The organism is Ulvibacter litoralis, assembly GCF_900102055.1.
Taxonomy (GTDB): Bacteria; Bacteroidota; Bacteroidia; order Flavobacteriales; family Flavobacteriaceae; genus Ulvibacter; species Ulvibacter litoralis.
On record NZ_FNBA01000002.1, the window covers coordinates 865,073 to 907,925 of the forward strand.

Genomic DNA, 42,853 nt, shown 5'->3' on the forward strand with positions numbered 1-42,853 from the left:
AGGTGATTGAAAACCGAAATGCACTTGGATTTCACATTCCAGGAATGTGGGACAAAATTTTAGACTTAAATAAATGTCATTTACAACGCGATCCGAGCAATGCCATTCGTGATTTTATAAAGGAAAAAGCGCAAGAACTTTCCATTCCTTTTTTTAATACAAGAAATCAAGAAGGAGTTTTACGTACCCTAATGATTCGTACTTCTAGCACTGGTGCTGTCATGGTATTGCTTCAGCTTTTTCAAGAAGATGTTGAAAAAAGAGAAGCGTTGTTAGATGCAGTTGCTTCTGAATTTCCAGAAATCACCTCTTTGTTATACGTGATTAATTCAAAAGGGAATGATACCATATACGATCAAGAAGTAATTTGTTACAAAGGGGAAGACCATATTTTTGAAGAAATGGAAGGGCTGCAATTTAAAATTAATGCCAAGTCTTTTTACCAAACAAATTCTGAACAAGCCCACAATTTATACAAAATAACACGCGATTTTGCAGGACTTACTGGAAATGAATTGGTCTATGACTTATATACAGGTACAGGAACCATTGCACAATTCGTAGCTAAAAAAGCAGCAAAGGTTGTCGGTGTGGAATCCGTTCCTGAAGCGATTGAAGCTGCTAAAGAAAACGCACAATTAAATAATATTGACAACGTTTCTTTTTACGTGGGAGATATGAAAAAAGTATTTAATGAATCGTTTATCGATACTCACGGCTTGCCAGATGTTGTCATTACAGATCCTCCCAGAGATGGAATGCACGCAGATGTTGTTGCACAGTTACTCCGTATAAATGCTCCAAAAATTGTGTATGTAAGCTGTAATAGTGCAACACAAGCAAGAGATTTAGCGTTGTTAGACGCCCAATATAAAGTTACCAAAGTACAAGCAGTAGATATGTTTCCACAAACACATCACGTAGAAAATGTTGTACTTTTAGAAAAGCGTTAATTTTTATCTGAATTAGAATTGAAACCAATTACATGTACAAAAAACTTATTGTAATTCTTGTAATCCTCACCACCTTATACGGATGTACCAAAGACGATATTTGTCCTGAGGGAACAGTGACCACACCATTACTGATTATCAATTTTAAGGACAACGCCAACCCTACGCTGCTGAAAGATGTAGATAGCTTAACGGTGGAAACCAATTACGATTCGAGTGTACTAGTGTATTCGCAAGTAACAACAGATTCAATTTCAATATCATTACGTCCTGGAGAAGAAACTACCGAATATCGCTTTATCAAATATGCAGGAGAAAGCAATGAAGTTATTGATATTTACTCATTTAGCTACGACCACACTAATATTTATATTAATAGAGCATGTGGATTTAAAGCCACTTATAGTAATCTTTCTGCGGAAAAAATTGACACAAATTCCAATAATTGGATAACAAATACTCAAATCATAAAAACAACAGTTGAAGATGAAACTGAAGCACACATTACTTTTTTTCATTAGTATCGTACTTATTTCGTTTTCGGTTGTTGCACAAGAAACAAAAACCGATACGCCAACAGATACCATTTCAAAAGCTACAAAGTATGGCCTTAGGCTAGGTTTAGACCTCGCAAAGCCAATCCGTTCTCTATTAGAAGATGGATATTCAGGCTTTGAACTAATGGGAGATTATAGAATTACTAAAAAATTCTACCTCGCAGCAGAACTTGGAAATGACAAGAAAGACCGATTTGAAACAAATTTAAGTTCTAGAGCTTCTGGAAGTTATATTAAAGTAGGGGGCGATTTTAACGCCTACAACAATTGGTTTGGACTTAACAATGCTCTTTACTTCGGATTGCGTTACGGACTCTCAACCTTCAAACAAGAATTGTTATCCTATCAAATCTATAGTACCGATCAAACCTTTCCTGCTACTACTGTTGAAGATCCTATTGAATACAGTGGCCTAACAGCTCATTGGGGCGAATTAATTTTTGGCGTAAAAACAGAAGTTGTTACCAACCTCTATCTTTCAATAAACCTTCAGCTAAAACTAAAAGTAGCCGAAGATACTCCTGAAGGCTTTAGTAACTTGTACATTCCTGGTTTTAATCAGACCAACGATTTTAGTGAGTTTGGCGTAGGATATGGCTATACAATCTCGTACTTACTCCCATTGTATAAAAAGTAAAAAAGACTTATTGCTTTTTTGCTTTCTTACTCCCTGCGTACATTTCGTACTTTACAAACTTACTTTCTAACTTTCCGTTAAATACCTTTATTTTTCGTGACGGACGTAATCCGACACATTTAAGCGCTTCCATATTAGAAGTAATCATCCACGCTTGAGATCCTGGATACTTATGTTTCAAAGTAGTACCTATCTTTCCGTAGAACTCTTCTACATTACTAATAGAAAGACGCTCATCATAAGGCGGATTAAACAACAAATGCATTGGACGTTCTCTTTCTTTTTCACTTTCAAAGAAATCCTGCTTTGTAATGGTAATAAACTCGTCTAAGTTGGCACTCTTTACGTTCTCTTTTGCTTTCCGAACGGCTTCATCGTCTGTATCAAATCCGTACATTTTAAAATGAAATTCACGTATTTTCTTCAACGCAGAAGCTTCAATAACTTCATACAAATCTACATCAAAATCGGGCCATGTTTCAAAACCAAATTCATCACGATTTAAGTTTGGTGGTATACGACAAGCAATCATAGCAGCTTCAGTCAAAATCGTTCCACTCCCACACATTGGATCTAAAAAGTCACTATTCCCATCCCAACCAGAAAGCATGATAAGTCCTGCTGCCAATACTTCACTTATAGGCGCTACCGTATTGGCAACTTTATACCCACGCTTGTGCAATGATTCGCCAGAGCTATCTAACGAAATCGTACAAATGTTACGATCAATATGAACATTTATACGCAAAGTAGGATGATCTAAATCTACATCAGGACGTCTGCCCTCTTTGTCTCTAAAACGGTCTACAATCGCATCTTTAGTTTTTAGGGCGATGTATTGCGAATGTGTAAAGTAGTCTGAAAACACAGTTGCGTTCACAGCTAAACTTCCGTCCACATCCATATAATCTTCCCAGTTAATATTATATACTTTTTCGTATAAATCTTCCTCTTTAAAAACATTAAAAGAAGTAATAGGCTTCAATATTTTTATTGCCGTACGACAACAAAGGTTTGCCTTGTACATAAAACCCGTATCTCCTTCAAAAGAAACCATACGAGTTCCTAGTTCAACATTAGAAGCACCAAGCTGTCTAAGCTCCTGTGCTAACAATTCTTCCATTCCAAATAAGGTTTTGGCAACCATTTTAAAATTTTTTACCATGTATTCACTCTTAAAGTCCTACAAAAATACAGTAAATTTGCACCCTAAATCCCTGTAAATGGAAAAAGAAACAGATAATTGGTACTCTTCGTGGTTTGACACCCCGTACTATCATATATTATACAAAGATAGAGATCACGACGAAGCCGAGTTATTTATGAATTCACTCACTTCTTTTCTAAATCTTTCTAAAAAGGCTGAAATACTTGATTTAGCTTGTGGTAAAGGGCGTCATGCTATTTACTTAAACAAGTTGGGATACGATGTTACAGGAGTAGATTTATCGCCATCAAGCATTAAATTTGCCAAACAATTTGAAAATAAAAAACTTCATTTTGAAGTACACGACATGTGTCAAACCTATCCTAAAAAGTTTGATGCGGTCTTTAATTTATTTACAAGTTTTGGTTACTTTGAACACGAAGAGGACAACCTTTCGACGATTAAAGCCATCAAAGAGGAACTAAAACCAAACGGCTATGGTGTTATCGATTTTTTAAACGCCGATTATGTCGCTCAAAATATTGTGCCTTCCGAAACAAAAGTAATGGAAGGAATTACATTTCATATCGACAGATACCTAGAAGACGGTTATATTGTCAAGGATATAAAATTTACGCATAACGACGAAGAACATTTTCATACCGAACGCGTTAAGGCCATTACCCTTGACGATTTTAAAGCCTATTTTGAAAAAGCAAATGTTACATTACAACACTGCTTTGGCGATTATCATTTAACAAAATTTGACCCTAAAACCTCAACACGCTTAATATTGATCTTTAATTAATGAATTACTTTTTACTCTTTACAGCCGTAGCCCTTGGGTATGTTATTGCATTGCTTCTTAAAACCAAAGAGATTAAACAAATGTCTATTTATTTGGCATTTAGTGGTGCGTTTTTATTATCAGTAACTGTTTTCGAACTCATACCAGAAGTTTTTGAGACTCCTTCCAAGAACATCGGGATATTTATCATGGCAGGTATTCTGCTTCAAATATTCCTAGAATTTTTCTCTAAAGGAGCCGAACACGGACACGTTCATATTCACGACCAGAAAAAAATATTTCCTTGGTTGCTATTTGTGAGTTTATCGGTACACGCATTATTAGAAGGATTCCCTATTTCGGATGACAATAACCTCCTTCTGGGCGTTGTAGTTCACAAAATTCCAATCGCTATTATCCTTTCGTTATTTTTCATAAAAGCAAATTATAGCAGAGCCACCACCCTACTCTTCCTATTTCTTTTTGCACTAATGACACCCTTAGGAAACTTATTATCAAACTCCATAGAGATTTTCAGCGCTTATGAAACAGAAATTTCAGCCTTGGTAATCGGTATCTTTTTACACGTTTCTACCACCATCCTTTTCGAAAGCAGCAAAGATCATAGATTCAATTTAACAAAACTCATTACCATCATTTTAGCTATAGTAATTGCGTACTTTTTATAAGGTAATATGATTTGGCGGGTTTGCGCTACAGTTTCAGAAAAGAAAAGGCTAGATACTTAAAAAGCCAACATTTAGTACGCTATTCATGCTTTTAAATGCGCAATCGGGCTATTCGCTACAAGTCCTCGCAGCAAAGCACACTTTACTGCTGTGGGCTTTTCACTACTATCCCTACCCGAAAAACAAAACTAGATCACTTTCAGAAATACAAATAAGAAGTGTAATATACTGCCGCACAATACAAATAAGTGCCAGATAACGTGGGTGTATTTAAAACGATCTAGAGCATAAAAAACAATTCCCACCGTATAGGCAATACCGCCTCCCATTAATAGGTTAATTCCAACAGCATCTGTCCGCGCTTGCAATGCTGAAAAGTCGAATACGATTAACCACCCCATGATAAGATAAAGTAACACAGAAAGAAATTCGAATCTTCCTGTAAAGAAAATTTTCATAAAAGTACCAAAGAGTGCAATGCCCCAAACCGTACAAAACAGAATCCATCCATGACTATCTTCTAAAGTGATTAATACGACTGGCGAATAGGTTCCTGCAATTAAAAAATAAATACTAATATGGTCTAATTTCCGAAAAAAATGCTTTCGAGTTACATCCGTTTCGTGATGATACAAGGAGGAAACTAAATAAAGTAACGATAGGGAGCATCCGTACAATACAATTGAGAACATTCCCCAAAAGGTGTTGATTTGGTTAAAACAAAGCATCAATACAAATCCTACGAGACTAAATACAAAACCTATACTATGTGTTAGGACATTATACCGTTCTTCTATTGGAGACTGAATTCGCATGGATGGTATTGTTTTAAGCGTACAAAAATAGCATAAAAAAAGAGGGCTTCATGAAGCCCTCTTTACAATAATTATTATGCAATCATTTTACTTTTTCACGATTCGTTTTGTTACAACGCCCGCCTCTGTTGTTATCTCCACAAAGTACAAAGCAGAAGTAAGTGTTGAAAGGTCTATTTGAGCATTTGTTGTATTTACATTTTTAACACTTAGTACTCTTCTTCCCTGTGCATCATATACAATTGTATTGGTTATTGCGGCTTTTGGTGAAGCTACATATACTATGTTTTGCGTCGGATTTGGATATACTGAAACGGCATCTAAAGTAATATCGTTTGTTCCTAATATTTGGTTTTGGAATACTACTTTAAAACGTTCGCTATAGGTTGCTTCTCCACTTTGGAAGGTATAATCGCCTTCAGATAAATTAGTCACACTTCCTGTTAACGTGTCGATTAAATACACTGTCGCAGTTTCAATGTGCAATCCGTCCACATCTTGAAGCGATATACGGTAGTTTTGCGATTCTTTTACTTGTGTAGAGAAACTCAATCCTACTGAAGCTTCCACTTCAAAAGTACCTAATGCGTTAATCGCAAGTTCTTCTCCTGTTGCTAATTCAGAATACAGTGACACTGGAGTAGCCAAACGTTTGATATCTGCGTTCGCTTCAAAAGTAGCTGTGGTGTTTTCAGAAAAACCAATTAAAGTAGTACTTCCTAGTCCGTAGCTATCGTTGTACACATTAATCCACAAACGATCTCTTTCCGAAGCCATTGGTCTTCTATAGGTATCATTGGGCCCAGTAACGCGCATCGCATTGTTAAACGTAGCTGTTATTCCTGCGGAAGCTGCTTTCACTCCAAACCCTTGTCCGGAAGCAATAATACTATTTGGTGTTGTTCCTCCGTTTGCTGCTGGAATTCCTCCCATCACTTCGCTATACATGGAGATATCTCCCATGCTAAAGTTGGCAGGGTTATAACCAGGATATGTTAACGATAAAGGTGTAATATGTTCCCAGAAATACAATACATCAATCGCAGTATTGGCAGCATCTGCATAAAAAGCATCTGCATCAATTGCGGAAGCATACGGATTGGATAGTATGTTCGGACTTGAATTCTGATCGGTGTGATATACTAATGGATAGGCAATAACTCCATTGTTTAAAGTTCCTTGTGTGTAATTGTGTGTAAAACTTCCGCTTCCCGTAGTATTGGGTTGTGGAAATACCATGTAACCTTCTGCAGGAGCTAATCCTCCTGTATGCGTTAACCAGTTATTTCCATTGTCATCTGCAAAGTTTTCAGCAGAAGGGAAAGCAGCAGCTACATCAGGATTTGGAACAAAGTTGGCCGTATTGTGATGTCTTACAATATACGCCGTATTGTACACGTCTTCTCTCGTTTCCGAAGTCATAGGACTTCCCATGATCATAAATGTTTTTTCAGCTAATGTTGGTGTTATTTTTTCAACAGTGATAGATCCGTTATTGCTGACGATTGCCGAATCATCAATTTGAACTAAACTTCCTTGGTGTTCTACCATTAAATTACCATTGACTGTAATATTATTAATCGCTGAAATAGTATTATCGGCATTTACTGTAAGTGTATTTCCGCTGTTAATTATAATTTCACAGGCTTCAATAGGGCCAAAAGATACTGTGTCATAATCATAATCAATGATAGCACTCGTTCTAATTGTTGGTACTCCATTAGACCAAGACCCACCAGCTATATTTGAGAAGGTTGTTGTCGTTGAACAAGTAATTCCAGGAGTAACTGATATATTGATATCGTCAATCGCCATATCACTTAGATATCCCGCTCCTGTTGTTGCGTCAAATCGTAACTTAACAGTCTTGCCATGAAATTGCGTTAAATCAATGGATTCATTATTTATCCAAGAATTCCCCTTATTACCATTTTCACTCCACAAGGTCGTCCAACTTGCCCCACCGTCATCACTTGCAGTAACCGATAAGACTCCCATATCACCACCATACATATGGTAATCAAAAGTCATCGTAGCAGTATGCAAATAAGGTATTTCAAAACAAGGAGAACCTATCACAGCTCTATTACTGAAATCATCTGAACCTAAATCTGAAGCTTCAACAAATGCGTATAACTCCCCCTGATTGGCAGCACTTGGTCCTGTATTGCCTGAAGGAGATCCAAATCTACTTCTTATCCATGAGTTGTCAATATCGCATGTTTCTTCTTTTTCCCATGATTTGGTCTCAAAGTCCATCGTGTAAGGAAATGTATTAATCGTGGTACGACAAAAGGGAGTGTTTACAGTGGTATCATAATTACATTGTAAAACATCTATTGGTTCTACAGAACTAATATTAGGGTAATAACTTAAATCGAGATACGGACTTCCAGTTGCATCGGAAGGACGTAACACTCGTACAAATGAAGCTAAACCACTATTTCCACTACCTACGCAACGGTTATCAGCACCAACACGTTTTGCCCCTTGTAAGGCAGCCATCAGTTTATCTGCTAAAGTTCCTGTAGCGGCTCTAAAGGATGTTTCCATATCATTTAATATGTCTTCTCTTCCTGCACCATCTGTAGATGTGTCTAAAATATTTCCTTGAATAGCATAATGCATTCCCGTACTTGGATCAACACCCTTAATATTTCCACCCCAATTTCCATTGGAAGCACCTGTATAACCTGCAGTTGTTATTGTACCTTCACTACTTATACCTACTATTCCGTATTGTCGTGTGCTTGAATCACTAGCACAACAATCGTTAGCTACAAGCCAAGATATTATTTCAGCGGGTGTATCACCTGCCAACATTCTTGTACGGGCGTTATTTTGGTTGCCAGGAACATAAGAAGCTTGTGAATGGATTGCTCCTAAAAGGGTTCCATCAGGACTTCTAATTATATCATTTAAAAAGTTAATATGACCGCCGTAGCAACTTGTTCCAGCACCACCAATTTCTCCAGTAATAGGGTCATAAGCTACAATTGAAAATGTATCACCCTCACTATCTCTTGAGTTATCTATTGGAGTTACAATATCTTCTTCGTGAGACAGTAACTTATTAGCTTTTATTAATGAATTTGGAATGGTGAAAAAAGTAACTAAACCAATAGCAACAGTTATAATAGTAATTTTACGGACTTTCGTATTTTTTTTGGGGGTCATATAAAAAATTTAGTAGGTTAATTAATATTGTGTCAATAAAGTAATCGTTAAATAAGCATCTTGGGCATTTTCAGTTAAGCCGTCATTACCATTGTAGGGTCCAGAACAAATTCCCCAAAAAGCATATCCTGTAGAAGGGCCTCCACATAGAGAAGAGACATTAAGACTGTATGGATTAATATTTTCTTGTTGCCATAATCGGGCACGTACTTTAAAATTATAAGTCGTACCTTCTGTAAGGTCTACATAATGGACTATGGTTGTTTGCCGTCCCAAGGCTTGAAATCCGGTATTATATGCATTTTTAGTATTTGAAGTAACATTACTCTCACCTACTTTTACATTATCGATTTCTAACATATAAGAACCATGAACCATACTTTCTCGAGAGGAATTTGATCGATCTGGAGCTGCAATATATCCTGTTACATGAATTTCATAGGTTCCAGTATAGGGAGCGACAATACTTTGGTCTAACCCAGGAATGGTATAGGTTGTTGTAGTATTGGCAGAACGCACCGTTGATGTTTGTTCAAATTGTACTGTATATCCATCATTGTAAATTCTTACCCATTTAGAAGAATCCCAAAAATAAAATCCCGGACTTACTCGGTTAAGTCCAGATCCAGCTGATGCTGTATTATATACCCATAAACCTTCTACTAAACTTGAGGAAATCGTAGTAACATCGTATCTTGAGGTAAGTGCAACATTTGGAATTAGAAGTCCTTTATTATCACTTTTTAATTGAAATATTGCTCCATTATCTATAGTAGTATCTCCTATCACCACTTGTGATGTTGCTCCTAATGAACATAGAACAGCCAACAAAAAGAAGTGTTTCTTTAATGTATTGAAATTCTTCATAGTAAAAATTATACGTTTATTACGATTCGAAGTAATCATTATAACTGTTTTATTAATGTAATTGTCATCGTTCCGCGTTGCGCGTCATTTATTCCAGAACCCGAATAACCACTTGTGTTTTTACCAAATGTTCCAGTACCAACATTATTAGCTAACCATTCTCGTCCTCGAACAGCAAATTGATACGTAACCCCCGCTGTAAGCTTTAAGTTCCATAAAATGGTAGCGCTTTGAGCAAGATTATTAACAGTGGTGCTACCTAATCGTTTTGAAGATGTTGTTAGATATGTTTCTTTAATCATATTTAAAGGGCCTCCACCAGTTGCTTGTGCCAAGCTAATAGAACCTTGGGCCGCTCCATCTCCTGCAGTACTAATTAAATTCCCTGCAGAATAAAAGGCTTCAACCCGAATTTGATATGTACCTGTAAATGGAACTGTAATACTACCAGTGTCAAGACCTGGCAGAGTAACGTACGTCCTGTTATTAGAACTGGCTGTTGCTTGAGCAGTCTGCGTATAATTTAAAGTATACCCTTGGTTATAAAAGCTACGCCATTTGGTCCCATTCCAATAATAGAAACCAGGAATCACTTCAAATCCCGCCGCGCCGGCAGTCGCTGTGTTATATACCATTAAACCTGTGGTTGCTGATGGTGTAATTGTGGTTGAATCGTTTGTTCCGGTTAAGGCAACTTTTGTCATTAAAAACCCCTTATTGGAACTTGATATATCTAATGCTGACGATGCTTCCGGTGATGAATTATTAACTCCAACCTGAGCACTCACAAAACATGAAAATATAAGAGCAAAGCTTCCAATTAGGAAATCTAATCTTGAATGTTTGAAATATTTCATTTATCTAAAAATTAAACTTATGTTATACACTAAAATGATGTTGCTATTGTTGCTTTATTAGTGTGATAGTAAGAGAACCTCTTTGAGCATCCGTTATACCAGAAGCCCCAGAATACCCACTTGTATTTTTACCAAATTGTCCAGCACTTACATTATCTCTTGACCATTCTCTTCCTTGAACTGCAAATCGATACGTGTTTAATACATTTAAATCTACAGTATAAATTATGGTTGTATTTTGAGGGAGACCGTTTATAGTGGTGCTACCAATACGCTTTGAAGTAGAGGTTACATACGTTTCCTTCACTCCTGTTGATAATCCATAGTTTGTCCCCATAGTGAGTCTTACAGAAGCTTGACCTACTCCTTCGTAAGAAGTACTATACAAATTACCTGCTGCATAAGAAGTTTCTACCTTTATCTGATACGTACCAGAATAAGGAACCGATATATATCCAGTATCCAATCCTGGGATTGATGTATAAATCCAATTAAAAATACTTGCTGTTACAGGGGATGTTTGGTCATACTTAACATTATAACCACGATTGTAAAAACGCAGCCATTGGGTGCCATTCCAATAATAAAAACCAGGTGTTACTTGTATAGGAAGAGCTCCTGCAGTTACTGTATTATAAACAAGTAATCCAACTGTTGCAGATGGTGTTATTGTACTTGTATCGTTAGTAGATGATAGTGCTACTCTAGGAATTAAAAGACCTTTATTTGAACTATGTACATCCAACAATGCACCATTTGCTGGTGATGTAGTGTTGATTCCTACTTGAGCAATTCCTGAAGTTATTATTAATAGATATACTAATAGATTTATATATATGGTAGATTTCATAAGTAGGGGCTTATTTTTTCTCTAAAGAAATTGCTTTTAAACCGCAAATATAACACTTAATCGGATACAAAAAGCATTTCGTCTGTATTTTAATGCATTTCATGGATAAATTCGATGAAATACATTAAAAAACATATTTAAAAATAAATACAACCAACCGTTTTAGACTATTAAAACAGCTGATTGTATTTATATCAAATTATTCCTTAATTATACGTTTTGTTACAACGCCCGCCTCTGTTGTTATCTCCACAAAGTACAAAGCATTACTCAATGTTGAAACCGGAACCTCAACAGTACTATCATTGGTATTTTTAGTAGTTAGCACCTTTCTTCCTTGAATATCATACACTGCAGTATTCACAATGGCCGAATTAGGTGAAACTACATACAAGACATTCTGTGCTGGATTTGGATATACTGAAACGGCATCTAAAGCAATATCGTTTGTTCCTAGTATTTGGTTTTGGAATACTACTTTAAAACGTTCGCTATAGGTTGCTTCTCCACTTTGGAAGGTATAATCGCCTTCAGATAAATTGGTCACACTTCCTGTTAACGTGTCGATTAAATACACTGTCGCAGTTTCAATGTGCAATCCGTCCACATCTTGAAGCGATATACGGTAGTTTTGCGATTCTTTTACTTGTGTAGAGAAACTCAATCCTACTGAAGCTTCCACTTCAAAAGCACTTAATGCGTTAATCGCAAGTTCTTCTCCTGTTGCTAATTCAGAATACAGTGACACTGGAGTAGCCAAACGTTTGATATCTGCGTTCGCTTCAAAAGTAGCTGTGGTGTTTTCAGAAAAACCAATTAAAGTAGTACTTCCTAGTCCGTAGCTATCGTTGTACACATTAATCCACAAACGATCTCTTTCCGAAGCCATTGGTCTTCTATAGGTATCATTGGGCCCAGTAACGCGCATCGCATTGTTAAACGTAGCTGTTATTCCTGCGGAAGCTGCTTTCACTCCAAACCCTTGTCCGGAAGCAATAATACTATTTGGTGTTGTTCCTCCGTTTGCTGCTGGAATTCCTCCCATCACTTCGCTATACATGGAGATATCTCCCATGCTAAAGTTGGCAGGGTTATAACCAGGATATGTTAACGATAAAGGTGTAATATGTTCCCAGAAATACAATACATCAATCGCAGTATTGGCAGCATCTGCATAAAAAGCATCTGCATCAATTGCGGAAGCATACGGATTGGATAGTATGTTCGGACTTGAATTCTGATCGGTGTGATATACTAATGGATAGGCAATAACTCCATTGTTTAAAGTTCCTTGTGTGTAATTGTGTGTAAAACTTCCGCTTCCCGTAGTATTGGGTTGTGGAAATACCATGTAACCTTCTGCAGGAGCTAATCCTCCTGTATGCGTTAACCAGTTATTTCCATTGTCATCTGCAAAGTTTTCAGCAGAAGGAAAAGCAGCAGCAACATCAGGATTTGGAACAAAGTTGGCCGTATTGTGATGTCTTACAATATACGCCGTATTGTACACGTCTTCTCTCGTTTCCGAAGTCATAGGACTTCCCATGATCATAAATGTTTTTTCAGCTAATGTTGGTGTTATTTTTTCAACAGTGATAGATCCGTTATTGCTGACGATTGCCGAATCATCTCCTTGTACCACACTACCTTCATGTTGAATCATTAGGCTTGAACCTGCATCAACCGTTATATTTCCATCTACTTTCATATACTCACCTGCACCAACAGTTATAATTGCATTGTTGGTAATTTCACAAACACAAGCATCTATATCTGCTACAGAAGTACTATAATTGTTAGAGAAAATTGCTTTTTTAGTACTGTTTGGAGTTCCATTATCCCAAGAACCTGTAAATACAGTGGTTGGACCAACAACAGTAACTGTTGCGTCACAAGTAGATATCCCACCATTACCATCATCTGCAGTAATTGTTACTGTAACATCTCCAATATCTTTACAGGTAAAATCTGTTTTGTTTACAGATAATGTCACTGGATTCCCGCAATTATCAACAATACTTCCTGTGTTACTAGGAACATATGCTACATAATCTGAAGATCCATCAGGCAAACTCCAATTTGCTAAATTCCTACCTGTTGTTGGTGTCGCAGCGGTTCCAGTAGCATTTTCAATTCCTTGAGTGCGACTTGTCCCTCCATTTGTAGCTTTAGAGGTATGAATTTCAATTCGTTGAGAACCTTCGAACAACTGCAACTGACTTGTAACTTCGTAAGCTGATGGTGGAGAAGCAGTATATAAGGGTACATCAATAAAATCTACAATCAATTTTCTGTTAGGAGCTATTCCTATGGTTTCATATTTAATAGTACCACTTTGGTTTGGACTTAAGTCATCCCAAACTAATGCAATCATGTTATTGGGTGCTCCTCCATCTGCTAAAGCTGTTGGCGTATAAGAGACTGCTCCCGAGGTTCCATCATTATCAAATGATATGAAACCATTTGAAGCGATATAAAAATTTGAATAGGTTGTTCCGTAAAAATCAAAATCAAACCCAATAGGTAAAAGACTACTACCGGCATCATCTCCTAAGCTAAGTGTAGTCCCTGTAATTGTTTCAGGAGAAAAAGTTCCACTTGTATCTAATGTATATGAAGTTGTATCGTACTCTAAGTTAGAAACAACGTCTGAGGCTGTAATAGAAATATCACCTCCTCCATCTAATGTGACGCTTATATCTTTACAAATTAAAACGGGAAGACCATCTGTAACTTCTATAGTATCGGTATCTGAAGCAGAACCTGCTCCACAAGCTCTTGTATACGTAATCGTATGCGTCCCTACTCCTGCTACAGTTGGATCGAAAGTAAACGTTGTTCCATTTCCGTCGTCAGTAACACCTAGTCCACTATACACGCCTCCTGTTGCAGTACCACCACTCAATGTTGTTGTTCCAGAAGTAACACATGTGGTACTAGCTGAAAGGGTTAATGAAGGTGCTCCTCCAGAGTAAACGGCCCCGACCCCTACTGCATGCCAAGCATCTGTTATTGTTACCAATTCTTGAGAACAATCTCCATACAAAACTGTAGCCGATTGAATTGAAAAATCCCTTGCATCAGCATAGGTTGAGTTCGCTCCTAAATAATTATCTAATACATCATACGCAATTGTAGATGCTTTTGTCATTCCTATTCCTGTTACATTGTAAGTATCAGCAACATCATTTGTTCCACTTCCACCAACTGTTACTAAATAGAACCAATGGTTAAGCACTCCAGAATTGGTATGTACACCGCAGTAATCATTGGCATCTGATGGAGTACCACAATTTGGATTTATCCAATACGTTCCTCCATAGGTATCTGGTTGCCCTTGTGATTTTGGATTACTCATTGAACGCAATGAAGCAGAACCATTTCTCATTATCTCTTCTCCAATAGCCCAAACATTGGCATCCGGATTAGCATCTGTTCCTGTTCCTTTGGCAAAATGTTCAATAGCAGCACCCCAAATATCTGAAAAACCTTCATTCATTCCTCCAGATTCTCTTTGATACGCTAAATTGGCAGTATATTCTGTAACCCCATGTCCTAATTCATGTGCTGCTACATCAAGACACGTTAATGCGTCAAACAACCCACTTCCAGGGTTTGAATTTCCCGATCCGTCTCCATAAGACATTGTATTATAATACCAAAAAGCATTGTCATAATCTGTATCTACATGAACATAACTTCTTATTTGCGATCCAGCTCCATCATAACTATCTCTTCCATGTTCAGCATTCCAATAATCATATACCATCATAGCTCCCCAGTGTGCATCTAATGCTGCATCATCTTTATTGGCATTATGAAACTCCCCAGCTGTCCAGTTATTATCGGTATCTAAAAATTCTGTATAATTCGCGATATATGGCGGCACCCCATTTCCTGGTCCTTGATTATAAGCGTTTCTAGTATAAATTTGATTTGCATCGTAATTCAAACTATAATTCGCACCTTCATTTCTTGTTTCAATAGTTCTAGTTCCACTATATCGCGTTGCTGCGGTTGCTGCCACTAGCGATTCTGTAGTATTTTGACGCGGTTCTTCTTCACAAGTTGCTATTGCAACCTTTTCATAACTACTTCCGTCATGACCAATTGTGTCATAATGTTTAACTCGGTTGTTAAAGAAAAGAGCTTCCCCTGAATTTGCATCCATATATAAATCACCCCCACCCATTGGCACTAATGTGAATATTTCAAATTTATAGGCTAATTTCAAAATCGTATCATCACCATAAAATGTGGGTAAAATAACCAACTCACCTACAGGCTTTTCATATCCAAGTTCTTCAGCAGATGCAGCGTCTTCCCATAAATATGTTGTTGCGCCTGTATGTTCAATTGCTAAATTGAAAGCTTCATTGGCACTTAAACTAGGATTGCTATTAAAAGAATTGTCTATTCGGTATAATTCAGAACTAATTGATGTTACAAGTCCATTCTGAGTATGTAGTGTGGAAATTCCTCCTTCCACTTTAATATCCTTAAAAAACTGTTGGTGCTTTTCGTGCACATAATCTCCTTTTCCTTTATTTACTTTAACTTTTGTAAACCTATTTTCAGAAGAAAGATGAAAGATTTCTTTAAAAATCTGTTTTGAATTTTTAGTACTGTACTGCTGTGATGCATCTAAAATAACGAGACTCGGAACCGTTTGTGTGATTCCTTCATGAATTGTTGGTTTAGCACCTTTTTTTTGAGAAAATAAATTTCCGGTAGATAGTAATAATATAAAAACAAATAATATTCTATAAGTTTTACGGGGGTTAAACTGTGTCATACGAAATATGTTATAATAATGTTAAAAATCAAATATAACATTTTATCGCAATAAAACACCCTTTCATCGATATTTTGTTGGATTTCAGCTAATAAAAAACCGTTTCATACAATATGAAACGGTTTTTTTATTAATCTAATTAATCTACTTATTCTTTAACAATACGTTTTGTTATCATTCCACTTTCCGTAGTAATTTCTACAAAATACAATGCATTAGATAAGGAAGAAATATCTAGTTGTTTGTTTGCTTCGGAAGAAAAATCAATTGTTTGTAACGCTCTTCCTCTTACATCGTATACTGTTGCACTTTGCACCAAAACTTTAGGTGAAACAATATATAAGATATTCTGCGTCGGATTTGGATATACTGAAACGGAATCTAAATCAACAGTATTAGTATTTAGTATTTGATCTTGGAACACTACTTTAAATCGCTCGCTATACGTTCCCTCTGCACTTTGGAAAGTATAATCTCCTTCAGATAAGTTGGTCACGGTTCCAATTAAGGTATCAATTAAGTACACAGTAGCGGTTTCAATATGCAATCCGTCTACATCTTGAAGTGAAATACGATACTCTTGTAACTCTTTCACTTGCGTAGAAAAACTAAGTCCTACCGATGCTTCAATTTCAAAAGTACTTAAGGCATTAATCGCAAGTTCTTCTCCTGTTGCTAATTCAGAATACAAAGATACAGGTGTTGCCAAACGTTTGATGTCTGCATTGGCTTCAAAAGCATTTGTAGTGTTTTCAGAAAAACCAATTAAAGTCGTACTTCCAAGTCCGTAGCTATCATTATACACATTAATCCACAAACGATCTCTTTCCGAAGCGTTTGGTCTTCTATACGTATCATTGGGTCCCGTAATACGCATGGCATTGTTAAACGTCGCGTTAATTCCTGCGGAGGCTGCTTTTACTGCAAATCCTTGTCCGGAAGAAATAATACTACTTGGCGTTGCTCCTCCATTTGCTGCCGGAATTCCGCCCATCACTTCACTATACATCGAGATGTCGCCCATGCTAAAGTTTGCTGTGTTATACCCAGGATAACTTACTGCAAGTGGCGTAATATGCTCCCAGAAATACAATACATCTATTGCCGTATTGGCCGGATCTGCATAAAATGCATCTGCATCAATCGCTGAAGCATACGGGTTCGAAATCATATTCGGACTTGAGTTTTGATCGGTATGGTAGGTTAACGGGAATGTAACGACTCCATTAGTTAGAGTTCCTTGTGTGTAATCATTTGTAAACACGCCACTTCCTGTTGAATTTGGTTGTGGAAAAACCATATATCCTTCAGCAGGGTTTAATCCTCCTGTATGTGTTAACCAGTTATCACCATTATCATCTGCAAAGTTTTCAGTAGCAGGAAAAGCAGCTCCAACATCAGGATTTGGAATAAAATTATTGGTGTTGTGGTGTCTTACAATATATGCATCCCCATAAACGCCTTCTCTAGTTTCTGCAGTCATTGGACTTCCCATAATCATAAAACTTTTTTCAGCCAATGGGGGGGTCACCATTCGTACTGTAATAGTTCCGTCATTTGTTGCTGAAGCAGCATCGTCTACTTGTACAAAACTACCTCTATTGGTGATAAATAAATGTGTTCCAGCATTTACCGTCAAATCTCCATCAATTTTTACATACGTATCGGAGGCAATTGAAAGATCCGCATTCATTTCGCAAGCACAAGCATCTATGTTTCCACTTACACTTGTGATGTAAGGAGAATTAATAATAGCTTTTCTTCCTGCTGTAGGTGCGACATCCCACGTTCCATCCCACGTTGACGTTGGTCCCACAATGGTAACATTGTAAGCGCATGTACCTATATCACCTGCACCATTATCTACTTCGATGGTCACATTTGTAACTCCAATATCATTACAAGTAAACTCCATTTGACTTACATTAGGTAGTAAAGTATTACCACACGTATTACTAATTGTTGCAGAAGCCCCTTCTAAATTAGTAGCTCCATCAGAGTTATTGTCAACTTGACTCCATAATGAGGAAGCAAACTGTCCAGAAAAACCTGGTGAAAAATTGGTGACCGTTCCTGTTGCAGCACCAAAAGTATTATCTACTGTATAGGTTGTAAAACCAAAAACATCGTTAGCGCTTAAACTTAATGCTACTGTTCCACTTTGAGTAGTACCACTAGTACCACTTAAAGCGGTATAGGTTCCATTTAGCGTATATCCAAACGAATCATATTGAGCTCCATCTGTAGTTTCATACAACCAATCAAACGAAATATTCTCATTTTGAGTAAGTGTAACTTGTAGAGATGTTGTCCCTGATCCTCCAGAACCATTATTTCCACCTACAATAGTAGCAGATTGGGCCGCAAAAGGGTCAAAAAATACAGAACCTGAACCGTCCAATGTTAATGTTACATCTTGGCAAGTTATTACTGAGATTCCATTAGTAACTTCAATATCATCAGTTGCAATTGAAGGACCACAGCTGCTTGCAGCATCGTAACTAATGGTATGAATTCCAATACCAGCAACATTAGGATCGAAAGTATATGTAAGTCCATTTCCATCGTCTGTAACACCTGTACCAGAATATATCCCTCCTGTAGGTGTACCTCCTCCAAATGTTTGTGGTCCTTGAGTAACACATACTTGTTCAGCGGTATCTATGTTTGTGGTTACTGAATCAAAAGCTTCCGTACCATCAGTTTTACTACCTGTAGACCCTTGGGAAGCAGAAACCCCTAATCCTCTCCTAGCAAATGCATCCCAAATTAAACATTGGTTTGCACCTCCGTATATGGCAAGATCTGCAGCTAAAATAGCATCACGACCGTCTATAAATCCAGGACTACAGGGTTGTAATTTCAATCCTTCAATAACCAAAGCTAATGCTTGAATATTACCCGCATCTTGCGCTACATTACCTGTAAAATTATACACATTTGCATCTATTCCATGCGCAGCGATTAAATCCCAGGTCATTTCCCAAAGCATCATTGCCCATACAGAACCAACCCCATGCGGTGCCACTTCTGTTTTTATAGAATCGTACGTATAAGTATTTGTATCAGTGTCATATCGCTGTGTTCTAATTCCAGCTCCAGAAGCAGTTTGTCCAATTAACCATGTTCCCATTCCTCTTGGGTCGGTTCCTAGATCACCCGGTTCAATGGTAAGTATCAATCCAAAAAAGTCACTCCAACCTTCTCCCATTTGTTCTACATTGTTTAAGCAACCTGTTGCAGCTGCACCTCCTGTGAGTCTGTTAGAGATTCCATGACCATATTCATGGGCAATTACACCATTGTCGAAATCGCCATCTCTATCACCCGTTGCACCACCATATTCACAGATATACATTTGCATTGTTGGGTTATTTCCATCTGATGGAGTACCAAAAAATGCATTACATTGTCCTGTTTTTTGTCCTTCACCAATTACCGAATCACTTCCAATTCCACCATTTCCATAATTATTTTCTTGAAAGTTTCCTGAAGCTTCATCAAAACCATATTCATACATCACATCATGCACGATATTAGCCATATAAAACATATTGGTAAGTGCTGCATTTTCCTGACTCAACGCTGTTTGAGATAGATCTAATGTAAAATTAAAATTTAATCCTGATCCTCCATCTGCTCTATTCCCAGTAGTAAAACCAAAGGCATCTATATTATTCCCCACAGTAGTCGTAAATTCTGCTCCGGCAACTCCATTGGTATCATGCCATCCAAAAGGAGATCCTGTTCCATCTTGATCTGGATTATTAACAATACTTCTAGTACCATGATTCGGACTTTCTAACGGAATCGGAAATACATTATAAGACCCTGCCATTAAAGGACTACTCTCTTCTTGTTTACTTTTAGTAACAACTTCATTTAAAGGTCCAATAAACTCATGACTAGAATGGTCATGACTCAAACTACATTGTGAAATTAAATTTTGTTTGCTTAAAATTGTACCGTTACTCGCATCTACTTGAAAGTTCCACCAATCCTCAGGACTTGTAACATCATCGATAGCAAACTCCCATGCTAATTTAATTTCACTGCGATTTATTTTTTGATATACCAATTTTACAGGAATATCTGTTCGAGAAATACCCGCATGATTGTAAATTGCTTTTTGGTTTGTACCACCGAGGTCATCTTTTTGTATAAGAGAAGAAATAGTGTATCCCATTTTTTGTGCTACGGAATTTATGGCTTGCTCTGCAGTAAGTGTTACGGAAGCATTTGTTACCCTATCAAGACTATTATCTAAAAAATTATTGTGAACTGCCATCACGTTACCTGAAGCATCTATATGAATGTCAGATTCAGTGCCATTTACTTCAATTCCATTTATTAATTGCCGTAAATAAACATGACGTATTCCACTTGTAGAACTAACATGTTCTGAAGTAATTATAAAATTGGAGGTGACTCCTGTTTTTACTAATTTCTCTAAAAATTCTGTGCTTGAAACACTTTCGTTTTTTGAACTTCTTTGAATTTGTGCACTTAATTGAAGACTAATGCAACACACTACAAATAGGCTAAAGAGCGCCTTTTGTTTAACTAACCCTTTAAAGGTAACGTACAATTCTTTCATGACATTGTGAGATTTAAAATAAGATAAAAAATGTAATTATTTCAGGGAAGAACCTTATGAAAGATAGTTAGGTATGTTACAATGCTAATATAATTAAAAAAAACATATTTATACGATGATTCATTATTTTATACAACACATATTATTGATAATAAGCGATTTAAAAACAAAAACGTCACTTCTACAAACAGAAATGACGCCTTTTAAAAAATTGTAAATACGAATTACTATTCTTTTACAATACGTTTTGTAACCGTTCCACTTTCCGTAGTAATCTCTACAAAGTACAATGCATTAGATAGTGAAGAAATATCTAGTTGTTTGTTTGCTTCGGAAGAAAAATCAATTGTTTGTAACTGTCTTCCTCTAATATCATACACTGTGGCACTATGTACCAATACCCTTGGCGAAACAATATATAAGATATTTTGCGTCGGATTTGGATATACTGAAACGGAATCTAAATCAACATCGTTGGCTCCTAACACTTGTGGCTGAAACACCACTTTGAAGCGTTTGTGATACACAGCCTCTCCGCTTTGGAAGGTGTAGTCGCCCTCAGACAAGTTGGTGATGCTTCCTGTAAGACTATCTATTAGATAAACGGTAGCCGCATCCAAATTCACACCGTCCAAGTTGTCGATCGAAATTCGATAGTTTTGTGGTTCCTTCACCTGCGTGGTAAAGCTCAAATAGAAAGCATCTTCTACTTCAAAAGAACCTCTTGCATTTACCACTAACTCTTCTCCTGTTTCTAATTCAGAATACAAAGAAACCGGGGTTGGCAGTCGATAAACGTCTTCAGAATCTATAAACCCATCTGAAGTAGTTTCAGTAAAACCAATCAAAGCAGTACTTCCTAAACCGTAGGTGTCATTATAAACTTTTAACCAAAGACGATCTCTTTCAACAGAAATTGATCTTCTATAGGTGTCATTAGGTCCTGTAACACGCATGGAATTATTAAACTGTGCGATTCCGCCGGCCGTAGGCTTCACTCCAAATCCTTGCCCAGAAGCAATAAACTGAGTTGGCGCTGTTCCTCCACTAGCTGCTGGTACACCTCCGCCTAAAGATTCACTATACAAAGAAATATCCGCCATACTATAATTAGTGTCATTATACCCCGGATAGGTGGTAGATAAAGGCGTATTGTGTTCCCAGAAATATACCACATTAATATTGGCATTCGTAGGGTGGTTGAAGAACAATTCGGCCTCAATCGCCGAAGGATACGGATTTGCTAGCATATTAGGACTCCCATTCTGAGTGCCATTATACCCTAGGTTAAAATTAATTACTCCATTATTTAATGTTCCCTGTGTATAAAAATGGGTATACGAACCACTCGATGCTCCGTCGGGTTGCGGGAAGACCATATAACCTTCACCTGGATTTAATGTACTGGTATGTGTTAACCAGTTGTTTCCATTATCATCTGCCCAGTTATTAATTCCTCCGGAAACTAACTCAACATCTGGATTAGGTACAAAATTATCCGTATCATGATGTCTTACTATATAACTGTTTTCATAAACACCTTCTCTAGTTTCCGAAGTCATAGGACTTCCCATAATCATAAAACTTTTTTCTGCTAATGTTGGTGTAATTTTCTGAACATTAATTGTTCCATTATTTATCACCAACGCTTCATCGTCAACTTGAACAAAACTTCCGGTATTGGCTATATACAACTGAGAACCTCCATTCACCGTTAGGTTTCCTTCCAATTTCACATAATTGTCGTTAGCAATAGAAAGGTTTGCATTCATTTCACAAGCACAAGCATCTATATTTCCAGTTACACTTGTAATATAGTTAGAATTTATAATTGCTTTTCTTTCCGCAGTAGGGCTTACATCCCAACTACCATCATAGGTAGAAGTTGGCCCGACTACAGTAACGGTTGCATCACAAGTAGCAATACCGCCATTTCCATTATCGGCCGTAACTGTTACAACAACATCTCCTATATCCTTACAAGTAAATTCTGATTGACTGAAACTAATTGTAATAGGGTTTCCACAAATATCCGGAAAATCCTGCATAGTAGGTCTGTATACTGCAAATGCCTCATTTGCTGCTGTCCAAGTAGTTAGATTTTTCCCCACCAAGCCTAATCCTTGGTCGCCTGCTGCGTTTTCAATACCCGCAGTTCTCGTACCGCCGTTGTTTTGGACATCAGTATAATGAATTTCAATTCTATTCGTTTGTTCGTGCAGTTGAATCTGGAAAGTTACTGTTGACGCAGAATTATAAATTGGCACATTTACAAAGTCGACCAAAAGTTTTCTATTGGGTGCAGCACCAATTGTTTGGTATTGAATTGTTCCACCAGCACTGGGATTAAGATCATCCCAGACTCCTGCAATCATTCCATTAGGTTCAGTTGTCGTTGGAAGTACTGTTCCAGAACGAGAAGCTTCACCTGTCATACCTGTTCCAAGGAACGAAATCCATCCGTTTGAAGCAATATAAAAATTTGAATAGGTTGTTCCATAAAATTCAAAATCAAAATCTATAGGCAATGCTGTAGTCCCATTGTCATCCGATAAAGTTACAGAGGTTCCTGTATTTGCTATCGGTGAAAAGGGTATCGTTTCTTCAATATAAGCTGTCTCAACCGGAAGGTTTGCTAAGACATCTGAATTAATGATTGACGCATTCCCAGAACCATCAAGAGTAACGGTTGCATTTTGACAAACTAACGTTGGAACACTCTCATCAACAACTCTAAAAGTGGTGACACTCACTAGACTACTTGAGCAACTCTCCATTAATTCGTAAGTTATTGATGCTGTACCAGCACCTGCAACTGCAGGATCGAAGGTATAAGTAACACCATTTCCATCGTCTGTAACACCATCGCCAGAATACGTACCTCCTTCAGGAAATCCGCCTCCTAAACCAGTTTGTATCCCCGAATCAATACATATTTCATCTGTTGTTGTTGAAAATCCAACACCACAATATACCTTCACGTTCCGAAAGAAAGAAGTTCCGTCATTATAATAGCTTAATGAATTTATACCTGTATAAAGTTCTTCATCACTATCGGCACTAAAAAATATTTTATTTATTGTTCCTACAAAGTCAGTTCCAATGGGAATGCTATAATGCACCCATTCTCCAGTATTAGGATAGGTATTATAGGTGGTGCTTGTGGTAGCGTTTGGTGTTTCAGCTCTACCATGTATCATATATTGAAAGGTTGCAGGCAGTTGATTATCGGTATCGAACCCTATGTAATGGGCTTCCCCTTCAATAGTACTTTTAAAGTCGAATTCTAATACGGTAGTCGGCAAAACCTTGTATGCAAAATCTACGGCTTTCCAACCATTGTTAGTCACGTACAATGTAGCACCATTGTCATATATATCTGCTAGTCCAAAATCTTCTGAGGCATCATAGGCTGAATTTTCAGAAGTATTAAAATTAATAATGGGATGGTCAGGGTCACACGCATCTGGTATTCCTGGAAATGCATCCAAATCTACGTCTGGTAAACCCGCACATTGATCAAGCGAATCACACACTCCATCGTTATCACTATCATTCCCTGCATCATTTGGACATATATCACAAGCATTTGGGATGTTATCACCATCGCTATCTGGCCCGGTGGTACATCCATAAATAGTTGCCAAAACATTATCAGTTTGCCATAGTTCATTTCGTTGGGCGATTGGTGAGTTTAAAGCAGCCTCCATACGTAACCGTTGACCATCAGTAAACATTGCATAAAATGGGGCCGTATAATCCATCATATTTGTAAGATTATCTTTTGTGCCACAGGTATAAATAGCTCCAGGACCAGGATAATCATCAAAATCTTGATAAGAATTCCCATCGGTATTTGGAGTATCCAATACATCATCATCGAAATCGCAAGATTGGTTTGACAATGACCAAATATGACTGAGGTTAAGCCAATGTCCAACTTCGTGTGATAAATTATGATACCAAGTTTGATAACAGGAATCGTGTTCGCCGAAAGCCCAAAATTGCATGACGTGACCGTCAATTTCCGGATCTGTGTCTACCATCCACGGGAAGGTTGCAAATCCAGAGTAGCTTCCATCACTAAAGGCATCTACTACATAGATGTTAAAATAGTTTTCTCTAGGCCAGTTATAAAGTCTTCGCATACCTTCTAATTGACCTGCAGCACCGTAAGTTGCGTCATTATTGAAGGTAACTCCTGATGTTGGGTTTCCATTAGGATCATAATTAGCCAATACGAATTTGATTTTCTTATTATTGAAAGCTCCTCTAACGTTCACAAATTCTTGATCGATTAATGGATCGTATGCAGATTTTCCACTAAAGAATCTATTCAGCATTTCTATCGTTCGCTCCACATTTAATTGGGTAATAGTACTCGCTCCTCCTCCATTTTCAACGATATGTACAACAACTGGAATGATATAATCTGTTCCAATTATTAAATCGCTCGTATTTTCTCTTCTCTGAAATTCATCTTGAAAATTACGCGCAAACTGATTTGCCTGATTTTTCAATTGATCGATTTGTTGTTTCTCTAATGTATTTGCATTCTCATAAATTCGTTGCATTTCAATATCCTGATAACACATATTTTGTGAAAGTGCATCGGGCATCGAAAAAATAAATAGCGTGAGAAATAGTAAAAGGGTACTTATAAGTTTCATAATATATTGGTTAGTAGTTGGTTTTAAAGATAATTTATTCTAATCATTCCGAAAATTCTAAGTTGAGTGCTTAAACGAATAAATAGTATTTTGACCGAGAATATTAAAAGAAAGTTAATTCGTAAAACCAACTGCTGTGGATTATAACTAAAAAAGTCCGTTTCATAAAATAATGAAACGGACCTTTCATCTATTAAGTTACACTATTTCCTCTTTTATAACACGTATCGTTTTCTGTTATAATCGCTACAAAGTATATTGCCAGTGTGACTTGGGAAATATCAATTTGACAATTGGTTTTATTTCTGAAATCTACTTCGGAAACTTTTCTACCTCTGAAATTATATATGTATTATCATTGCTATCCTTCGCTTTCAATTCCACACAGATTTTTCCGAAGAAATAGATTTAGTCAAAATAGCTTTTAGGGTTTAAAATTAATTACTCTTTAGTATCCGTTTAACAAACCGTCCTTGATCACTGTCTATAATCACTTCATAAGGAGCTGCTTCAAGTACCGATATATCGACAACGCTCTCAATGCCCATATCCTTCAGGTCAATTGTTTTAATTAACCTTCCATTAAGATCTACTATCATCATTTTACCTAATGGTATCGCGTTTGGATTATCTACAATTATATATTCATTTGCTGGATTTGGATGTAAAACAATACTCGAGATATCAAAATCAAAATCTCCCACACCTAAGATACTATCTACAGTTAATTCGAACGTACAGCTTCCTATATTTCCATATTCATCTTCGGCTGTAAGTGTAATTGTATGAATACCATCTGGCAATAATGTTCCTACCGCCGGGCTCTGTGTAGTAATCACAATCGGATCTGTACAATTGTCAATAGCCGTAGCTTCACCCAAAGCGAAATAATCTGGCAATTCATAGAACAAGTTTCCAGGACCTGGATCTACCGTTTGATCGGCAGGACAAGTCAGGACTGGTTCTAAGAAATCTACTACAGTTACAATCGCATTACAAGATTCTAAATTTCCATTGTTATCTACGGCAAATACGATTACCATTACTGGGGTTCCAATATCACTACAGTCGAAGTTTTCAATGTCAACTGCTGTTGTATTGACTCCACAAGCATCATCGACACTAGCTATTACATCTGCAGCGCTAATCATTGCTGTACCATCGGCTCCTAATTCTAATGTGATATCCATACATACCAAGGTTGGTACAATATTGTCCTCTACAGTGACCACAGCTGTACAACTTGCACTGTTTCCGCTTGCATCCGTTATTGTGAGTACAACATTATTAGGACCTATATTAGAGCAATCGAAAGTATCGATATCCAGAACAGAACTAACAATTCCACAAGAATCGGTACTTCCACCATCCACATCCATTGGTGTAATAGTCACAGTACCTGTTGCATCCAATTGCACGGTAATGTCCATACATGCTACATTAGGCATTGTTACATCTTCAACCGTTACTACAGCTATACAGGTCGAAACGTTTCCGTTTACATCGGTCAATGTGAGCGTTACGTTATTTGGTCCAAGATCACTACAATCAAAGGTTGTCTGAGAGGCCGTTGTAGTGGCAATTCCGCAGTTATCATTAGAACCACCATCAATATCGGAAGCAACAATTATTGCATTTCCACTGGCGTCTAGTTGAATAGTAATATCCTGACATACTGCAACCGAAGGCACATTATCGATAACAGTGATTGTGAAACTACACATAGTGCTATTTCCGTTTATATCGGTAGCAGTATATTCGACAGTACTAATTCCAATTGGGAATAAACTTCCACTAATTAAGCCGCCAGATTGCACAACACTTAGTACACCACAGTTATCGATTGCGATAGCATCGTTAAAGTTCACGAACGCGCCACATTGATCGATAGCTGAATTAACCGTTATGCTCAAAGGACAAGCCATTACAGGCGCTTTATTGTCTTCGACTGTAATCACAGTAGTACACGTATCCATCTGACCATTACCACCTAGTACCGTCCAAACAACTGTGGTGTTTCCGATAGGAAGAACAGTGCCGGCAAGAGTAGCCGTTGCATTTAAATCGTTGCTAATACTGCCACTTGTGCAATTATCTGTAAAAGTTGCGTCAAACTCAGTTCCTACAACAGTATAGTTACAAACACCAGCATCCGTATCTCGAGTACCGTCTGCGATGCAAGTAATAACGGGTGCTATGTTATCTTCAACAGTAACGATAGCGGTACAGTTTGCTGTGTTTCCGAAGATATCAGTAACAGTTAACACTACGTTATTGGGACCTACATTTGAACAATCAAATGTATTAATATCAATACTTAAGCTAGCAAAGTCACAACCCATAGGTGTACCTCCATCCACATTGGCTGGAGTAATTATTATGGGTGTTCCATTGGCATCCAATTGTAACGTAATATCCATGCAGATAGGTGCAGCGACAAATCCTGGATTAAAGGCTAATACCACATCATTTCCATCGCCGCCTGTATAGCTTATTCTCCAGAGTTCGCCGTTAAATGGAATGTCGGTTCCTTCAGCGGCACCTGCAAACTCTCCTATAATAGCATCTACGGCATCATTATTAATAATAGTTATTTCATCGCAGAGATCGCCAGTTTCCGAAGTGTTATCTACTAAGGTTAAAGTAGCTCCTGTAACATCCACTACTCCATTAACTACAACTTGATCATAATCTGAACCAGGCGTAGTAATGCCATCTATTTTTACTTCCAACGAGCCACTAGTTAAGTCAAAATCACCGTTTATAGTGGCTTGACCAATACTAATTTCGGTATAGTCTCCAGGGCTAATCATCCCATTAATAAGTGTAGTAGAAGCCTCAAATATTGCAGTAGCTGGAATCCCTTCTGGAGTATTTATAGACCCTACAGCAGTAGTTGCTGTAATAGTACCGCCAGCAATTATGGGAACATTTGCGCTAAATACCATTATTCCTGGGTACGTAGCGCTTGATGAAGTACCATCTAATAATACATTACCGTTCGTAGCTTCAATTATACTTTCAATAAAGTCTATTCCCTCATTAAAGTCACCTGTTGTATCGGTTGATTCACCCGTTATTTGAATGTCACCATTTGTAGTAACTATGGTAGAGGAGAAACTAGCTATCCCCATGGCTTGTTCACCTCCAGCAGTTCCGCCTGTTCCATTTAAGAAAATAGTTCCGTCTTGGGTTGTTATTGAAGCGTCAACAAAATACAAACCTGCGGCAGTACTTCCTGATCCAGAACCACCTGCACCTGTAATACTAACGCCACCTCCATTGGATGATACAATAGCGTTTGAAATAAGGGCTACCCCTATTTCATTTCCTGACCCAGGTCCTGAACCACCTGTTCCATCCAAAGATATGGCGCCTGTATTACTTAGATCTGTTATTGTAGCTCCATTTACTCTTATTCCAGTGTTTAAATTACCACCTCCATTACCAGCAATACCAGTCATTGAAATTCCTCCTCCATTTGAGGTAACCGAACTAGTTGTTCCGTCTATGAAAACTCCGAAGTTACCACTAAAGGCGTTTGCACCGGTTCCATTTAAGCTTATGGCTCCATCGCCTGAGGCAGCAATGGTTGCTCCAGCTTCTAGGACAACACCTGAATTTTGATTAGCAACAGCGCCAGCACCTCCAAAACCGTTAAACGTAATGGCTCCATTATTTGATAAAACCCTAGGTGTTCCTCCTTCCAATAAAATACCAATATTTTCTTGAAAACCACTAGCTCCTGTACCTGTAAAAGATATGTCGCCATCTCCAGTACTTTGAACTAAACCATTATCAAAAATAGTAATCCCGTGACTTTCATTATTGGTTCCATTTCCTTGACCCATGATTGTAATGTCCGCATCAAGAGATCTTACAATTCCTAGATTTAGAACTCCAATATTAAATAGGTTATTCCCATTACCAGCTTGGCCGTCAATTAAAATTGAGCCCGCGCCAGCACCTGTTCCAGTGCTTTCAATTAAAGCTGTATTATTGATAGTAACACCTTGGTTATTATTAGCAGTTCCATTTCCAACCCCTGTAATGGAGATAGCTCCATCTAAAGTTTGTATAGTTCCTAAAATATGTACTCCTGAATTTTCCTGAATACCCGCACCAGCAGTTCCATTAAGTACAATAGCACCATTAGCGGTGTCTTCGATTGTTACAGTATCAAAAATTAGAATCCCAGTGGCATCTATAGTACCCATGCCTCCTTGTCCTATAATGGAAGTACCTCCTCCCATTGTTGTAATGGAAGTGTCTCCTAAAAAAACTCCTCGATTATTTTGCACGCCAGCTGCTCCTGTACCATTTATAGCTATAGTGCCCATTGATGTTGTAGTCTCTAAATTAGCTCCAAAACTAATAACTACACCAATGTTAAAATTACCTGTTCCATCACCTGCTGTTCCAATTAAATTTATAGCGCCTTCTGAAACTGATAAACTTGCATCATTGAAAACAGTAATTCCATAACCCGCGTCTACACCATTTCCTCCTAAACCAGTAATGTCCATATTTTCAGGTCCAGAAATTTGTAAAGAAGCATTAAAACCAATAGATACTCCTACTTGAAAGTCGCCACTACCACTTCCTGCGGTTCCATTTAAAGTAATACTACCATCTGCTACAGAAATAGCAGCAGTTTGTATTCCAATACCATAACTAGATTCTGTACCAATTCCTCCTTGCCCTATAACATCTAGAGATCCATCCCCAGTTAATTGTATAGGGTTCAATCCATCAATAACTACTCCAGTATTAAAGACATCTGTTCCACTTCCGCCTGTCCCATTTAATATAATATCACCATCTTCAGAGCGAAGTATGGCTGCATTTTCTGTATTGTCGTTTATTCGTATACCACTCATTCGGTCCAGTCCAGAGGCTGCACCGGTACCTGTAATGTTTATCTCTCCTGTAGTTGTTTCCACTAAAGAAGTTCCTATAACGTAAACACCTATAGTTTTACTACTTGCCCCATCATTACTAGCAGTTCCCGTAAGTGTAATACTTCCTGTGGTAGCAGTTAGGTTTCCATCTTCTAGTAATATTCCATTATAAATGTCTCCAATAACTGGAGAAGTTCCGGCCAGCATGGTAATAGCACCATCTGTAATAGATACTGTTGCGTTGTTATTGACAATTGTGTTTCTTTCTGAAGTTAAATCTATATTTCCTGTCGTGCTAATGTCTTGACTAATGTTAAGAATGCCTGTTGTTACTGTAAGGTCTCCTGAATCTATAGCTGTTGGATTTAGTAGAAAATTGACAGTATCGTCATTACCGCTATTTACTGTTAAGTTTGCATCAAAACCAGCACCAACTCCTTCGATATTTATATTATCTGCTCCTGGGCCACCGCCAACTTCTGTGTTGATGGTTAGACTGTTTGTTGGATTGTTAAAATCTACGCTTTCACCTAAGGTAGAGTCTATTTGATTGTCTAAAGTGCCTCCAGCGTCTAATGTTATAGTCTCTGCACCGCCTGTAAAATTGAAAATACGGTTTGCTACATCTAAATTATCTATAATGGGTTCTAAACCTGTGTAGGTGATTGTATTATTTCCAGCGATATTAATACTCCCATTATTTTCAGTAACAAATGTATGTATTACCGTAGAAAATTCACCTCCAGGACTTACTCCTGTTAAGCTCATCGCATCGCCTATTGTTTGTGTTCCGCCGTTATAATTAATACTATCTGTAAAGTTTCCGCCGGAAAAATCTACCGTTAATACATCATCACCCGCTAGCGTGTTTACTTGTATGTCTCCCGTTACTGATGCGATAGGGACGAGAATTTCGTCACCATCTTGTGTAGTACCTAGACCAGCAAAAATATCGTTGTTGGCATCAGAGATGCGATAGTTTGCACCGTCTACAACAATTTGTACAGCATCATCACGACCATCATCTACATCTCTAATTATAAGATTGTTAGACGCATCTATAAATACAGTGGGTAAAGTACAAGCCATTAAAGGATCACTTATAATAATATAAGTTTCACAAAAGTCACTGTTCCCAAATTCGTCGGTTGCTATAAGATTTAGAATATTTAATCCTAAATTACTACAATCAAATGTTGACTGACTCAAGGATAAAGTTACGATACCGCCACAATTATCGGTAGTGGGAATAGCCTCTAAATCTAATGGAGAAATGGTAAGCATTCCTGTTGCATCCAGGTCATAAGCTAGGCCATTAATACAAATTGGGGCTGGGGAAATATTATCTTCTACGGTAACTATTGCCAAACAAGTAGCTGTATTTCCATCGTTGTCTGTCACTGTTAATGTTACATTGTTACTACCTAAATTGGTGCAGTCAAACATATTTGGAGAAGCATCTAACGATGCTATGCCTCTATTATCTGTAGAACCTCCATCAATAGCTGCACCTGTGATGGTTACCATTCCATTAGTATTTAATTGTACCGTAATATTCTGGCATACTGCCGTTGGCGGCGTTGTATCTGGGGGTACTGCCAATAACTCTGAAACTCCGTATATTGGATTAGTAAAAATGTTTTTATTTGAACTTGTACTGTCAATCCAGCCACTACCTGTTTCAAATGAGGAGCCTTCCCGGACCTGTGTATTTGCATTATTACTAACGGGTAAAAGAATACTCCCATCACTATCACTACCTGTCCAAATAAACCCACGATTAAATACGGTCCCATTAGGTCTTCTATTAATTTGAGTAGCTATTGTGCCGTCAAACAAATCGCTTTGATTGGTTGCAATTTGCCCACCTACAACGGTGTAGATTGGAGCTAAAGTATTTGCAGTAAAAAGAGAAGTGGTTTGCTCTGTTATTGTTCCGCCAGCATTTTCGTGATTTATAAAGGCAGACCAATTTACTCCATTATCAGTACCAATACTGGCAAAATTAGCTTCAGAATTAATAACATCATTGTAGGCTACAATAGAAGGGTTGTTACCACTGTAAAACCCATTTGAAATAAACATGACATAAAACTCATCCCCTGTATTAAGGTTAGGGGGTACCAGTGTTTCAGGAGCCATGGCTTGACCATAGGTATTTCCTGTATGTGCAACTACAATTAGTAATAAAGTAAGTATAAGTTTTTTCATAACTAAAAATTTTAATTGGTTAGTTTATTGATACATTCATTAATGTAGCTAGTTAATGCGATAATGCTAAAGTAGGGAGTGAACAGGAAGTTGTCAACCACATATTAATGTGGTTTTTATGCATTAAGCAGCCTATAAAATTGATTACATATCACTTTCCGTCCTAAAAATTATATTCTTGGGAATTCGGGAACTTGACTGTTCTGCGGATGAAGTTTGAAAGGGATTAACGATTGGAGATTGTGGATTGTGGATTGTGGAAATTCAAATAATTAATTATTGGTGCTTTGTATATTCGGAAAATGCTAAATCCTTTGCTGAAACTTAGGCTTTTTAAGATAAATTCCTCTCAGGTTCATTTTCTTTAACTATTTTAGACAATGCGTAGAAGAGTTATTCACACTGAACTAAAATACAAAGATTAAAACGTCATATATATATTTCAAAACTCTCCAAATTAAACAGTGGCTATTTATAGCTTTTGTTACGTATTTTAGTATAATATCAACTCAACTCACGGCACAATCCTTATCTCAAATTGAAGTCTTATCAACAGAGAACGGATTGCCATATAGAGACGTAAAGTCTATAACTCAAGATAGCATAGGGTTTATGTGGTTTGGCACCACGCAGGGGCTTCTTAAGTATGATGGGTACTCATTTAAAATTTATAATAACAATCCAAATAATCCGAATTTTATAGAGAATGAGCAGCTTACTGAACACAACACAATTTATCAAGTTAATAATTCGCTCTGGTTTGCAGCAAATAACACGGTATTCAAATTAAATACAAAAACAGATAGTATCATAACTTATACTGAAACACATGGCATTAAAGGGGATGTGATCGAGTTACATATAGATGATAAGAAACAAGTATGGGTGGTTTCAGACAACCATTGGACTTCAAAAAGAGAGGATACCTATCAATACCTTCAAAAATTTGATGAGAAGCATGGTTTTCAAGTTATAGACAGCCTTAGGCGAGGAAGTCGCGAGTTCACAAGATTAACTTCAGATCAGAAAAATAACCTTTGGTGGTCAACGCTAACCAAAGGAACCATAAAATACACTGAGAATGGAAAGCGACTCCAAAATTATGACTTAAATACTTCTGGGAGCGATGGTAAAAATAAATATCGAGGAACTTCTTTTTTCGACAGTAAAAATCTGCATTATTATTTTCCGAGTAATAAAGGAATTACTCGCTATAATACCTCTAAATCTGAATGGGAATCCATATTAAATGAACCCTTAAGCATTCATCACGCTGCGGAAGATAACGAAGGTAATATTTGGTTTGCTGGAGATGCTTTTTTTTACAGAATGGACCGCTTCGGAAATTTCACAGATTTTTCAAAAACTGCCCAAGAACAAGTAGATTTCACACGAATCTCAGAACTTTTTGTTGATAATAACGGACTGCTGTGGGTAGCTACAGACAACGGTATTCTAAAACTAAGAATAAAACCTAAAATCTTTACACAGCTTTTTAAATCTAATGAAAAAGATTGGGGAAATGCAATGCGAAGCATCTTTGAAACTAAAAGCGGTGACATCATAGGACTATGTGAACGAGAGAAGAAACTCATGGTGTTTTCCCCCAACATTCAAGAAGGTAAAGAACTTGAATTATGGGGCGATTATAATGCAACTACAAACCCCTTGCACGGAGCACGTTTTTTTTCAATGGATTTAGATAAGGAATATGCATATACCGTAAACGAAGACTTAGTTAAAATAAGGCTGAAAGATGGTTTTACAACTGTATTCGCAGAATTTGCAAACCGACTCAACATTACTGGAGCAAGCCCTATAATAACACTGAAAGATGGACGCTTATTATTTGGATTTACACTAGCAAAACTAACGATTTATACTCCTGAAACTGGGGAAAGCGAGTTGGTTTTTAAAGATCCTATTGAAAAGGATTATTTGCATTTTAGATATTTTTTAGAAAGTAATACTTCAGAAACTGTTTGGGTAGGAACGGTAAATAACGGACTACTTAAAATTAACTTGAATGGTACTATTGAAGCGCATTATGACCTTAATTCAGATCCACCGTTGAATAAAAATAATATCATGGTAATTCATGAAAACAAAGATGAAAGCCTATGGCTAGGAACATTTGGAGGCGGAATCATTCATTTAACACCTCATAAAAAAGAGGCTTTTGTTTACGATACTTCGAGCGGTTTGGCCAATAACAATGTAGTTGGTATTTTGCCATACAATGATGATCATCTTTTAGTAAGTACCTATGATGGGCTTTCGTTTTTTAATATGAAAACAAAGCGCTTTCATAACTTTTTTGAGGAAGACGGACTTACACATAATGAATTTAACTACACCTCTTTTTTCAAAGACAGCAATAGTAATTACTATTTTGGCGGTATGAACGGGATTAATATGTTCAATCCAAAAAACCTAACTAGAGACACCCTCATAAATCCTATACTGTTTTCATCTTTGACGCGCTTTAATAGTAAAAGCAATGACATTCAGAAAACCGACTTTTCTTACGCAGCAAATAGTAAAGTTACGATCACGCCTTACGATCAATATTTTCAAGTTAATTGGACCATTCCGAATTATTTTAAAAATATTGAAAATCAATATTTTACAAAGTTAGAAGGTTATGAAAACACTTGGTTTTCACAAGGCATAAACCCCTATGTTCGTTATAATAAACTGCCTGCTGGAGATTATATTCTGAACGTAAAAGGAACAGATTTTAGCGGCATAGAAAGCAATAACACATTAAAAATCCCAATAACAGTAGGATCAATATTTTATAAAACCTGGTGGTTTATATTGTTAAGCGCTTTGCTGATTTTAGCAATTATTTACGGCTTATTTCAATTTCGCGTCAGACAGATATTAGCGATAGAGCAATTACGAACCAATATCTCGAGTGATCTACATGATAATTTAGGATCTATGCTGTCTGGTATTGCTATGCAGTCTGAATTAGTAGAAGCGAATGCCAAGAAGGAAAATAAAAGTAAGCTAAATAAAATTGCAACAACAAGTCGTGATGCGATCTCTCAAATGCGAGATTTAGTCTGGAGTATTGACAACAGAAGAGAACGTACTTCCGATCTTTTGGAGCGTATGGAAGAATTAGCAGACGAACTTTTGTTTCCGAAGAACATTAGCTTTCATCTAGAAAAAAACAACCTAAACTTCAATAAGAAACTATCGATTACAGCCAAACAACATTTATTTTTTATCTATAAAGAAGCAGTTACAAATATTTTAAGGCATTCGAATGCAAAAAATGTGTTTGTAAAATTTACCAATCAAAATGGTTTTGGTAAAGTAATTATTAGCGATGATGGCACCATTAATAAAACCAACAAATCTACAGGGTTTGGCCTTGCAAATATGACACTACGAGCAAAAAAAATGAACGCCACTATAAACTTTATAAAAGAAGATGGCTTCGAAATTCATTTGAAATTACCCTTTAAACTTTAATGAAAAACCACACGATGATGTGATTGCAATTCTATAAATACTGTTTTAAATTTATAGTCTTAATAAAAAACAAACAATGAACTCTATCAAACTTGCCATAATTGAAGACGATGCAACAATACAAGAGAGTTTGTGTGAGTTTTTTGGATCACAATCAAATGTTACCGTTTCAATGGCTTTCTATTCAGTTGAAGATTTTTTAGAGGCCGTAGTTGATCTTGCTGAAATGCCTACTATTTTATTGCTTGACATTAATCTGCCAGGAATATCTGGGGTTGATGGAATTCCTCTTATTAAAAAAGCATGTCCCGATTTGGATATAATTATGCTAACAACATTTGAAGAAACGGATATTATATTTAAAGCTTTAACCAATGGGGCGTGTTCGTACATCGCTAAACGTGTACCCCTTAAAAAAATAGGTGAAGCGGTTCAAATAGTAAGTGAAGGAGGCTCTTATATGTCGCCCTCTATCGCTAGGAACCTTGTAAATTACTATATCCCTAAAAAAACGAATGAACGTCTTTTGTCAGACCGCCAAATGGACGTTGTAAATGGTATTGTTTCTGGGAAGAGTTATAAAATGATTGCCGACGAATTATTTGTCTCTTTAGATACGGTGAGAAGTCATATAAAGAATATCTACAAAATCTTAGAAATTAATAGTAAGGCCGAGTTGATTAGGAAATCGTTTGATAATCAATTGTAGGTTTATTCATCATTTGAGCTTTCATTTCACAAATAACCCATCATAGTCATTTCGATTAAATTTCAAATTACAACAGTAGATTGGAATTTAGGTTCGAAAAGTTACTTCTTTCTTCTTTTTTTTAATCATAAAAAAAACCACTTTCAGATTATATACTGAAAGCGGTTTTTAGAATCAATTTTTAGAATTCTTACTCCTTAATAACTCGTTTGGTTATTTTTCCGTTTTCTGTAGTTATTTCTACAAAATACATGGCCGATTCTAACGTATTTAAATCTACTTGGTAGTTTCTTTGCGCAGTAAATGTTTCTTTACTTACTTTTCTTCCTCTTAGATCAAAAACAGCAACTCCAGTCACAGCAACTTTTGGCGAAACAATATATAAGATGTTTTGCGTTGGGTTTGGATATACTGAAACTGAATTTAAAGCAATATCGCTTATATTCAATGTACGATTTTGGAATACTACTTTGAAGCGTTCACTATATGTTCCTTCTTCACTTTGGAAAGTATAATCTCCTTCAGTTAAGTTGGTCACAGTACCTAGTTGGTTGTCTATTAAGAAAACAATTGCTTCTTCAATATTTAATCCATCTATCTCTTGAAGGGAAATACGATAGTTTTGAGACTCCTTCACTTGTGTAGAGAAACTAAGTGCTACAGCATCTTCAATTTCAAAAGAACCTAGCGCATTAATAGCAAGCTCTTGACCTGTACTTAATTCTGAATACAATGAAACTGGTGTTGCTAAACGTTTGATATCAGCGTTCACTTCAAAAGCATCAGTTGTGTTTTCAGAAAAACCAATTAAAGTGGTACTTCCTAAACCGTAGGTATCGTTAAATACATTAATCCACAAACGGTCTCTTTCCGAAGTAATTGGTCGTCTATAGGTATCATTAGGTCCTGTAACACGCATGGTGTTGTTAAACGTTGCATTAATTCCTGCGGAAGCTGCTTTCACTGCAAATCCTTGTCCAGAAGAAATGATACTCGTTGGTGTTGTTCCACCATTCCCAGCTGGAATTCCTCCCATAGACTCACTATACATTGAGATATCTGCCATGTTAAAGTTGGCTGCTTGATATCCCGGATAACTCGTTGAAAGCGGAGTAATGTGTTCCCAGAAGTACAATACATCAATATCGGAATTGGCTGGATTTGCATAAAATGCATCTGCATCAATTGCTGAAGCATATGGATTAGACAACATATTCGGACTTGAATTTTGATCTGTGTGATACGCTAATGGGATAGTAATTTCTCCACTATTCAAAGTTCCTTCAGTATAGTTATGTGTAAAAACCCCGCTTCCTGTTGAATTAGCTTGTGGGAATACCATATATCCTTCAGCAGGATTGATGGTTCCTACATGATCTAACCAGTTATTTCCATTATCATCTGCAAAGTTTTCAGCCGAAGGAAAATCATTTGCCACATCAGGATTCGGAATAAAATTCGCGGTATTATGGTTTCTAACTATATACGCTGCACTGTACACATCTTCTCTAGTTTCAGCAGTCATAGGGCTCCCTAGTATCATAAACGATTGTGCATCTAAGTTTGGTGTTATTTTCTCAACAGTTGTTGTACCTTCATTAAAAGTTAAAGCTGTATCAAAACGTTGTACAACACTACCTGTATTGGCTACAATTAAATCACCATCAACTGTAATATCACCAGCAATATCAATATAGTCACCAGCAGCTACCATTAATGTTTGTGTTGAGTTTATGACTAAACTACCCGCTTCAAAACTAATTTGCTCATCCCCTATACTTGTATCGTAAGGAGCAGCTATTACTGCATTTTGTTCTACAGTAGGAGTTCCTAAAGACCAAGATGTTCCATCCCAAATATTATCGCCCCCTGTTAACGTTACATACATATCTCCTGTACTAGTATTACCAGAACTATAGTGTGCTATATATATGTAATATGTTTCATTTAATATAGTTGTAAATGTATGATCTTCAACTCCTGTTGATTGATCATCGCATATAATATTTGTTAAGGCACCACAAGCACCACTTCCTATCGCCATTCTATGGTCAAAAACCGCTTCTGAACTGACTGTTACATCACCTCCATTACCTACAAATGAATACCACAATCCATTAACCCCCATCGAACAACCAATACCTTCAGATGTTGCAGTCGATCCGGTTGAATTCTGTACAATAGTTTGGCCATAAACTAAAGTTGAAGCAGAAGCACAACTAATATTTGATGGAGGAACCATATATGAAAAATCAAAACTTTGGAAATTTCCAAGGAATCCAGAGCCACAGTCAGATCGTACATAAATTGTATAATCGTTACCATCTGTTAATACGCCTGAAGCAACAGTAGCATCTGAAGTTCCTGTACTAGCTGCTAATAGAGCACCCACAGTACCTTGTGCTATACCTTGAGGTTGTATTTCGTAATCATATCCAGCAGCTCCTACAACATCATCCCAATTTAATGATACGGAAGCGTCAGGGTTTGTTATCGTGCTGACATTCTCAACATCTGGACAATCTGGTGGTGCAACTAAAGACCATTGCATTGTAAAATCTCCTCGTGTACTATCATTATACCCTTCTATTACAATATAAATCGTTTGATCAGCTCCTGTAGTATTTGTCCAGTTTGTAACTGTTGTTTCCCCATAATCGGAACAATAAAGTTCTATGTCACCCGGACAAGATGTACCGTAAGCAATTCTATGAACAGAATCAAAAGTATTCGATATTTGATTAAAACTAAATTCATAAGCATCTGGTACTAAAATTTGATAAAATAAATCTCGTCCTGCTGTTTGAAGACAGCTTATATCTTCAGTTGCTGTAGTTGAATTAGTAATTGAAGCTGTTAAAGGACTTGTTTCCGAAGCTAAATCTATTGCCCCAGCGCAGGTATCATTAACAGGTGGGGTTGGATTTGTTGTGAAAGTAACTGGTCCAACATAATCAGTTTCACAATCAGCTTTTACATAAAAATCATATGCTGTTTCAGCTGTTAAGCCTGTAATACTAGTATTTAGTAATGCAGTAGCTCCATCAGCAACAACAGTGCCTGTTGGCCCATCTCCAGACGCAACCACTAACCATTCGTATTCAGCAGTTACAATACCAACATCCCAAGATGCTTCAGCAGATATATCTGTCATTGAATCTATTATTGGGTTACTAACTTGCAAACATGCAGGAGGTGCTGCAATTGTTAATTTATAATCTTCGGCTTCACCTCTACCAGAGTTAAATGAACATGGTTGCGGAGAAGTTCTATTATAATCAATTAAAACACGCATTCTATAATCTCCAGCGAGAGTACCAGAAGGTACAGTAATAGTCCCTGAAGGACTTGTTACATAACTCGCAGAATTGTATACTCTTTCAGCTGTTTCAAATAGTAAATCATTATTCCAATCTACCCAAATAGCCACACCTACTGTATTACCTACAGTTGTAGTCGAAAAATCAAAAGCTCCTAATTCATAAGAAGTTATAGACATCGTATCATAATTATCTTGATACCCATCTGTTCCATAACCAGTAGCTAAATTATTAATATTTGTAGGATCACCACCTGTCGTAGAAAAGTTATCTATATACGACCCTGTATGAGATGCTCCAGAAGGAATACAATATCCTGTATAAACAGCCATTGGCCCAACTAGCTGACTCTCATCACCAACTCCACAAATTGCTTTGATATAAAAATCGTAAGCTGTATCAGCAGTTAATCCAGAAATAGTTTCTGTTGCTGTTCCATCTGTATCACTAAATGTTGTTCCTTCTGTAACTGGATCAAAATCAGTTGCGCCATAAATAATATCCCATGCAGTTTCAGAACCACCTGCAGTCCAAGAAAGATCTACGGTAGTAGTTGTAAGTCCTTCAATAGCAAAATCTGTTACGATTGGGCAAGATATCAATGTTGTAAAGTTTACAGGACCTACCCAAGTACTATACTCAGAGATACAATTAGCTCTCACATATACTTCATAATCTGTTTCTGGAAGTAATTCAACCACAGTGACGCTTGAAGAACCATTTATTGGAGTTCCTGATGAAGGTGCTTCTAACACAGCTTCTTGTACTACATACTCCCAATCTGTTTCGGTATCGCCAAGTGTCCAATTTATTTCTGCTTCCTTAGCGGTTATGTTTGATACCGTTAAATTAATCGGAGGCAAACAAGCAGGGATTTCTTCCCAAGTTACGTCATCTATCAATAAACTGTTAGAAGGAGAACCTGTATGTCTTAGTGCTATATCGTTGGTAAAAGTTCCAGCAGAAGGTGTGATTATATATTCAGCATAGGTTGTTGAAGCAGCCGTGGCAGAACCCAAAGAAACAAATGAAGTTGCGTCTGTTGAATCTGTTAAATATCCAAACTCAACAACACCTCCTACCGTAAAGTTCGCTCGCATATTAAAACGCAAACGATGGGTACCATCTCCTACATTAGAAACAGGCTGCATCTTTACAACGGCCAAATTAGAAGTTGAAGAAGAATACATATAAAGTGCATTGGGTACAGAATTATTATTAGATGTTTGAGTACTAGCGGAACCTGAAGCTCCTACTTTACCCCAACAAGTTGGAAAAGCTGGTGTCGAAATAGCATCAAAATTTTGAACAAATGAAGTGACCGCAGTACAAGAGGTTGTAAAGCTAACTTTACTACTATAAACACTGAGATCAGATGAACCGCAAACCGAACGAACATACACGTCGTAAGTAGTCGCAGCTGTTAAGCCACTAATAGTTTCAGTAGATGTTCCATCAGCATCATTAAATGTAGTCCCTTCGGTTTCAGGATCAAAACCAGGCGCTCCATACGTGATATCCCAAGCAGATTCTGTACTACCCAAAGTCCAAGAAAGATCTACTGAAGTCGTTGTAACTCCAGTAACTGTTAATGCTGTTGGTGCTGGACAAGATATTAATGTTGTAAAAGTGACTGGACCCGTCCAACTACTAAACTCAGATCCACAATCAGCTCTAACATATACTTCATAGTCTGTGTCTGGTGCTAAAGTGTTTACCGTTACTGAAGTACTTCCAACACTTATTCCAGAACCTGTTGGTTCTCCTGTACCTGCTGCTTGTACTACATATTCCCAATCAGTTTCACTATCTCCAAGAATCCAGTTAATATCTGCTCCTGTGGTAGTTTCGTTCGTAACTGTTAATGCAGTTACCGGCAAACAACTTGGACCTGCTGCAATGGTAACATCATCTATATACCATTCAGAATCATAATTTCCCGTATAATGGAATGCAACATAAACAGTTGTAGAAGATTCTAAAAAATAAGGACCATTTTCTATCCATGTATCTTCAGTTCCAAAAATATCATTCAGTAATGTCCAAGTAGCTGAAGAAGGATCTCCACCTGAATAATCTGTAGAGTATAAAACATCATGAACTTCTGCAGAACCTCTATAATTAACATTGTCAAAATAGGTTAATTGAGGATTCGTTACGCCCGACAAATCCATCGCTTGGGAAATTACCCAAACATCATTATCTCCAGAAAAATCATCAAAAAATAAAGCTTGAGAACCAGAATTGACTCTAACATTTGTACTAGCCCAAGAGTTACCACTATCACTGCCTGAGCCAACTTCATTTACCCAACCCCCAGGTAAATTAGGAATCGTAACACTTTCAAAATCTTCTACTAATTGAGCTTGGGTTTGCCATCCTGTAATTAGTAAAGCAAATCCAAAAATTAAACATGTAATTTTTTTCATATGGTGAGGTTATGGTTAATATAAAGTGAATCTCAAATATAAAGATTTGATAAAGCTTTCAAAACAAACAAATTATGAAGCGGCTAAAGTGCAAAATTATAAAAGACTGTAATTCAATAAAATATCAAGCATAAGAGGTTAAATTATTGTTAATTTTTTCGTCAATGAGTTAATATACTCGTCAAACAACTTGTTAAATTCTCTGATTTTGAATAAAATAAGCCGTTTAATCTATTAAATTAGTAGGAAATGATAGAATTCATCTTCAAAAACACTCTTCGTAAATTTATTATTTTTTTTAAAATGCTTATGGCACCTCTCTATTGAAAAAATAGAGATCGGGCTATTCGCTATATCTCTTCATCGTTTTGAAAAGCACGATAAAGAGGATGCCGCTGC

General features: G+C 37.1%; 19 protein-coding genes (1 of these 19 only partly in view). 7 read left to right on the forward strand and 12 right to left on the reverse strand.

Annotated elements, in window-relative coordinates:
- The 3 genes in view from rlmD to BLQ00_RS09965 are tightly spaced (at most 32 nt apart) and all read left to right on the forward strand, a layout consistent with a single transcriptional unit that may run on beyond the window.
- A protein-coding gene (gene rlmD / locus BLQ00_RS09955) for a 23S rRNA (uracil(1939)-C(5))-methyltransferase RlmD (protein ID WP_093143840.1) crosses the window boundary here: on the forward strand, positions 1-953 show its 3' portion. The gene continues 460 nt to the left of window position 1, outside the view; only the last 953 of its 1,413 coding nucleotides appear in the window; its start codon lies beyond the left edge, outside the window; it ends in the stop codon at positions 951-953.
- 32 nt (positions 954-985) lie between these two features.
- Positions 986-1,474 carry a DUF6452 family protein gene (locus tag BLQ00_RS09960; protein ID WP_093143843.1) on the forward strand — a complete coding sequence of 163 codons (489 nt, stop codon included), beginning with the start codon at positions 986-988 and terminating at the stop codon, positions 1,472-1,474.
- Positions 1,440-2,147 (forward strand): DUF6048 family protein, encoded by a 708-nt coding sequence (locus BLQ00_RS09965; protein ID WP_093143845.1) that lies wholly within the window; start codon positions 1,440-1,442, stop codon positions 2,145-2,147. Before BLQ00_RS09960 ends, BLQ00_RS09965 begins: the two co-directional genes overlap by 35 nt.
- Before the next feature lie 7 nt (positions 2,148-2,154).
- On the opposite strand, the gene BLQ00_RS09970 is transcribed toward BLQ00_RS09965, so the two are convergent.
- Positions 2,155-3,312, reverse strand: a complete 1,158-nt coding sequence (locus tag BLQ00_RS09970; RefSeq protein WP_093143848.1) for a THUMP domain-containing class I SAM-dependent RNA methyltransferase — start codon at positions 3,310-3,312, stop codon at positions 2,155-2,157.
- A gap of 58 nt (positions 3,313-3,370) precedes the next feature.
- Here BLQ00_RS09970 and BLQ00_RS09975 point away from each other — a divergent pair, with 58 nt between their 5' ends.
- Positions 3,371-4,102, forward strand: a complete 732-nt coding sequence (locus tag BLQ00_RS09975; protein ID WP_093143850.1) for a class I SAM-dependent methyltransferase — start codon at positions 3,371-3,373, stop codon at positions 4,100-4,102.
- Positions 4,102-4,770 (forward strand): ZIP family metal transporter, encoded by a 669-nt coding sequence (locus tag BLQ00_RS09980; protein WP_093143853.1) that lies wholly within the window; start codon positions 4,102-4,104, stop codon positions 4,768-4,770. The genes BLQ00_RS09975 and BLQ00_RS09980 overlap by 1 nt, the downstream gene beginning before the upstream one ends.
- Positions 4,771-4,958: 188 nt before the next feature.
- On the opposite strand, the gene trhA is transcribed toward BLQ00_RS09980, so the two are convergent.
- The 10 genes from trhA to BLQ00_RS10025 form a co-directional block, all read right to left on the reverse strand.
- On the reverse strand, positions 4,959-5,585 hold the full coding sequence (trhA, locus tag BLQ00_RS09985) for a PAQR family membrane homeostasis protein TrhA (protein ID WP_093143855.1): 627 nt from the start codon (positions 5,583-5,585) through the stop codon (positions 4,959-4,961).
- An 87-nt stretch (positions 5,586-5,672) separates the two neighbouring features.
- The gene (locus BLQ00_RS09990; RefSeq protein WP_093143857.1) at positions 5,673-8,762 is read right to left on the reverse strand and encodes a DUF1028 domain-containing protein; all 3,090 of its coding nucleotides are present in this window, start codon (positions 8,760-8,762) and stop codon (positions 5,673-5,675) included.
- A 21-nt stretch (positions 8,763-8,783) separates the two neighbouring features.
- Positions 8,784-9,629: a hypothetical protein gene (locus BLQ00_RS09995; RefSeq protein WP_093143860.1), complete on the reverse strand. Its 846-nt coding sequence runs from the start codon at positions 9,627-9,629 to the stop codon at positions 8,784-8,786.
- 38 nt (positions 9,630-9,667) lie between these two features.
- On the reverse strand, positions 9,668-10,486 hold the full coding sequence (locus BLQ00_RS10000) for a hypothetical protein (protein WP_139149384.1): 819 nt from the start codon (positions 10,484-10,486) through the stop codon (positions 9,668-9,670).
- A gap of 43 nt (positions 10,487-10,529) precedes the next feature.
- Positions 10,530-11,336: a hypothetical protein gene (locus BLQ00_RS10005; RefSeq protein ID WP_093143865.1), complete on the reverse strand. Its 807-nt coding sequence runs from the start codon at positions 11,334-11,336 to the stop codon at positions 10,530-10,532.
- A gap of 199 nt (positions 11,337-11,535) precedes the next feature.
- The gene (locus BLQ00_RS10010; RefSeq protein ID WP_093143868.1) at positions 11,536-16,131 is read right to left on the reverse strand and encodes a M4 family metallopeptidase; all 4,596 of its coding nucleotides are present in this window, start codon (positions 16,129-16,131) and stop codon (positions 11,536-11,538) included.
- A 148-nt stretch (positions 16,132-16,279) separates the two neighbouring features.
- On the reverse strand, positions 16,280-20,728 hold the full coding sequence (locus BLQ00_RS10015) for a M36 family metallopeptidase (protein WP_093143871.1): 4,449 nt from the start codon (positions 20,726-20,728) through the stop codon (positions 16,280-16,282).
- A gap of 227 nt (positions 20,729-20,955) precedes the next feature.
- Positions 20,956-25,398 (reverse strand): M43 family zinc metalloprotease, encoded by a 4,443-nt coding sequence (locus BLQ00_RS10020; protein WP_093143874.1) that lies wholly within the window; start codon positions 25,396-25,398, stop codon positions 20,956-20,958.
- Between the two features lie 193 nt (positions 25,399-25,591).
- Positions 25,592-25,747: a hypothetical protein gene (locus BLQ00_RS17925; protein WP_373287759.1), complete on the reverse strand. Its 156-nt coding sequence runs from the start codon at positions 25,745-25,747 to the stop codon at positions 25,592-25,594.
- Between the two features lie 88 nt (positions 25,748-25,835).
- Positions 25,836-32,510, reverse strand: a complete 6,675-nt coding sequence (locus tag BLQ00_RS10025) for an HYR domain-containing protein (RefSeq protein WP_093143876.1) — start codon at positions 32,508-32,510, stop codon at positions 25,836-25,838.
- Positions 32,511-33,074: 564 nt separating this feature from the next.
- Here BLQ00_RS10025 and BLQ00_RS10030 point away from each other — a divergent pair.
- Complete coding sequence (locus tag BLQ00_RS10030) at positions 33,075-35,996, forward strand: sensor histidine kinase (protein WP_139149385.1); 2,922 nt, start codon at positions 33,075-33,077, stop codon at positions 35,994-35,996.
- 76 nt (positions 35,997-36,072) lie between these two features.
- Entirely contained in the window at positions 36,073-36,705 is a 633-nt protein-coding gene (locus BLQ00_RS10035; RefSeq protein WP_093143882.1) for a response regulator, read from the forward strand.
- 190 nt (positions 36,706-36,895) lie between these two features.
- Here BLQ00_RS10035 and BLQ00_RS10040 read toward each other — a convergent pair whose 3' ends face one another.
- A complete protein-coding gene (locus BLQ00_RS10040; protein ID WP_093143884.1) occupies positions 36,896-42,454 on the reverse strand; it encodes a T9SS type A sorting domain-containing protein in 5,559 nt (1,852 codons plus the stop codon).
- Between the last annotated feature and the right edge of the window lie 399 nt (positions 42,455-42,853).

What these genes read in the sequence shown, in the direction of transcription:
- BLQ00_RS09960 (WP_093143843.1), top strand. Translation starts at nt 986, where the DNA reads ATGTACAAAAAACTTATTGTAATTCTTGTAATCCTCACCACCTTATAC.
- BLQ00_RS09965 (WP_093143845.1), top strand. Translation starts at nt 1,440, where the DNA reads ATGAAACTGAAGCACACATTACTTTTTTTCATTAGTATCGTACTTATT.
- BLQ00_RS09970 (WP_093143848.1), bottom strand. Translation starts at nt 3,312, where the DNA reads ATGGTAAAAAATTTTAAAATGGTTGCCAAAACCTTATTTGGAATGGAA.
- BLQ00_RS09975 (WP_093143850.1), top strand. Translation starts at nt 3,371, where the DNA reads ATGGAAAAAGAAACAGATAATTGGTACTCTTCGTGGTTTGACACCCCG.
- BLQ00_RS09980 (WP_093143853.1), top strand. Translation starts at nt 4,102, where the DNA reads ATGAATTACTTTTTACTCTTTACAGCCGTAGCCCTTGGGTATGTTATT.
- trhA (WP_093143855.1), bottom strand. Translation starts at nt 5,585, where the DNA reads ATGCGAATTCAGTCTCCAATAGAAGAACGGTATAATGTCCTAACACAT.
- BLQ00_RS09990 (WP_093143857.1), bottom strand. Translation starts at nt 8,762, where the DNA reads ATGACCCCCAAAAAAAATACGAAAGTCCGTAAAATTACTATTATAACT.
- BLQ00_RS09995 (WP_093143860.1), bottom strand. Translation starts at nt 9,629, where the DNA reads ATGAAGAATTTCAATACATTAAAGAAACACTTCTTTTTGTTGGCTGTT.
- BLQ00_RS10000 (WP_139149384.1), bottom strand. Translation starts at nt 10,486, where the DNA reads ATGAAATATTTCAAACATTCAAGATTAGATTTCCTAATTGGAAGCTTT.
- BLQ00_RS10005 (WP_093143865.1), bottom strand. Translation starts at nt 11,336, where the DNA reads ATGAAATCTACCATATATATAAATCTATTAGTATATCTATTAATAATA.
- BLQ00_RS10010 (WP_093143868.1), bottom strand. Translation starts at nt 16,131, where the DNA reads ATGACACAGTTTAACCCCCGTAAAACTTATAGAATATTATTTGTTTTT.
- BLQ00_RS10015 (WP_093143871.1), bottom strand. Translation starts at nt 20,728, where the DNA reads ATGAAAGAATTGTACGTTACCTTTAAAGGGTTAGTTAAACAAAAGGCG.
- BLQ00_RS10020 (WP_093143874.1), bottom strand. Translation starts at nt 25,398, where the DNA reads ATGAAACTTATAAGTACCCTTTTACTATTTCTCACGCTATTTATTTTT.
- BLQ00_RS10025 (WP_093143876.1), bottom strand. Translation starts at nt 32,510, where the DNA reads ATGAAAAAACTTATACTTACTTTATTACTAATTGTAGTTGCACATACA.
- BLQ00_RS10035 (WP_093143882.1), top strand. Translation starts at nt 36,073, where the DNA reads ATGAACTCTATCAAACTTGCCATAATTGAAGACGATGCAACAATACAA.
- BLQ00_RS10040 (WP_093143884.1), bottom strand. Translation starts at nt 42,454, where the DNA reads ATGAAAAAAATTACATGTTTAATTTTTGGATTTGCTTTACTAATTACA.